51 protein-coding genes and 4 tRNA genes (2 of these 55 only partly in view) are annotated in these 56,218 nt (G+C 60.0%); 29 read left to right on the forward strand and 26 right to left on the reverse strand.

The features are described 5' to 3' along the window. The 8 genes from TRM7557_RS13730 to thiC all read right to left on the reverse strand — a co-directional run. A protein-coding gene (locus tag TRM7557_RS13730) for a GcvT family protein (protein ID WP_058290799.1) crosses the window boundary here: on the reverse strand, positions 1-1,292 show its 5' portion. The gene continues 1,129 nt to the left of window position 1, outside the view; 1,292 of the gene's 2,421 nt are visible here — the first part of the coding sequence; it begins with the start codon at positions 1,290-1,292; its stop codon lies beyond the left edge, outside the window. A 214-nt stretch (positions 1,293-1,506) separates the two neighbouring features. Next, positions 1,507-2,418 (reverse strand): LysR substrate-binding domain-containing protein, encoded by a 912-nt coding sequence (locus tag TRM7557_RS13735; protein WP_058290800.1) that lies wholly within the window; start codon positions 2,416-2,418, stop codon positions 1,507-1,509. A gap of 85 nt (positions 2,419-2,503) precedes the next feature. Continuing rightward, positions 2,504-3,478 carry a HesA/MoeB/ThiF family protein gene (locus TRM7557_RS13740; protein ID WP_328586551.1) on the reverse strand — a complete coding sequence of 325 codons (975 nt, stop codon included), beginning with the start codon at positions 3,476-3,478 and terminating at the stop codon, positions 2,504-2,506. After that, positions 3,466-4,068 (reverse strand): thiamine phosphate synthase, encoded by a 603-nt coding sequence (locus tag TRM7557_RS13745; RefSeq protein ID WP_058290801.1) that lies wholly within the window; start codon positions 4,066-4,068, stop codon positions 3,466-3,468. Before TRM7557_RS13745 ends, TRM7557_RS13740 begins: the two co-directional genes overlap by 13 nt. Then, positions 4,068-4,859, reverse strand: a complete 792-nt coding sequence (locus TRM7557_RS13750) for a thiazole synthase (protein WP_058290802.1) — start codon at positions 4,857-4,859, stop codon at positions 4,068-4,070. Before TRM7557_RS13750 ends, TRM7557_RS13745 begins: the two co-directional genes overlap by 1 nt. A 3-nt stretch (positions 4,860-4,862) precedes the next feature. Next, positions 4,863-5,060 carry a sulfur carrier protein ThiS gene (gene thiS / locus TRM7557_RS13755; RefSeq protein ID WP_058290803.1) on the reverse strand — a complete coding sequence of 66 codons (198 nt, stop codon included), beginning with the start codon at positions 5,058-5,060 and terminating at the stop codon, positions 4,863-4,865. After that, on the reverse strand, positions 5,057-5,998 hold the full coding sequence (gene thiO, locus TRM7557_RS13760; RefSeq protein ID WP_058290804.1) for a glycine oxidase ThiO: 942 nt from the start codon (positions 5,996-5,998) through the stop codon (positions 5,057-5,059). The genes thiS and thiO overlap by 4 nt, the downstream gene beginning before the upstream one ends. Next, positions 5,995-7,818, reverse strand: a complete 1,824-nt coding sequence (gene thiC, locus TRM7557_RS13765; protein ID WP_058290805.1) for a phosphomethylpyrimidine synthase ThiC — start codon at positions 7,816-7,818, stop codon at positions 5,995-5,997. Before thiC ends, thiO begins: the two co-directional genes overlap by 4 nt. A gap of 470 nt (positions 7,819-8,288) precedes the next feature. Here thiC and TRM7557_RS13770 point away from each other — a divergent pair, with 470 nt between their 5' ends. Further along, positions 8,289-8,810 (forward strand): DUF2478 domain-containing protein, encoded by a 522-nt coding sequence (locus tag TRM7557_RS13770; protein WP_058290806.1) that lies wholly within the window; start codon positions 8,289-8,291, stop codon positions 8,808-8,810. 306 nt (positions 8,811-9,116) lie between these two features. Here the strand turns inward: TRM7557_RS13770 and TRM7557_RS20070 are convergent. Then, positions 9,117-9,200 (reverse strand) — tRNA-Tyr (locus TRM7557_RS20070). Positions 9,201-9,319: 119 nt separating this feature from the next. Here TRM7557_RS20070 and rlmB point away from each other — a divergent pair. Both rlmB and TRM7557_RS13785 read left to right on the forward strand, forming a co-directional pair. Continuing rightward, positions 9,320-10,120 carry a 23S rRNA (guanosine(2251)-2'-O)-methyltransferase RlmB gene (rlmB, locus tag TRM7557_RS13775; RefSeq protein ID WP_058290807.1) on the forward strand — a complete coding sequence of 267 codons (801 nt, stop codon included), beginning with the start codon at positions 9,320-9,322 and terminating at the stop codon, positions 10,118-10,120. Between the two features lie 555 nt (positions 10,121-10,675). Further along, positions 10,676-11,215 carry a YHS domain-containing (seleno)protein gene (locus tag TRM7557_RS13785; protein WP_083401111.1) on the forward strand — a complete coding sequence of 180 codons (540 nt, stop codon included), beginning with the start codon at positions 10,676-10,678 and terminating at the stop codon, positions 11,213-11,215. Positions 11,216-11,446: 231 nt separating this feature from the next. Here TRM7557_RS13785 and TRM7557_RS13790 read toward each other — a convergent pair whose 3' ends face one another. The 4 genes from TRM7557_RS13790 to hisA form a co-directional block, all read right to left on the reverse strand. Beyond that, on the reverse strand, positions 11,447-11,764 hold the full coding sequence (locus TRM7557_RS13790) for a phosphoribosyl-ATP diphosphatase (RefSeq protein WP_058290810.1): 318 nt from the start codon (positions 11,762-11,764) through the stop codon (positions 11,447-11,449). After that, positions 11,761-12,537: an imidazole glycerol phosphate synthase subunit HisF gene (gene hisF, locus TRM7557_RS13795; RefSeq protein WP_058290811.1), complete on the reverse strand. Its 777-nt coding sequence runs from the start codon at positions 12,535-12,537 to the stop codon at positions 11,761-11,763. The genes TRM7557_RS13790 and hisF overlap by 4 nt, the downstream gene beginning before the upstream one ends. Positions 12,538-12,579: 42 nt before the next feature. After that, on the reverse strand, positions 12,580-13,035 hold the full coding sequence (locus tag TRM7557_RS13800) for a DUF2867 domain-containing protein (RefSeq protein WP_058290812.1): 456 nt from the start codon (positions 13,033-13,035) through the stop codon (positions 12,580-12,582). A 169-nt stretch (positions 13,036-13,204) separates the two neighbouring features. Beyond that, entirely contained in the window at positions 13,205-13,927 is a 723-nt protein-coding gene (gene hisA / locus TRM7557_RS13805) for a 1-(5-phosphoribosyl)-5-[(5-phosphoribosylamino)methylideneamino]imidazole-4-carboxamide isomerase (RefSeq protein ID WP_058290813.1), read from the reverse strand. Between the two features lie 172 nt (positions 13,928-14,099). On the opposite strand from hisA, the gene TRM7557_RS13810 reads away from it, so the two are divergent. Next, a complete protein-coding gene (locus TRM7557_RS13810; protein ID WP_058290814.1) occupies positions 14,100-14,498 on the forward strand; it encodes a DUF2147 domain-containing protein in 399 nt (132 codons plus the stop codon). A gap of 19 nt (positions 14,499-14,517) precedes the next feature. On the opposite strand, the gene TRM7557_RS13815 is transcribed toward TRM7557_RS13810, so the two are convergent. The 9 genes from TRM7557_RS13815 to TRM7557_RS13855 form a co-directional block, all read right to left on the reverse strand. Beyond that, on the reverse strand, positions 14,518-14,769 hold the full coding sequence (locus TRM7557_RS13815; protein WP_058290815.1) for a WGR domain-containing protein: 252 nt from the start codon (positions 14,767-14,769) through the stop codon (positions 14,518-14,520). Between the two features lie 152 nt (positions 14,770-14,921). Then, complete coding sequence (gene hisH / locus TRM7557_RS13820; RefSeq protein ID WP_058290816.1) at positions 14,922-15,560, reverse strand: imidazole glycerol phosphate synthase subunit HisH; 639 nt, start codon at positions 15,558-15,560, stop codon at positions 14,922-14,924. A 1-nt stretch (position 15,561) separates the two neighbouring features. Beyond that, positions 15,562-16,149, reverse strand: coding sequence for an imidazoleglycerol-phosphate dehydratase HisB (gene hisB, locus TRM7557_RS13825; RefSeq protein ID WP_058290817.1), 588 nt, complete (start codon positions 16,147-16,149; stop codon positions 15,562-15,564). Positions 16,150-16,337: 188 nt separating this feature from the next. Continuing rightward, the gene (locus tag TRM7557_RS13830; RefSeq protein ID WP_058290818.1) at positions 16,338-17,684 is read right to left on the reverse strand and encodes an aminotransferase; all 1,347 of its coding nucleotides are present in this window, start codon (positions 17,682-17,684) and stop codon (positions 16,338-16,340) included. A 145-nt stretch (positions 17,685-17,829) separates the two neighbouring features. Further along, positions 17,830-17,904 (reverse strand) — tRNA-Gly (locus TRM7557_RS13835). Between the two features lie 46 nt (positions 17,905-17,950). Next, positions 17,951-18,025 (reverse strand) — tRNA-Gly (locus tag TRM7557_RS13840). Positions 18,026-18,126: 101 nt separating this feature from the next. Next, a complete protein-coding gene (locus TRM7557_RS13845) occupies positions 18,127-19,026 on the reverse strand; it encodes a NaeI family type II restriction endonuclease (protein ID WP_058290819.1) in 900 nt (299 codons plus the stop codon). A gap of 6 nt (positions 19,027-19,032) precedes the next feature. After that, positions 19,033-19,992: a DNA cytosine methyltransferase gene (locus TRM7557_RS13850; protein ID WP_058290820.1), complete on the reverse strand. Its 960-nt coding sequence runs from the start codon at positions 19,990-19,992 to the stop codon at positions 19,033-19,035. Between the two features lie 146 nt (positions 19,993-20,138). Continuing rightward, positions 20,139-20,213 (reverse strand) — tRNA-Gly (locus tag TRM7557_RS13855). 216 nt (positions 20,214-20,429) lie between these two features. Between TRM7557_RS13855 and TRM7557_RS13860 the strand changes: the two genes are divergently transcribed. After that, positions 20,430-20,936: a GAF domain-containing protein gene (locus TRM7557_RS13860; RefSeq protein ID WP_058290821.1), complete on the forward strand. Its 507-nt coding sequence runs from the start codon at positions 20,430-20,432 to the stop codon at positions 20,934-20,936. Between the two features lie 12 nt (positions 20,937-20,948). On the opposite strand, the gene TRM7557_RS13865 is transcribed toward TRM7557_RS13860, so the two are convergent. After that, the gene (locus tag TRM7557_RS13865) at positions 20,949-21,332 is read right to left on the reverse strand and encodes an MAPEG family protein (protein WP_058290822.1); all 384 of its coding nucleotides are present in this window, start codon (positions 21,330-21,332) and stop codon (positions 20,949-20,951) included. Between the two features lie 214 nt (positions 21,333-21,546). Here TRM7557_RS13865 and TRM7557_RS13870 point away from each other — a divergent pair, with 214 nt between their 5' ends. Then, positions 21,547-22,326 carry a class I SAM-dependent methyltransferase gene (locus TRM7557_RS13870; RefSeq protein ID WP_058290823.1) on the forward strand — a complete coding sequence of 260 codons (780 nt, stop codon included), beginning with the start codon at positions 21,547-21,549 and terminating at the stop codon, positions 22,324-22,326. 80 nt (positions 22,327-22,406) lie between these two features. Here the strand turns inward: TRM7557_RS13870 and TRM7557_RS13875 are convergent, their stop codons facing one another. Beyond that, positions 22,407-25,850, reverse strand: coding sequence for a pyruvate carboxylase (locus TRM7557_RS13875; RefSeq protein ID WP_058290824.1), 3,444 nt, complete (start codon positions 25,848-25,850; stop codon positions 22,407-22,409). A gap of 481 nt (positions 25,851-26,331) precedes the next feature. On the opposite strand from TRM7557_RS13875, the gene TRM7557_RS13880 reads away from it, so the two are divergent. Both TRM7557_RS13880 and TRM7557_RS13885 read left to right on the forward strand, forming a co-directional pair. Then, positions 26,332-26,766, forward strand: coding sequence for a BLUF domain-containing protein (locus tag TRM7557_RS13880; RefSeq protein WP_058290825.1), 435 nt, complete (start codon positions 26,332-26,334; stop codon positions 26,764-26,766). Positions 26,767-26,990: 224 nt separating this feature from the next. After that, complete coding sequence (locus TRM7557_RS13885) at positions 26,991-29,429, forward strand: ATP-dependent helicase (protein WP_058291054.1); 2,439 nt, start codon at positions 26,991-26,993, stop codon at positions 29,427-29,429. Between the two features lie 388 nt (positions 29,430-29,817). Here TRM7557_RS13885 and TRM7557_RS13890 read toward each other — a convergent pair whose 3' ends face one another. After that, complete coding sequence (locus TRM7557_RS13890) at positions 29,818-30,030, reverse strand: DUF1127 domain-containing protein (protein WP_058290826.1); 213 nt, start codon at positions 30,028-30,030, stop codon at positions 29,818-29,820. 327 nt (positions 30,031-30,357) lie between these two features. On the opposite strand from TRM7557_RS13890, the gene TRM7557_RS13895 reads away from it, so the two are divergent. The 9 genes from TRM7557_RS13895 (at position 30,358) to murD (ending at position 41,381) form a co-directional block, all read left to right on the forward strand. Further along, entirely contained in the window at positions 30,358-31,422 is a 1,065-nt protein-coding gene (locus TRM7557_RS13895) for an Mrp/NBP35 family ATP-binding protein (protein WP_058290827.1), read from the forward strand. A gap of 751 nt (positions 31,423-32,173) precedes the next feature. After that, a complete protein-coding gene (gene mraZ, locus TRM7557_RS13905) occupies positions 32,174-32,677 on the forward strand; it encodes a division/cell wall cluster transcriptional repressor MraZ (protein ID WP_207382661.1) in 504 nt (167 codons plus the stop codon). Positions 32,678-32,680: 3 nt separating this feature from the next. Beyond that, the gene (gene rsmH / locus TRM7557_RS13910) at positions 32,681-33,670 is read left to right on the forward strand and encodes a 16S rRNA (cytosine(1402)-N(4))-methyltransferase RsmH (RefSeq protein WP_058290830.1); all 990 of its coding nucleotides are present in this window, start codon (positions 32,681-32,683) and stop codon (positions 33,668-33,670) included. After that, a complete protein-coding gene (ftsL, locus tag TRM7557_RS13915) occupies positions 33,670-34,020 on the forward strand; it encodes a cell division protein FtsL (protein WP_058290831.1) in 351 nt (116 codons plus the stop codon). Before rsmH ends, ftsL begins: the two co-directional genes overlap by 1 nt. Next, positions 34,017-35,801 carry a peptidoglycan D,D-transpeptidase FtsI family protein gene (locus tag TRM7557_RS13920; RefSeq protein ID WP_058290832.1) on the forward strand — a complete coding sequence of 595 codons (1,785 nt, stop codon included), beginning with the start codon at positions 34,017-34,019 and terminating at the stop codon, positions 35,799-35,801. The genes ftsL and TRM7557_RS13920 overlap by 4 nt, the downstream gene beginning before the upstream one ends. A 15-nt stretch (positions 35,802-35,816) precedes the next feature. Beyond that, positions 35,817-37,301 (forward strand): UDP-N-acetylmuramoyl-L-alanyl-D-glutamate--2,6-diaminopimelate ligase, encoded by a 1,485-nt coding sequence (locus TRM7557_RS13925; protein ID WP_058290833.1) that lies wholly within the window; start codon positions 35,817-35,819, stop codon positions 37,299-37,301. After that, complete coding sequence (locus TRM7557_RS13930) at positions 37,298-38,680, forward strand: UDP-N-acetylmuramoyl-tripeptide--D-alanyl-D-alanine ligase (RefSeq protein WP_058290834.1); 1,383 nt, start codon at positions 37,298-37,300, stop codon at positions 38,678-38,680. Before TRM7557_RS13925 ends, TRM7557_RS13930 begins: the two co-directional genes overlap by 4 nt. A gap of 89 nt (positions 38,681-38,769) precedes the next feature. Further along, the gene (mraY, locus tag TRM7557_RS13935; protein WP_058290835.1) at positions 38,770-39,852 is read left to right on the forward strand and encodes a phospho-N-acetylmuramoyl-pentapeptide-transferase; all 1,083 of its coding nucleotides are present in this window, start codon (positions 38,770-38,772) and stop codon (positions 39,850-39,852) included. 116 nt (positions 39,853-39,968) lie between these two features. Then, positions 39,969-41,381: a UDP-N-acetylmuramoyl-L-alanine--D-glutamate ligase gene (gene murD / locus TRM7557_RS13940; RefSeq protein WP_058290836.1), complete on the forward strand. Its 1,413-nt coding sequence runs from the start codon at positions 39,969-39,971 to the stop codon at positions 41,379-41,381. 84 nt (positions 41,382-41,465) lie between these two features. Here the strand turns inward: murD and TRM7557_RS13945 are convergent, their stop codons facing one another. Beyond that, the gene (locus TRM7557_RS13945) at positions 41,466-42,650 is read right to left on the reverse strand and encodes a BaiN/RdsA family NAD(P)/FAD-dependent oxidoreductase (RefSeq protein ID WP_058290837.1); all 1,185 of its coding nucleotides are present in this window, start codon (positions 42,648-42,650) and stop codon (positions 41,466-41,468) included. 265 nt (positions 42,651-42,915) lie between these two features. On the opposite strand from TRM7557_RS13945, the gene ftsW reads away from it, so the two are divergent. From ftsW to recN, 12 genes are all read left to right on the forward strand, one after another. Next, complete coding sequence (gene ftsW, locus TRM7557_RS13950) at positions 42,916-44,085, forward strand: putative lipid II flippase FtsW (protein ID WP_058290838.1); 1,170 nt, start codon at positions 42,916-42,918, stop codon at positions 44,083-44,085. Between the two features lie 31 nt (positions 44,086-44,116). After that, on the forward strand, positions 44,117-45,208 hold the full coding sequence (locus TRM7557_RS13955; RefSeq protein ID WP_058290839.1) for a UDP-N-acetylglucosamine--N-acetylmuramyl-(pentapeptide) pyrophosphoryl-undecaprenol N-acetylglucosamine transferase: 1,092 nt from the start codon (positions 44,117-44,119) through the stop codon (positions 45,206-45,208). 27 nt (positions 45,209-45,235) lie between these two features. Continuing rightward, positions 45,236-46,633, forward strand: a complete 1,398-nt coding sequence (gene murC / locus TRM7557_RS13960; RefSeq protein WP_058290840.1) for a UDP-N-acetylmuramate--L-alanine ligase — start codon at positions 45,236-45,238, stop codon at positions 46,631-46,633. 34 nt (positions 46,634-46,667) lie between these two features. After that, entirely contained in the window at positions 46,668-46,916 is a 249-nt protein-coding gene (locus TRM7557_RS13965; RefSeq protein WP_058290841.1) for a DUF2484 family protein, read from the forward strand. Positions 46,917-46,991: 75 nt separating this feature from the next. After that, the gene (murB, locus tag TRM7557_RS13970) at positions 46,992-47,936 is read left to right on the forward strand and encodes a UDP-N-acetylmuramate dehydrogenase (RefSeq protein ID WP_058291055.1); all 945 of its coding nucleotides are present in this window, start codon (positions 46,992-46,994) and stop codon (positions 47,934-47,936) included. A 284-nt stretch (positions 47,937-48,220) separates the two neighbouring features. Beyond that, on the forward strand, positions 48,221-49,141 hold the full coding sequence (locus TRM7557_RS13975) for a D-alanine--D-alanine ligase (RefSeq protein ID WP_074941918.1): 921 nt from the start codon (positions 48,221-48,223) through the stop codon (positions 49,139-49,141). Beyond that, positions 49,129-50,034: a cell division protein FtsQ/DivIB gene (locus tag TRM7557_RS13980; protein WP_058290843.1), complete on the forward strand. Its 906-nt coding sequence runs from the start codon at positions 49,129-49,131 to the stop codon at positions 50,032-50,034. The genes TRM7557_RS13975 and TRM7557_RS13980 overlap by 13 nt, the downstream gene beginning before the upstream one ends. Beyond that, positions 50,031-51,365 (forward strand): cell division protein FtsA, encoded by a 1,335-nt coding sequence (gene ftsA, locus TRM7557_RS13985; protein WP_058290844.1) that lies wholly within the window; start codon positions 50,031-50,033, stop codon positions 51,363-51,365. The genes TRM7557_RS13980 and ftsA overlap by 4 nt, the downstream gene beginning before the upstream one ends. 405 nt (positions 51,366-51,770) lie before the next feature. Then, complete coding sequence (gene ftsZ / locus TRM7557_RS13990) at positions 51,771-53,498, forward strand: cell division protein FtsZ (RefSeq protein WP_058290845.1); 1,728 nt, start codon at positions 51,771-51,773, stop codon at positions 53,496-53,498. Positions 53,499-53,705: 207 nt separating this feature from the next. Further along, on the forward strand, positions 53,706-54,656 hold the full coding sequence (gene lpxC / locus TRM7557_RS13995; protein ID WP_058290846.1) for a UDP-3-O-acyl-N-acetylglucosamine deacetylase: 951 nt from the start codon (positions 53,706-53,708) through the stop codon (positions 54,654-54,656). A 330-nt stretch (positions 54,657-54,986) separates the two neighbouring features. After that, the gene (locus TRM7557_RS14000) at positions 54,987-55,838 is read left to right on the forward strand and encodes an outer membrane protein assembly factor BamD (protein WP_058290847.1); all 852 of its coding nucleotides are present in this window, start codon (positions 54,987-54,989) and stop codon (positions 55,836-55,838) included. Between the two features lie 35 nt (positions 55,839-55,873). Then, a protein-coding gene (recN, locus tag TRM7557_RS14005; protein ID WP_058290848.1) for a DNA repair protein RecN crosses the window boundary here: on the forward strand, positions 55,874-56,218 show its 5' end (the start). It continues 1,305 nt past the right edge of the window; the window shows 345 of its 1,650 coding nt (coding positions 1-345); the start codon lies at positions 55,874-55,876; the stop codon falls past the right edge of the window.

The raw sequence follows: 56,218 nt of genomic DNA on the forward strand, positions 1-56,218 counted from the left end.
CCCATTTCCTTCTGCATCTCATAGATCGGACGCACACGTGCGGGACGACCGGCAGAGCGTTCCTCATTGGGGAAGTGGATGGAGAAGCGGTGCGCGTATTGATCCTCAACACGGGCTTTGGTGAATTCCTTGGTCGCCCAAGTGTCGAAACGGGCCACGTCCCATGCGAACATGTCGTATTCGGTTTCGCCTTCGATGATCCACTGCGCTGCCATCAGGCCCATGCCGCCGGATTGGGAGAAGCCGGGGATAATGCCGTTACAGCAGAAGTAGCCGTCCATTTCAGGAACCGGGCCAAACAGAACGTTCGAATCCGGGGACCAGATCATCGGGCCGTTGATGACGCGCTTGATGCCCGCCTCGCCGACAACCGGCAGACGTTCGATGGCGTTCATCATGTTCTCTTCGATGCGTTCAAGGTCATCGGGGAACAGATCGTGGGCAAAGTCCAGCGGGGTGCCGTCTTCGGCCCAGAACTTCATGTCACGTTCATAGGCGCCAACCAGCAGGCCGTCGCCTTCCTGACGCAGGTAGTATTCGCCGTCACGGTCCGACACGGAGGGCAGGCGGCGGCCTGCGTTTTTGACCTCGTCGATGGTCTCGGTGACGAAATACTGGTGCTCGGTCGGCTGCAGCGGCAGTTCCAGACCGGCCAGCGCAGCAACTTCACGACCCCAGAGGCCAGCTGCGTTCACAACCCAGTCGGTTTTGATGTCGCCTTTGGGGGTTTTAACGATCCAGCTGCCGTCTTCCTGCTGTTCGGTCGCGGTGACCGGCGTGAAGCGGTGGATCTCTGCGCCGGCTTTACGTGCGCCAACAGCATATGCGTTGGTCACGCCCGACGGGTCAACGTTGCCGCCATCGGGTTCGAACATCACGCATTTGATGCCTTCATAGTTCACCAGCGGGTTTTTCTTCTGCGCTTCCTCGATGGAAATCTCGTAGAAGTTCATACCATAGAGCTTGGCTTTGGCGGCCTGCAGGCGCAGCTGGTGCACGCGCTCATCGGTTTGTGCCAGATACAGCGAACCGGGCTGGAACACACCACAGCCCTGGCCGGTTTCCAGCTCGAGCTCTTTGTAGAGGTTCATGGTGTAGTGCTGGATGCGGCTGATGTTGGTGCTGTCGTGCAGACCGTGAATGTTCGCGGCCGCGTGCCAGGTCGAGCCGGAGGTCAGCTCGTCACGTTCCAGGAGGACAACATCGGACCAGCCGAGTTTTGTCAGGTGGTACAGGATCGAACAACCGATGACCCCGCCGCCGATGACGACGGCTTTGGCTTCTGTGCGCATAGTTTTATCTCATGCCTTCAGGTGAATTTGATCGCAGCAATTTCCCCTGCGTCGGCCCCATGTACAATGGCCAAAAAACTCACCTTGGGGTGAGCTGCATTCACCTTAATGGGTGGTCAGCTGCCGAAAACTTGCAAATACTTGACGGTTTACTGGAAATTGACCGTGGATGGCCTGTTTGCACCCGCAGCATTCACCTCAGATACGGGGTGAATCAAAATCTCTGCTGGGTTTGCAGGCCGGCCTCTGCCACCAGCCAGTCCCGCAGGTCGCGCGCGCTTGGAGAGAGCTCTTCATCTGGTTTGCAGATCAGATAAAAGGTCTCTGGCGCGCGTTGGCTCAGATGATCCAGCGCCACCAGTTCTCCGCTGGCCAGCAGCGGTGCCACCAGTCGGCGCCAGCCAAGGGCCAGTCCCTGACCGTCCTGCGCGGCGAGAAGGGCGATGGAATAGTTGTTCACCCGCCGCCCCGGCAGGTTTTCCGTCTTATGGCCAAAATTTGCGAACCAGTTGTTCCAGTTGGTCCAGCTCAGATGTCTGTAGTCCTGATGGATCAGCGGCGCTTTTGCGACCTCCGCAGCCGAGGCCTCGCGCAGTTCCTCTGCCTGCGCAGGGGAGGTTACGGGCACCAATTCATCCCGAAACAGTTGAAACTGACCAAGATGCGGATCTGGCAGGGTGCCGTACCAGATGAACATATCCAGTTCCGGTGACAGGACAAAGGGGCGGTCCTGTACCAGCTGGTTTACGGTTATGTCAGGGTGCACACGCCAGAACCGCATGAGCGCAGGCGCAAGCCACAGTGTCGCCATAGCCGTGGTTGCACCAATTGTAACCTCCCGCATGGAGCTCTGGCGCAGCCCCTGAAGCCCGGTCGAGATCTGCCCGAAGGCGCTCGACAATGTGCCCAGCAGGCTTTGGCCCGCATGGGTCAGTTCCACGCCCCGGTGACGGCGGTGGAAAAGGGGCGCGCCGAGCTCTTCTTCCAGCGCTTTGACCTGATGGCTCACCGCGCCCGGCGTCACCGACAGTTCGGCCGCAGCCTCTTTGAAGCTGCCGTGGCGGGCAGCGGCCTCAAACGTGGCGAGGGTATTGAGCGGCGGGAGGTTGTAATGACGACGGACCATGGGGCTTCTTGGGCGGCTCTCTAAGGATCATGTTCGCCCATTATTGCGCGCTTAGCCGCCGTTGGCGAGGGGCTAAGCCTTTTGCCTATTCTGCACCGGCAGCAAACAGCGTGATGTGCTGCTGGCCAAGCGCGGCCAGGGTGCGGCCTGCACGCCACGCCCGCAGGCCGCTTTGGCAGCACAGGGTGACGGGTTGATCCCGGTCGATGGCTGCCGCCGCGATATCCTCTGGCAGAGCTCTTACGGCATGCTGGCTTGCAGCTTCAGGGGATTCGCTGTCTGGCCGCAGCTCAATGACCTGCGGCTGATCCGCCAAGGCCGCGCGCGACAGGAACGTCCACGTGGTCTCGGGTTCTGGCGCGCCTTCAAATCGGAAGACGGATGGCACAAACCGTTTGAGGTCAAATATTATCATCTGCCCCAGCGGGGTCGGGTCATCCCACCCCAGAAGCGTGCCCAGAACCATCTGCGCCTGAAGCGCGCCAATTGTGCCCACCACCGGTCCCAGAACGCCCGCGCTGGCGCAGGTCGCGGCCTGGTCCGGCAGGTCCGGGAACACCGCGCGCAGCGACGGCGCGCCGCCGCAAAACCCGCCCACATACCCTTGCAGCCCAAGGGCAGAGGCAGAAATCAGCGGTTTGCCCTGCGCCAGACATTCATCGGACAGGATGTAGGACACGGCAAAGCTGTCAGCGGCGTCAACCACCAGATCGACCGGCGCCACAGCCTCGGTTGCGGTGCTGGCCCCGAGTTTGCGCACATCCGCCGTGACCTTTGTGTCGCCCATGGAGTGCAGACGTGCTGCGGCGGCCTCGGCCTTGCTGCGGCCAATGTCGTCCAGACCATAAAGCGGCTGGCGATGCAGGTTTGACCGCTCCACATGGTCGGGGTCCATAATGGTGATCTTCCCCACACCCGCGGCTGCAAGATATTGCAGCACCGGGCAGCCCAGACCGCCCGCGCCGACCACTAGGACATGGGCGGCCGTCAGGCGGGCTTGACCTTCCAGGCCAACCTCCGGCAGCAGGGTTTGGCGGGCAAAGATGCTCAGGTCCGACATGCGTCAATCCAGGCTCGGGTGCGGGCTTCGGGATCTTCGGCGAATTGGATGTCGCTGACCACAGCCGCACTGTCGGCGCCGGCTTCAAAGACGCCGTCCAGCCGGTCCACAGTCAGGCCGCCAATGGCGACCAACGGGGTGTCTCCGACCATGGATTTCCAGCGTTTGACACGGTCCAGACCCTGCGGGGCCCATTTCATTTTCTTCAGCTGCGTCTCGTAGACAGGGCCAAGGGCGACATAGGCGGGTTTCGCGGCCAGGGCCCGATCCAGTTCCGCTGTGTCATGGGTCGACAGGCCAAACTGGATGCCTGCGCGACGCAGGGCGGGCAGGTCGGCCTCATCCATATCCTCTTGACCCAAATGGACAAAATCACAGCGCAGGTCGATTGCAGCCTGCCAATAGTCATTGACCACAAGCTGGCAGCCATAGACCGCGCAGAAGTCCCGAGCGCGGGTGATCTGGCGGCGGACCTCGGTCTCGTTAGCATCTTTCAGGCGCAGCTGCACCAGTTTGACACCGTGGGGCACCAGCAGCTCGATCCGCGAGACATCGCTGACAATCAGATAAAACCGTTCAAGATTGGTCATTACTCGAACTCCCCCCCAAACTCTGGCCCAAATTCAGCCAGCCCCAGCACCGGGGTCGAGGGCACCGCCATATCGCGGCGCTCCATCGGATCGGCTTGAAAACCGTCCCGGCCCGCATCCACGGCACCGGCCATGGCGCGCGCCATCTGCACCGGATCGCCCGCCTTTGCCACAGCGGTGTTCAACAGCACCGCATCCATGCCCAGCTCCATCGCTTCGGCCGCATCGGACGGGCGGCCAATGCCCGCATCCACGACCAGCGGCACATCGGGGAAATGCGCCCGCATCGCCCGCAGCGCATCGGGATTGCGCAGGCCCTGACCGGACCCAATGGGCGCCCCCCAGGGCATCAGCACCTCGCAGCCCGCGTCGATCAGTTTCTCACCCACCACCAGATCGTCGGTCGTGTAGGGAAAGACCTGAAACCCGTCGTCGGTCAGGATCTTGGCGGCTTCGACCAGACCAAAGACATCCGGCTGCAGGCTGTCGCCATGGCCAATGACCTCCAGCTTGATCCAGGGCGTGCCAAAGATCTCGCGTGCCATCTGCGCCGTGGTCACGGCCTCTTGGACGCTGTGGCAACCGGCTGTGTTGGGCAGAATGCGGCAGCCCAGATCACGCAGCAGGTCCCAAAACGCGGCGCCCGTGCCACCGGTGGTTTCACGGCGCAGCGATACGGTGATCACCTCGGCCCGGCTGACCTTGATCGCGTCCTGCAGGATCGCGGGCGAAGGGTACTGCGCGGTGCCCAGAAACAGGCGCGAGGATAGCTCTTCTCCGTAGAATTTCATCCCTCAGCCCCCCTGCATTGGCGCCAGCACTTCGAGCCGGTCGCCATCGTTCAGGGACTGGCCGTCGCGCGCATCGCGGGCCACGAACTGGCCGTTCAACGCGGTCGCCATGGCCGGACCTGCAAAGCCCAGCTCGACCAATGCGTCAGACAGCGTCGTTGCCGCAACCTCGCGCGGTTCGGAATTCACAATGATCTTCATGATCTCTCTCCAGAAAGCAGTCGGTCTGCGGCGGCTTCGGCCATGGCAGGGGCCAGCAAAAAGCCGTGGCGGTACAGACCATTAAGGAAGAACCGCCCCTCGGCCTCTTCGAGGCGGGGCAGGTTGTCGGGGAAGGCCGGTCGCAGGCCCGCGCCGGTTTCCAGAATTTCAGCCTCGGCAAAGCCGGGGGACAGGGCGTAGGCGGCGCCCAGCATTTCCATCAGCGACCGCAGGGTGACAGGGCCGTTGCTGTCGCTTTCGATCATGGTGGCGCCGATCATATAGATGCCATCGCCGCGCGGCACGAGGTAGAGCGGCATGCGCGGATGCAGCAGGCGGATGGTGCGGGTGATGTCCACGCCGGGGCAGCGCAGATACGCCATCTCCCCGCGCACAGGCCGCAGTTGCGGGCGTGCTGCTGCCATGCCGGTGCAGTCCAGATCGACCGGGCCGGTGGCCTCGCTGTTCAGACGGATCTCTGCGCCCAGCTCCTGCACTTTGGCCGCCAGATCCAGAACCGCGCGGCGCGGATCCAGATGGGCCTCTTGGTCAAAGAACAGACCTTGGCTGAACCGTCCTGCCAGCGCTGGCTCCAGTTCCGCCACCACCTCGCCGCTGACTTCTTGGTAGGCAGAGGTGCGGCGGGCAAAGCGTGTCAGCTCTGCCCGGTCGCGGCTGGGCGCCACCACCAGCGTGCCGCGCCGGGTGACAGGCGTGATCTGATCCCACCAGTCAACGGCGCGGCGGCCAAGGGTCACCACTTGCTCTTCTGCGCTTTCTCTTTCGCACCAGGGCGCCAACATGCCGCCCGCAAAGCGCGACACGCTGGACGTGCCAAGGGCGGGCGCGCGTTCCAGAACGGTGACGCGCGCGCCGCGCCGCAACAGCTCGTAGGCACAGGACAGCCCCGCAAGGCCGCCCCCTGCAATTGTGATCACACCGCATCCTCCTTTAAGGGCACGTAGAGTTCGCCGCCTTCGCGGAATTTTTCTGCCATCTTGGCAAAGCCTTCTTTCTGCGCCTCTGCCCGAATGTCGTGGGAAATCCGCATAGAGCAGAACTTGGGCCCACACATCGAACAGAAGTGCGCCACCTTATGCGCTTCTTTTGGCAGGGTTTCATCATGAAAATCACGCGCTGTCTCAGGATCGAGCGAGAGATTGAACTGATCTTCCCAGCGGAATTCAAACCGGGCACGCGACAATGCGTCATCGCGGCGTTGTGCGCCGGGCAGCCCTTTGGCCAAATCTGCCGCATGGGCGGCGATCTTATAGGTGATCACACCGGTTTTTACGTCGTCCCGATCCGGAAGCCCCAGATGTTCCTTCGGCGTCACATAGCACAGCATGGCGCAGCCAAACCAGCCGATCATCGCCGCTCCAATCCCAGACGTGATGTGATCATATCCGGGCGCAATATCCGTGGTCAGCGGCCCCAGCGTATAGAACGGCGCCTCGTGGCAGCACTCCAGCTGCTTGTCCATGTTCTCTTTGATCTTGTGCATGGCCACATGACCGGGGCCTTCGATCATCACCTGACAGTCCTTGGCCCAGGCGATTTTGGTCAGTTCGCCCAGCGTCTCGAGTTCGGCAAACTGCGCTTCGTCATTGGCATCGGCAATCGATCCGGGGCGCAACCCGTCGCCCAGAGAGAAGCTCACATCATACTGGCGGCAGATGTCGCAGATTTCGTCGAAGTGTTCATAAAGGAAGCTCTCCTTGTGGTGATGCAGACACCACTTGGCCATGATCGACCCGCCACGCGACACAATGCCGGTCACACGCTTTGCGGTCATCGGCACCATATGCAGGCGCACGCCTGCGTGGATGGTGAAATAATCCACGCCCTGTTCCGCCTGTTCAATCAGCGTGTCGCGGAATACCTCCCAGGTCAGATCCTCGGCAATGCCGTTCACCTTTTCCAGCGCCTGATAGATCGGTACGGTACCAATCGGCACAGGGCTGTTGCGAAGGATCCATTCGCGGGTGTTGTGAATATTGCGCCCGGTGGACAGATCCATCACCGTATCCGCGCCCCAGCGGATCGACCAGACCAGCTTGTCGACCTCTTCCTCCATTGAAGACGTCACCGCAGAGGTGCCCATATTCGCATTGATCTTCACCTTGAAGTTCCGGCCAATGATCATCGGCTCCAGCTCTGGGTGGTTGATATTGGCGGGGATAATGGCCCGGCCTGCGGCGATTTCAGCGCGGACAAATTCCGGCGTCACATAATCGGGGATATTGGCGCCAAAATCATTACCGTCCCGCGCGCCGTGACAGGGCGAGGTCTCGCGCAGCTGGTTTTCGCGGATGGCGACATATTCCATCTCTGCCGTGATGATCCCGGCGCGGGCATAGGCCAGTTGTGTCGGCGCAACACCGTCTTTGCCGCGCAGCGGCGCGGGTTTGACCGGAAACTCGGGCACCAAACGGTCGCCGTCGACAAAACCATTGTCGGCGGGCTGAATGTCGCGGCCGGTGTAGGTTTCGACATCGCCGCGAGCGCGGACCCAATCGCCGCGGCTGGTCGCCAGACCGGCCTGAATGTCGATCACTACCTCGGGGTCCGTGTAAACACCCGAGCTGTCATAGACCGGCAGCGGCGCTTCGCCTGCGGTGGGGTGGGTGGAAATCTCGCGCATGGGTACGCGAATGTCGGGGTGCAATTCGCCTGCCGCATAAATCTTGCGGGATGCAGGCAGCGCACCCGTGGTGATTTCGGGTTTGGGGGCAAGCGTGCGGTCTTGTTGGTTCATCTGGTGTTCCTCCGGTCACTTCGGTTTCAACACCAGTTGAGTGAGCGAAAGGAAAAGCGGCGCGAGAGGGGGCCTCTCTCCATGCGGTCCGGACAAGCCCGGTTTTATGTCGCGCCGGTGTACGAGGGGTGTACGGCCGGTGCACGCATGGTGCCATGTCAGAACGCGCGCCTTCCGGGGCGTCCCTAGCTTCCTACGCCAGTGTCAACTGGGTCAGGTTCTAAGGGTCGCATCACCGGACATATGTCCCGTCAGCCTCTCAGTCCCCTTGGCGGGACTCCCCTGCGTGCCCTAGGGGTAGGGGGCAGGAGGGGGCGCGGTCAATGGGGAAAATTCGCTGGCCCGGATTTGGGGGCAAACTGGACCTAAGGCTGGCACCATGTGCGACACTGGCGGCATGACGTGCCACTGGAAACCCGTCGCGCCAATCGCTAGCTTGGCCGTCAGGGAACGCAATACAGGACGAAACCATGCAGCTTGCCTATGTCATGACCGAAGAGCGCGGAGAGACTGACCGCTTGCTGAGCGCACTTGCCAAAGCGCTGGAGGCGCGCGGTATTCGTGCTGTTGGCATCGTTCAAACCAATGTCGAATGCTATGACAGTTCGCTTTGCGACATGGATGTGCGGGTGCTGCCGGGCGACCACGTCATTCGGATCTCGCAGTCGCTGGGTGAAGGGTCCAAGGGCTGCCGTCTGAACCCCGAAGCCTTGGAAGAAGCGGTGGGGCTGGTCACTCAGAGCCTCGATGAGGATGCGCCGCAGGTTTTGGTTGTGAACAAGTTCGGCAAACACGAGGCCTTCGGTCGCGGCATGCGCCCCGTCATCGGAGAAGCGTTGGCGCGGGACATTCCGGTCGTGACCGGCGTGAACGGTATGAACCTTGAGGCGTTTCAATCCTTCTCCGAAGGTCTGGCCGAAGAAATTGAGGGCCGTCTGGAGCCGATTTTGGCCTGGATCGAATCTGCGATTTCCGCCAGCGAAGCGACCTGACCATCGACCGTCAGTTTTCACGCCCAAATTTTGGAAGATCCAAACCAAACGGTCCTTTTCGGGGCCGTTTTTGGTTTCGGGGAAAGGTCCATAAGGGGTGCGGAGAGGGGTGTCTCTGGGCTGCCTGACGCGCTGTGAATGGGGCGAAATCGCAGAAAAACAGAGCCCGGATCAAGGCGCGGATCAAGGTTTGTCGCAGGTCAAAAACTATGCAACACTGCCCGAAGGGGCGTTTGCTTTATTTTGCTTTCGTTTGGAAAAATCCACTCATCTCAACCCGTTACCTCGCATTGCGAGGGGGGGAGATGGTGGGCGACCCTGGAATCGAACCAGGCGTGCGTCTCCGCGAGGGAGTTACAGTCCCCTGCCACACCTTGCGGCCTGTCGCCCACTGTCAGATGTTTGTTGCACCTGATGTGGAGGCGTGATTACTAGCGCCACCAACCGGCGTCAACAGGAAAAGCGAAAGTTTTTCACAGAACGCCAATTTTATTTTGCCGGAGACCGGAATGAGCAAGACACCCGCCAAGAAACCCCACAAAAAGCCGCAGTGGGTGATCGAAAAAGAACAAGCCAAAAAGGCAGGGGCGAAGGAAACCGTCTGGCTGTTTGGTCTGCATGCGGTGCGCGACGCGTTGATGAACCCGAAACGCGAAAAACTGCGTCTTATGGTGACCTTGAACGCCCAGAGCAAACTCGAAGACGCGATTGTTGCCTCGGGTGTGGAACCCGAAGTCTGTGACCCGCGCAAGTTTAATCCCCCCATTGATCCCGGCTCTGTCCATCAGGGCGCGGCGCTGGAAGTGAAGCCGCTGAACTGGGGGTCGCTGGACGAAAACTGCATTGGCGCCGAGGTGCCGCGCGTGCTGCTTTTGGACCGTGTGACCGATCCGCATAACGTCGGTGCGATTCTGCGGTCGGCCGAGGTGCTGGGCGCGTCGGCCGTGATTGGCACGCGCCACCACTCTGCGCCGGAAACCGGGGCACTTGCCAAAACCGCATCGGGCGCGCTGGAACGTCAGCCCTACCTGCGGATGCGCAACCTGTCAGACACCATCGTTGAACTGCAGAATATGGGCTACCTTGTGCTGGGGCTGGATGGTGAAGCGGAAGAGACCATTGAACAGGCGGTTGCGGGGCGCACCTCTGACCCGGTTGCGCTGGTTCTGGGCGCAGAAGGCCCGGGCCTGCGTCAAAAGACCAAGGAAACCGTCGACAAGCTGGTCAAAATTGACGCAGCACGGGGGTTTGGTTCTCTCAACGTCTCAAATGCGGCGGCGATTGCCCTATATGCATCCCTAAGAGGCTAAGGGAACACACGTGGGTCGCAAAAACATTTCCAAAGGCAAGGTCATTACCTGCTGTTATTGCGGTGTTGAGTCGGCGTTTCTGCCCGACAAGGCGCTGCATACTTTGGTCTGTGCGACCTGCGGCGCACCATTGAAAGCGCAGAAACAACGTCCTCTGGCCCCCAAAAAGGGGGCCAAACATCCCGATACGCGCGGTGTTCACAATATCCCCGCGGGTCTTTCGCAGTTGGAAAAACCCATGAAGCGGAAGAAGGGGAAGAAGAAAAAATCCGGCTGGAAAAAGATGTTAGGCAAATCCTTTGGCGAGGTTGCCGACCTGATCGAAGACATCTTTGACTAAGAGAGAGACCGCTCTGTGGCGGCGCAGCGCGCTCTGGGCTGCAAGATCACAGCCGAGTTACAGAGCGTTCACATTCTCGTTTCACGTCTTTTCCACGGTTGCAGCAAGCGGCATTGTCTGGATAAGCGAACCCTTGGGCGGCTTTCCGCCCATTTGTTCTGTCCATATGCCCTACCTACGTGCCCTGCACAGCTGACCGGAGACTTTACGTGCCCTTGACCACCACAGACCTGGCAAAACCGAACAGACGCCTGTTTCACCCTCTGACCCGAGGTGTGACCGGAGTTCTGTGCGTGCTGTGTTTGGGCGGGGTGGCCAGTGCAAACCCGGGTTTAGATCTGCGTGGCTTCATTGGGGCAGAGGCCCAGCAAGCTGCGGCGCTGGTAAATGTGCAGGAAGAAGGCCTGGCGCTTGGCGGTTTTGACGCGGTCTCTTTTCATGACCCCAGCGGCCCTTTGGTGGGGCTGCCTGCCTTCACGCTGATGTGGAAAGGGGCTTTGTGGCAGTTTGCCACGGCGGCCAACCTGAAAACCTTCGAAGCCAGTCCGCGCAAGTATGAACCCCGTTTTGGCGGCTACTGCGCCTATGCGATGGCAAAGGGTCGTCTGGCCGAAGGCAGCCCGCTGACCTGGAAAATAGAAGACGGGCAGCTGTATTTCTTCCACTCGGAACGGGCCGAGGCGTTGTGGGATGGGGATCAGTCGCAGATGATCCAATCCGCAGATGCCGCTTGGCCGGGCGTGTTGCGGAAGTAAGCTTTTGTTTAGGTTGAGAAATTCTTGGACGGGCAAGAAGTTGCCTGCTTTTTGAGCTTCGACTTCTGGTCCAAAAAAATCACAAAAACGCGAGCGCCCTTTAAACGTGGCGAAAAAGCCCCACATTCATAATCAGACAGCGGCACTGGAACCGCCGCTGATCTTTTTCACTGTCCCTCGTTCCATACCTTGCGCCCGGAGCTTTTGCTCACGGGCGCATTTTTATGAGGGTCAGGATGTCGGACGTGCGGCTTTTTCTGCAATGCCACTCAGGCCCTGACGTTCGGCAAGCACCGCCAGTACATCATCCAGCGCCACGTCGCGCGCCGCCAGCATGACGAGGAAATGATAAAGCACATCCGCCCCTTCAGAGGCGAGCTTGGCTTTGTCGTCCTTGATGGCCTCAATAATGGCCTCGATGGATTCTTCGCCAAATTTCTCGGCGCATTTTTCCGGGCCTTTGGCCAGAAGTTTGGCGGTCCAGCTGCTGTCGGGATCCGCCCCTTTGCGGGACAGGATGGTGGTTTCAAGATCGTGCAGCAGACTCATGCGATGCTCTTTCTGTCAACGCGCATCGGAATGCCGGCGGCGATCATATGGTCTTTGGCTTCCTGCACCGTGTATTCGCCGAAGTGGAAGATCGAGGCCGCCAGCACGGCTGACGCCCCACCCTTGGTCACGCCTTCGACAAGGTGATCCAGATTGCCAACACCGCCCGAGGCGATGACGGGGATGTTCACGGCATCGGAAATCGCACGGGTCATATCGAGGTTGAAGCCGGACTTGGTGCCGTCACGGTCCATAGAGGTCAGCAGGATTTCACCGGCGCCCTTCTTTTCGACCAGTTTGGCAAATTCGACCGCATCAATGCCGGTCTCTTTGCGTCCGCCGTGCGTGAACAGCTCCCATTTGCCGGGAGAGACGGTTTTGGCGTCAATGGCGCAGACAATGCACTGGCTGCCGAACTGATCGGCGCTCTCCGAGATCACATCGGGATTGGCCACCGCAGCAGAGTTGAACGAGACCTTGTCGGCTCCGGACAGCAGCAATGCGCGCACGTCGTCTTTGGTGCGCACGCCACCGCCTACGGTCAGTGGCACAAAACACTGTTCGGCGGTCCGACGCACCATATCAAACATGGTGCCCCGGTTTTCGTGCGTGGCATGGATGTCGAGGAAGCAGATTTCATCTGCGCCCGCGGCGTCATAGGCGCGCGCGGCCTCAACAGGGTCGCCCGCGTCACGCAGGCCGACAAAATTGACGCCCTTGACCACACGGCCATCAGCGACATCGAGACAGGGAATGAGGCGGGTTTTCAACATGGAGCCCTTATGGACCGGAAGGGCCGCGGGGGGAAGGGGGCTTTAGCCCGCGCGTGCCACCCGCGCCACGCCGTCGCGCACGATCAGCACATGAAAGGGCATGATCAGAGTCAGATAGGCACGTCCCACAAGGTTGTTCACATGTACCCAGGTGGACATGTAAATGCGCCCGTCTTTCCTGAGCAAAGTAATGCGAAAGTTGAGGTGGCTGTCGTCGAGGCCGTATTGCACTTCGTTTTCACGCTGGAAGGTGATGGGGAAGGCGCTGGGGGTGAGCTCTTCCTCTGTGGTGCCGGTTTTGAGGCCAAGCGGGGCGACCAGTTTGTTGCGAAGCGTCATAAGGGCGCTGGCCCAGCCGGGCATTTGAAACGCCTGTGCTGCGGCCTCTTCGACACCGAGCGAGGATTTGCAGCTGTAGCAGTCCAAAAAATCGCCGGGGGCACATTTGGCGTGGATTGCAGCTTCGGGCGGTAGGGTGGATCTGATGACGTCTGGCATCTGGCGGCCTCCGAATCTGAGATGGCGGCAGGCAACCATAGGGTGACGGGCGGCACCAGAGGGCAGGGTGTCACAGGGAGGGCATCACGGGTGAGCGGGGAGGGGCTTTGCCCCTCTTGCCGGGCAAAGCCGGCAATTCACCCCAGAGTTTTTTGGGCCAAAAGAAGGATCAGGCCTTCAGAACGTTGAGCGCCTCGGCCAGGTCAATGGCGCCGTCATAAAGCGCGCGGCCGGAGATCGCGCCATTGAGCGCAGCGCCGCAGGATTTCAGCGCGCGCAGATCGTCGAGCGAAGAGACACCTCCGGAGGCGATGACCGGGATGGACACCGCGTTGGCGAGATCCGCGGTGGCCTCGACGTTGGGGCCTTTCATGGCGCCGTCGCGCATAATGTCGGTATAGATGATGGCTGCCACGCCTGCGTCTTCAAAAGATTTGGCAAGATCGGTGACCATGACATCGGTTTCTTCAGCCCAGCCTTTGGTGGCAACGCGGCCGTTGCGTGCATCAATGCCCACGGCAACCTTGCCGGGGAATGCGCGGGCCGCTTCGCGCACCAGATCGGGGTTTTCCACCGCAACCGTACCGAGGATCACACGGGCGAGCCCCTTGTCGATCCAGGTCTCGATTGTTTTCATGTCGCGGATGCCGCCGCCCAGCTGCGCGGGAACTTTGGTTTGCTTCAGGATTTCTTCTACGGGGGCTGCATTGACAGGTTCGCCTGCAAAAGCGCCATTAAGGTCAACAAGGTGCAGCCATTCGCAACCTGCCGCGACGAATTCCAGCGCTTGGGCAGCAGGGTTGTCGTTGAAGACCGTGGTTTTGTCCATGTCCCCATGCAGGAGGCGCACGGCCTGGCCGTCTTTGAGGTCAATCGCGGGATAAAGGATCATGGGCGCGGGCTTTCCTGCTGGAGCTTTTTGGTTCGGCGGTCTTTTGCACCAAGCGGGGGCGTTTTGCAATCTCGGCGCGGTTTTGTCGTCAGGCAGGGTGACCCAAGGACAATCTTGCCTGCAGGCGGCGGGCTTTGCCAAGGTGTTCGCATTCATTGGGAGGAGAGAGACGATGAAACGTATTATTGCGGCGGCTGCGGCTGCTATTGCCTTTGGAACTGTGGCGGCAGCGGATCCGGTTGCGGGTACTTGGCAGACCGAAGCGGGCGATACGGGTGGCTATCTGCATGTGGCGATCGCACCCTGTGGGTCGGACATCTGCGGCACGATTTCAAAGGCATTTGATGCCAGCGGCTCTTCTGACGGGGCCTACGAGAACCTCGGGAAAAAGCTGATTTGGGATATGAAATCCAGCGGCAATGGGGATTACGCCGGTGGTAAAATCTGGGCGCCGGATAGCGACAAGACCTATGTGTCGAAAATGGCCCTCAATGGCAATAAACTCAAGGTCAAAGGCTGCGTCGCTGGCGGCTTGATCTGCCGCGGTCAAACCTGGACGCGCGTGAAATAAGTCTGCTCGCGGGGTGTTCTCAGAACAACCCCATCTGGACCGGGATCGGCACGAAGCCATGCTTCACTTGCCGGTCCCGTGTCGTTTCAAACAGCTGCATGGCCTCGGCGTGAGAGGCAAAATAGTAGCGTTTTTGGTTGCCGCCCGAGGCACCAATCGGCCCCGAGGCCCGTTCCACGCACCAGTCCCCAAACAGGGTCCGGCTCAGGCTCAGCATGCAATAGCGGTGATGGCCGTCGCGGTAGTCGTATTTCTCAAAGCGCATGTTCACGGGAGTAGGGGGCCTGCGAGGGGTTTCGTGTCGGGGTCTTTTGCCTGCGCGGCGCCCGAGTGTCCATGGCAGAAATATCTGCCGCAGGGGTAAGGATCGGGTAAATTGGGGCAGGCGCATCGCTGGGAAAATATGCGCCTGCCCTTTTTGGATTAGGGCTTCCAGGTCAGGAAGTTGCCGATCATCCGAAGGCCAATATCCTGGCTTTTTTCCGGGTGAAACTGCATGCCCAACATGGTGTCGCGGCCAATCACAGCGGTGACATCCCCGGCATAATCCACATGTGCCAGCCGTTCGGCCGGGTTTGTGACCCGGAAATGATAGCTGTGTACGAAATAGGTGTGATCGCCCGACTGGATGCCGTCGAACACCGGGTGGTCATGGTCGATCACCAGATTGTTCCAGCCCATGTGGGGCACCTTAAGGCTGGGGTCATTGGGCGTGATTTTCACCACATCCCCCTGCACCCAACCCAGCCCCGGGGTTTCTTCATATTCGTGACCGGTGGTGGCCATCAGCTGCATGCCGACGCAGATGCCCAGAAAGGGCCGCGCTTTCTGCTCGACCGCCTCAACCATTGCCTCATAGATGCCTTTGTGCCCGCGCAGTTCCGCTGCGCAGGCCGGGAAGGCACCATCGCCGGGCAAAACCAGACGATCGGCGCGCGCCACAACCTCTGCATCCGAGGTCACCACAACCTCGCCCGCATCCATTTCCCGCGCCATGCGCTGGAAGGCTTTTTCGGCCGAGTGCAGGTTGCCGCTCTCGTAGTCGATGATCGCAGTCAGCATGTTACAGCGCGCCTTTGGTCGAGGGGATGGCGTCGGCTTTGCGCGGGTCGGTCTCAACTGCAGTGCGCAGGGCGCGGGCCACGGCTTTGAAAGCCGCTTCGGCAATATGGTGGCTGTTCACGCCGTGGATTTGGTCCACGTGCAGGGTGATGCCGCCATGTGTCGCAAACCCTTGGAAGAACTCGCGCACCAGTTCGGTGTCGAAGTTGCCAATTTTCTGGGTCGGCAGGTCAACATTCCAGACAAGGAAGGGGCGCGCGGACAGATCCAGCGCCGCGCGCACCTGCGCGTCATCCATCGGCAAGTGGCATTCGCCGTAACGGTTGATGCCTTTCTTGTCGCCCAGGGCCTCCACCAATGCCTGACCCAGCGCGATGCCGGTGTCCTCCACGGTGTGGTGGTCATCGATGTGATAATCACCCTTGGCGCGGATTGTGAAATCGATCAGCGAGTGGCGCGACAGCTGGTCCAGCATATGGTCAAAGAACCCGACGCCGGTCTGGTTGTCATAAGCACCGGTGCCGTCGAGGTTGATTTCAACCGAAATCTCGGTCTCGGCGGTCTTGCGGGTCACTTTTGCTGTGCGCATGGGCAATTTCCTTGATTTGACGCCCGCGCTTATAAGCCCTTGGAGGGGGTAGGCCAAGCCTTGCTGTGGTTTGCGAGGCTCTGCCTCGCGCTCCGGAGTATTTTTCGCCAAAAGAAACGGGACCATGCTTCTTTTGGCCCGAAAACTCCGGGGTGAATGGGCCCTTGGGTCCAGAGGGGCAGAGCCCCTTAAATGTGGCCTTCGTGGCGCAATTCCTCATAAGCGGCGTCCATGCCCAGTTTGGCGCGCTGCAGCATATCATCCACCTGATCCGTGGTGATGATCAGCGGAGGGCAGAACGCCAGCGCATTGCCAGCCACCGCACGCAGGATCAGCCCGTTTTCCTGGCAGTGTCTCACCGCAGCGGCCCCGCCTTTACCGCCAGGAATGGTTGCGCCGGTGGTTTTGTCTGACACCAGTTCCAATGCGGCGATCAGCCCTTTTCCGCGCACTTCTCCGACCAGGGGGTGATCGTTGAACATCTTGCGCAGCTGATCCTGAAGATAGGCTCCGACTTCAGCAGCGTGATCAAACACTTTGTCACGTTCGTAGATTTCCAATGTCTTGAGCGCTGCGGCGCAGGCGACTGGGTGGCCGGAATAGGTATAGCCGTGCCCGAACACGCCTACCTCATTGGTTTGCGCCACAATCGCCTCGTACATCCAGCCTGGGATGATCGCCGCAGAGATCGGCACATAGGCCGATGACAGTTGTTTTGCAAGGCTCATGAGGTCTGGTTTGATCCCCATGGTGGTGCAGCCAAAATCCGCACCGGTGCGCCCAAAGCCGCAAATGACCTCATCGGCCCAGACCAGAATACCGTATTTGCGCAGCAGGGATTGTAGCCCTTCGTAGTAGCCATCAGGCGGGACTATAACGCCGGAGGCACCGGTTATGGGTTCGACAATCATGGCAGCAATGGTGTCGGGGCCTTCCGCGAGGATCAGCTGTTCCAGATTGTTCAGGATGCGTTCAACAAATTGCGCTTCGGTCTCATTTCCCTGACGGCCGGTATAGTAATGCGGCGCATCTGTGCGGTGGATGTTCAGGGCCTCAAGCGGTGCGTCGAAATGCGCAAGGTTGGCGGGCAGCGAGGTGAGCGATCCAGCGGCAACTGTGACGCCGTGATAGCCGCGTTCGCGGGTCAGGATTTTGCGTTTTTCGGGCTTGCCGATCGCGTTGAAGTAATAGCGCAGCATTTTCAGGTGGCTGTCATTGGCGTCTGAACCGGAATTGCCAAAGAAAACATAGGCATCTTCAACCGGAACCATGGCTTTCAGCTTTTCGGCAAGGGCCATGACGGGCCTGTGTGTCTTGCCGCCAAACGTGTGCTGGAAGGGCAGTGCGTTGACCTGGGCTGTGATCGCATCAATAAGCTCTTGGTTGGAATATCCCAGCGACGTGCACCATAGGCCGGCCAGCCCTTCGATATATTTGCGGCCCTCGGCGTCATAGACATAGATGCCTTCGCCGCGTTCCAACACAAGCTGCTCGGTCGCGGTGAAATTGGTGGTGGGATAGATCACGGATGCCATGGGAGCTCCTTCCTGCGTCGCTGTGGGAAGGATTGCGTCAGTCGGCCCTTAGGTCAAAGGAAATTTGATCAAATGTATAGGGCGTTTGGGGGCGTGCTGAAAACACAAACGCCGCCCCGAAGGGCGGCGTTTTGTGATGTGTGAATGGAGCGGGCGAGGCGATTCGAACGCCCGACCCTAACCTTGGCAAGGTTATGCTCTACCCCTGAGCTACGCCCGCATACCAGTCACATATGTCCGCCAGCTGGGTGGTCTGGCTTCCGAATTGGAGCGGGCGAGGCGATTCGAACGCCCGACCCTAACCTTGGCAAGGTTATGCTCTACCCCTGAGCTACGCCCGCTTCCTTTCGGTGAGGCGGGTTCTAGGCAATACCGCCGAGGGCCGCAAGAGGAAAATGACAAAAAGGCAAAAACTTTTTCACTTATCCGTAAAATCAATGGGTTAGGTGGGTGTGTCGACCCTGTGACCGGCCTGTGCAGCAAGGTTTATCTGCCGTGGATCCAGCAGTTTGCAGGAGATGAATTCAGAGCCTGTGCAGGCTGGAAGACCCAGGGCACGGATCAGCTGCGCGTCCTTCCGGCCTTCTAGGACAACGATGTTTTCCCGGGCCAGAACATCCCGTGTGCCATTGCCGCCATCGGAACGTATCCGGCGCATGAAGTCCTTTTGGCGGGCCACGGCCTCGACCACGTCGCGGGGAATGATGTGGGACTGCACGCGGCGAAACAGGGTCGCCATACGTAGATTTCCGGTGTCGCCGGCAAAGATTTCGTCCACGACCTCGGCGGCAAGATCGCGCCAGAAATTTGCGGGGTAGGGCTGTTCTTTCAAGAGCCACAGGATATGACCAAAGCCGGTGGCTGAAATGCTGGCCTTGGAGTCCTTGTTCTTACCGGTCGTCAGGTATTCGGGGCGGGCCACAATCAGACCCAGATAGCAGCGTGCGCGCTGTTCGTCGGCCGCGACCAGAAGGCAGGGGTGATCCAGCGCTTCGGTTGGGATCATCCAATTGGTGCCCATGGTGTGTTTGATGTCCACATCCTGATCCAGGATCAGCGTGTCCAAGCGCCCCTTGCGCAGGCGCAGCAACGCGCGCAGTTCAATCTCGACCCGTGTGCCGATATAAGTCTTCTCGGTTTTTTCCAGATCTTCATAGGCGCGGCGTCCGGTTTTGGCGGTCATGATCACCGCATCAATGCAGTCGCGCAGCATGGCAGGGAATTGTCGCTCCAACTCGAGTGGGCCACCTGCGCGGGCGGTGATTTCATCGGCCAATGCGCGCAGACGGTCAAAGTCCGGGTGGCCATCGACCACCAGACTTTCGGGAAGCTTCTGTTTCATGTGGGGTTAAGAGCCGACGACGCGCAGCGCGGGTTTGGCAATGGCGGCCTTCAGCTGCGTTGCAACGGCTTGGGCGACGGGCGGCGGAAACGCGTTGCCGACCTGACGGTACGCGTTGGTTTTTGCACCGGTGAAGTGCCATTCATCCGGAAATCCCTGAATGCGCGCGACCATGCGCACGGTCAGGCGCGGCATGTCATTGTGGAAGGGGTCCGGTGCCTCATAGGCGATGGTGCGTCCTTCGACCCCCAAGGCGGCCCAAGCGCGCCGCGCACGGGTCGGACCCAGGTCGGGGCCGCCATGTTTCTTTGACCCGCCAACGATAGTGGGCGCGATTTCGTTGGCTTGGTCTTTCCAAGCATCCGCACCGCGCCAGCCGCGTTCTTTCATCAGGTCAATCAGTGTTTCGCCGACGGTGGGCGGGTTGTGCGGCAGGGCTTCGGGCCAGGCGAACTGGCCGGAAAATTCCTTGCGCAGGGCCACGATCACCACGCGGGGGCGCAATTGCGGCACGCCGAAGTCCGAGGCATTCAAAAGCCGCCAGTCGGTCTCGTACCCCAGCTTGCCCAGTTGCGTCTTCAGCTTTTCGCGGTAGTCCAGAAACACCGCATCCAGAAAGCCGCGGACGTTTTCGATCATCACCGCGCGGGGACGGGTGGCGTCAACGATTTCCAACGCATCGTCAAACAGGTTGCGTTCGTCTTTTTCGCCGAGCTGCTTGCCTGCCACCGAGAAGGGCGGACAGGGCAGGCCACCCGCAAGCAGATCAATGCCACGATAGTCGCCTGCGACCTCTTTGAACTTGCGCACGTCTTCTTCCAGAACGTTCCAATTGGGACGGTTGTGGCGCAGGGTGGCGCAGCAGTGCTTGTCAATTTCGACCAGAGCTGTGTGGTCAAAGCCGGCTTTTTCCAGACCCAAGGCCTGACCGCCTGCACCTGCACAAAGTTCCACCGATGACAGCATTTCTCTCTCTCTTGCCCTTCGCCGCGCCACAGGGTGCGGAGTTCTCATTCTGTTCGCAGACAGTGATACCGTCAGCCGCTTGGTTAATGCAAGACTGCTGCGATCCAAAATCTGTGGATGAAACATGTATCTTTGGGAGGACCGATTGGAGCGGGCGAGGCGATTCGAACGCCCGACCCTAACCTTGGCAAGGTTATGCTCTACCCCTGAGCTACGCCCGCTTCCTTATCGGTGAGCGCTGATTTATGGCTATTCGCCGAGCGCCGCAAGTGGAAAATGCACAAGATGCGCATTTTTTTGGCCCTCCAGATGTGTAGAAAGAAACCGCTCACCCATCGGTAGAGTGTTCTTAATGAGTTCTTGTTTTGCTGGCTCTTTGAGAAATATTCTAATTTTTGCACGTGTTTTACGCGGCAAGGTGAGGGTGAGGAATAGGCATGTCCCAAGAGGCGACACAGGTTGGGGAAAGCAAGCTGACGGAAATCGAGATCAGATTGGACGAGATTTCCGGTCAAGACACCCTGAGTATTGACGATAAAATTCAGGCCATCCTGCAAGAGGGCAATGCCCATTTTGGGACGGCTTTTGCCTTGGTCAGCGAAATCAAGGGTGACGTGTATCGCGTGGTGTTTTCCGAGTCCGATATTGCACCGGCAGAACCGGGCACCGAATTTCCGCTGGGCGAAACCTATTGTCTGCAAACCATGCGGGCCGGTGGGCCTGTTGCCTATCATGCGGCGGGGGCGTCTGATCTGTCGGATCACCCCTGTTATAGTGTTTTCCAGCTGGAGACTTATATCGGTGCGCCGATGATGCAGGGCACGCAGGTGTTGGGAACGGTGAATTTCACCAATATCGAAGCCCGCGCCCCTTTTTCTGCGCAGGATCTGGCAACCATCTCCGGGATTGCCTCGCGGGTTCAGGCGCTGCTGAAGGCGGCGTAAATAAGTCCCGCGTTACAAGGCGACGAAAAGTAAGCGTAGCCCGGCCATGGCGAGCATTGTAAAGGTCATGACCATGCCAACAATGCGCGGGCGCAAGGATTTTTCGTCACCGCTGACGCCGATAAAGTGACTGACCCGGCCAAAAAACAGCAGCGCTCCGAACAGGTGGATTTGCCATCCGGGCACACCTTGGGCTTCGCATAGCCCCATCAGGATCAGGCCAAGCGGCACATATTCCGAAAAATTGCCTTGAACACGCGTGGCCCTGAGCAGGGCTTCGCTTTGGCCTGTGCCAATTGCAACGCGTTCGCGGTTGCGCAGAACAATCACGCGGGCCGACAAAAACAGCAGCATCGCGGTTAGCAGGGCGGCATAGAGAGAGGTGGTGGCAAGCATGTGCGCTCCGAACTTGAGGAAATCCGGATTGATCTTAGGGCGTCAGCGCCCCAAGGCGAGGCCAACCCGCAGAAAAAAGCCAATTTTTGCGACCTGACAACCTGTTCAAATCGCCGCGGATGTTGGGGGATTACGGGCTTGTTAAGCAGATGTGGCTATCCGTGGTTGGGTCAGATCGAATTTAGATCAAATCCTACACGCCCAGGAGGTCAGAATGACGTTACAGCCCAAAGAATTTCGGATCGATTTCCCAGACGGGACGTCTTCGGTCGTTGATGACCGTGTGATGGGAATTCTTCGAACTTTGCAGAGCCAGGCTGCGGCGGTCCAGCGCGCGCAGCCGTCCACGCCACGTCATTGCAGCGTCTGCGATTATCACGGCGATTTCCGTCCCACGGGTTTTCCGCAGCGCGTCGATGCAAGCTGTCCCAAATGCCACTCGGTTGAGCGGCATCGGCTCATCATGCTGGCGGTGAAACGTGGGCAAGTGCTGGGAGATGCGGATGAAAACAGCCGTGTTCTTCATTTTGCGCCCGAGCCAATGCTTTCGGATTACTTCCGGTCCCGGTTCCAGCACTATGTCACTGCTGATCTCGCAGCGGGCTTTGATTTGCAACTGAACATGGAAAACATTGATCTGCCGGATGCGCAGTATGATGTCATTATGGCCAATCATGTTCTGGAACATGTGGATGATTTCAAAGCCGCGCGTGAACTGCATCGGATTCTGAAACCGGGCGGGGTTTTGCTGTGTACTGTGCCGCTGATTGAAGGCTGGGAAGAAACCTACGAGCCCGAAGGTATCGACAGTGATGCAGAACGGCTTCTGCACTTCGGGCAGCATGATCACGTTCGGATGTATGGCAGGGATTTCCGCGACCGCATTCAATCTTGCGGGTTCGCCCTGGAAGCAGAGATCACTTCTGAGGGCGCAGATGTGGTCAAATACAGCCTGCTGCGCGGGGAAAAGCTGTTCCTGTTCCGCAAGGCCTGAGCCAATGCGCGGCCTGTTGCATCAGGCCAAAGTTGAGGTCTCCAAGCCCCAGAACGGTTCCGGGGCTTGGAGGTTTTTCATTATTCCAGTTCGATCAGCAGATCTTTGGCGTCGATCTGACCACCCGCTTGCGCGTGGACGGCTTTGATCACGGCGCTGCGTTCGGCGTGGATACCGGTTTCCATCTTCATCGCCTCGATCGTCAGCAGCAGGTCACCTTCGGTGACTTGCTGGCCAACGCTGACCGCGACCGAGGACACAACACCCGGCATCGGCGCACCGATGTGGTTGGCGTTGCCAGCTTCGGCTTTCGGGTTGGCCGCTTGCGTTGCCACAACCTTGCGGTTCTGAACGCGGATCACACGCGGTGCACCGTTCAGTTCGAAGAAGACTTTGACCTCGCCTTTGTCATCGGTTTCACCAATGGCCTGCAGGCGGATTTCCAGTGTCTTACCGGGGTCAATTTCAGCCGCGATCTGCTCGCCCGGTTCCATGCCGTAGAAGAAGGTCTTCGTCGGCAGGACGCGAACCGGACCATAGGTGCGGTGACGGCCCATGTAGTCGAGGAAGACTTTGGGGTACATCAGGTAACCGTTCAGATCCTCGTCATCGACTTTGAACCCTTCGAGTTCCGAGGACAGCTCTGCGCGGGTCGCTTCGAGGTCGATCGGCTCCAGATGGGCGCCGGGGCGTTCGGTGTTCGGGGCATCGCCCTTTAGCACCTTGTCGACGATACCAGCCGGGAAGCCGCCCGGAGGCTGGCCCAGATTGCCGCGCATCATATCTACGACAGAGTCGGGGAAGGCCACATCGGTCTTGGGATCTTCGACTTCCGCACGGGTCAGGTTCTGGGACACCATCATCAGCGCCATGTCGCCAACCACTTTGGAAGACGGGGTCACTTTGACGATGTCACCAAACATCTGGTTCACATCCGCATAGGTATGGGCAACTTCGCTCCAGCGGTCTTCGAGACCGAGCGAACGCGCCTGTGCCTTGAGGTTGGTGAACTGACCGCCGGGCATCTCGTGCAGGTACACTTCCGATGCAGGCGCCTGCAGGCCGGACTCAAATGCCGCGTATTGCGCGCGCACCTGCTCCCAGTAGCCGGAAACCTCGCGGATGCTTTCGATGTCCAGACCGGTGTCGCGGTCGGTGTTGCGCAGGCCTTCGACAATGGAGCCAAGGCAGGGCTGCGAGGTGCCACCAGAGAAGGCATCCATAGCAGCATCCACAGCATCCACACCCGCATCCGCCGCGGCCAGAATGGTCGCACCGGCAATGCCAGAAGTGTCATGCGTGTGGAAGTGGATCGGCAGGCCGACCTCTTCTTTCAGCGCTTTCACGAGGATACGGGCAGAGGCCGGTTTCAACAGACCCGCCATGTCCTTCAGGCCCAGAACATGAGCGCCAGCGGCTTCCAGTTCTTTGGCCATGCCGACATAGTATTTGATGTCATACTTGGCGCGGTCCGGGTCGAGGATGTCGCCGGTGTAGCAGATGGTGCCTTCGCAGACCTTGCCGGATTCAACGACGGCATCCATGGCGACGCGCATGTTTTCAACCCAGTTCAGCGAGTCAAAGACGCGGAATACATCGACGCCGGTTGTTGCGGCCTGACGGACAAATTCCTGCACCACATTGTCGGGGTAGTTGGTATAACCAACGCCGTTCGATGCGCGCAGCAGCATTTGGGTCATCAGGTTCGGCATGGCTTCGCGCAGATCGCGCAGACGCTGCCAGGGGCATTCCTGCAGGAAGCGGTAGGCCACGTCGAAGGTTGCGCCCCCCCAGCATTCAACCGAGAACAGCTGACTGAGGTTCTGAGCATAAGCCGGTGCAACCTTGATCATGTCGTGGCTGCGCATACGGGTTGCCAGCAGAGACTGGTGACCATCGCGCATGGTGGTGTCGGTCAGCAGCAGTTGACGCTGCGCCTTCATCCAGTCTGCGACGGCCTGTGCGCCCTTTTGCTCCAGCAGGTTGCGGGTGCCATAGGGCAGGTTGCCGGGTTCGGTCTTGGGCGCGCGCGGTTCCTTCAGGTCAGCGGCCGGTTTGGCGCGCCCTTCGGTCTCCGGATGGCCGTTGACGGTGATGTCGGCAATATAGGTCAGAACCTTGGTACCGCGGTCCTTGCGCTTGGCAAAGTGGAACAGGTCCGGCGTGTCGTCGATGAATTTGGTGGTGTATTCATTCGACAGGAAGATCGGGTGCTTCAGCAGGTTTTCCACAAAGGCGATGTTGGTGCTGACTCCGCGCACACGGAATTCGCGCAGCGCGCGGTCCATGCGGGAAATCGCCTTTTCGGGTGTCGGCGCCCAAGCGGTTACCTTGGTCAGCAGCGAGTCATAATACCGCGTGATGACCGCACCAGAGTAAGCGGTGCCACCATCCAGACGGATGCCCATGCCGGTGGCCGAACGGTAGGTGGTGATGCGACCGTAATCCGGAATGAAGTTGTTCAGCGGATCCTCAGTCGTCACACGGGTCTGCAGCGCGTGGCCGTTCAGACGGATGTCGTCCTGCGAAGATTTGCCGGTGGCTTCCGCAATGGATTTGCCCTCGGCGATCAGGATCTGGGCCTGAACGATGTCGATGCCGGTCACCTCTTCGGTGACGGTATGTTCCACCTGAACGCGGGGGTTCACTTCGATGAAGTAGAACTTGCCGGTGTTCATATCCATCAGGAATTCGACGGTGCCCGCGCATTCATAGTTCACATGGGCGCAGATCTTGCGGCCCAGCTCACAAAGCTCGGTGCGCTGTTCGTCGGACAGATAGGGGGCAGGGGCGCGTTCCACGACCTTCTGGTTGCGGCGCTGAACGGAACAGTCCCGCTCCCAGAGGTGATAGATCTCGCCGTGCTTGTCGCCCAGGATCTGGACCTCGACGTGGCGGGCGCGGGTGATCATCTTTTCCAGATAACCTTCGCCATTGCCAAAAGCGGCTTCGGCTTCGCGGCGGCCTTCAAGGACTTTTTCTTCGAGCTCTTCCTCGGCGAGGATCGGGCGCATACCGCGACCACCACCGCCCCAGGAGGCTTTGAGCATCAAGGGATAGCCGATCTCGGCTGCCTCTTTTTTGATGGCGGCCATGTCATCGCCCAGAACCTCGGTCGCGGGGATAACCGGCACACCGGCTTCAACCGCAACGCGGCGGGCCGAGGCCTTGTCGCCAAGGGCGCGCATGGTCTCGGATTTGGGACCAATGAAGGTGATGCCGTTGCGGGCACAGGCATCTACAAAATCCGGGTTCTCGGACAGCAGGCCGTAACCAGGGTGAATCGCATCTGCGCCGGATTCTTTGGCGACGCGAATGATCTCGTCGATGGAGAGGTAGGCCTGAACAGGGCCCATACCTTCGCCAATGCGATAGGCTTCGTCAGCTTTGAAACGGTGTAGGCCGAGTTTGTCTTCTTCGGCATAGACTGCAACTGTCTTTTTTCCCATTTCGTTGGCAGCCCGCATCACACGGATGGCGATCTCGCCGCGGTTGGCGATCAGGATCTTATTGAAGTCGGTCATCTCTCCCCCGGAAGTTATGGTTGGGATGGGCATGTGCTAGCGGGTTAATGGCATGTCGTACATCGGTACTATTGGGTATCTGCGACATGGTTGCGCTCACGAACGCCGCAAAGTTACATTTACGTCATGTTTTTTCGGATTTTGCCCCGTTATCGACGTGGTTTACCTTCGAAAACGACAGGAATTGCCGCTTTTCAAATTTTGGTAACGCTAACATTCTGCGCGTGCGAAGGGAAGCTTTTCGTAGCGGGAAGTAAGTGACGCAATTTGTCCGCTAGATGGCGCCAATTATACGCCAAGTTCTGACCCCAATACGGATGGCGCGTTAACCACTCTTTAGGATAGTTCACCCCTTCCAACGGTTTTCAGTTAAATTTGAATCAACGCCGAAGGGATCAGCTCCCGGACAAAACAGCGTCCGCGCAGAAGCCGCAAACAACTGCAAAACGATCCCATCATTCATTTAGCCGGAGGCCATGCCATGCATCGTTTCATCTACACCAGCACCGCAGCAGCCCCGCTCAGCGCACAGCAGCTGGCGGATATTGCAGGCGCATGCCATCGGAACAACCGCCGCGCGGGCCTGTCGGGTCTGCTGGTCATGCATCAGGGCAAGTTCCTGCACGTGCTTGAAGGTGAAGAAAGCCGGATCCGCAAAGTCTGCGAGCGCATCCAGCACGATCCGCGCCATGCGAATTTCAAAGTGATCGAAATGGCCGAAATCAATGAGCGCGCCTTTGATCGCTTTAGCGTCGTCCATGAGGCACCGCAGGCGCTGCCGCTTTTGGGCAATGAAAACGTCCTGCCGCTGGCAGCCTTGATGCCCTCGAACTCCAAAGAGCGCGGCTCTGTTCCATCCGTACGCAAAGCGGTTCGCGATTTCCTCGCCAGCTTTGCCGTGCTCTGCGCCGCATAAGGGCAAAAATGCCCAAGCCCCCTATCGGGAGGGGATGTAAACGCGGTCTCTTTATATAGAGACCGCGTTTTGCTGTTTCAGAGGGCTCCCTGTGATCTTGCAAAACCAACGCCAATGCGCTTTGTCGCGGGGACTGGGCAGGTTTTGGCTGCCCGCCGCTGGGCTGGGAACGGAGTGTGAACATTCCCTTTCCGCCTGATGTGAAACAGGCTAGGATGACCGCCATGAGCAGCTTTGACGAAATGGACGCCTTTGAGGGCGCATCGCTTTCTTCCCGGGCCATGGCGGCGCGGCCGAAACCTTATATGGATGGTCTGAACGACGCCCAACGTGAGGCGGTGGAATGTTTGGACGGCCCCGTCCTGATGCTTGCAGGCGCAGGCACCGGCAAAACCAAGGCACTGACCACGCGCATTGTGCATTTGCTGAGCACGGGCCGCGCCCGCACCAATGAGATTTTGGCGGTCACCTTCACCAACAAAGCCGCGCGCGAGATGAAAGAACGCGTGGGCGGTATGCTGGGCCAGCCGGCCGAAGGCATGCCATGGCTGGGCACGTTTCACTCGATCTGTGTGAAACTGCTGCGCCGCCATGCGGAACTGGTGGGGCTGAAGACCAATTTCACCATTCTCGACACCGATGATCAGATCCGTCTGCTCAAGCAGCTGGTTCAGGCGGCAGGCGTTGACGACAAACGCTGGCCCGCGCGGATGCTGGCGAATATTATTGATGACTGGAAAAACCGCGCCTTGGTGCCGGGCAAAGTGCCTGCGGGCGACGCCACGGCCTATAACGGGCGCGGCATTGATTTCTATGCGCAGTATCAGACCCGCCTGCGGGAACTGAACGCTGTCGATTTTGGCGACCTGCTTTTGCATATGGTCACCATCTTTCAGGACAACCCCGACCTGCTGGCGCAATACCACCGCTGGTTCCGCTATGTGATGGTGGACGAATATCAAGACACCAATATCGCCCAATATCTGTGGCTGCGGCTGTTGGCGGGCGGGCATAAGAATATCTGCTGTGTCGGGGATGACGATCAGTCGATCTATGGCTGGCGCGGGGCCGAGGTGGGGAACATCCTGCGGTTCGAGAAGGACTTTCCCGGTGCGAAAGTGGTGCGTCTTGAGCAGAATTACCGGTCGACCGAACATATCCTCTCTGCCGCCTCTGGTGTGATCCGTGGCAATGAAGGCCGTTTGGGCAAAGAACTGTGGACCGCGGCCGAGGGCGGCGAGAAGGTGCGCCTGATCGGTCACTGGGACGGCGAGGAAGAGGCGCGCTGGGTCGGTGAAGAAATCGACGCCATGCAGCGCGGCACCCGTGGGATGCGCCCGATTGGCCTGAACGAAATGGCAATTCTTGTGCGCGCCTCCCATCAGATGCGCGCGTTTGAGGACCGGTTCCTGACCATCGGCATGCCCTATCGCGTCATTGGTGGGCCACGTTTTTACGAGCGGTTGGAGATCCGCGATGCCATGGCCTATTTCCGGCTGGTGGTCTCGCCCGAGGATGATCTGGCGTTTGAGCGCATTGTGAACACCCCCAAACGCGGCCTTGGTGACAAGGCGCAGCAGACGATTCAAACCGTGGCGCGGGCCAATGGTGTTTCGTTGGTCGAAGGCGCAGCAATTGCGGTGCGTGATGGGATGATCAAGGGCAAAGGGGGCAGCGCCCTGCGCAAGCTGGTCGAGGATCTGGCGCGCTGGCGCAAGATGACCCAGCCCGCCCGTGTTGTGGTCGAAAATGACGAGGTTCTGGACAATGAGGCGGTAGAGCTGCCGCTGGGCGAGCCCGATATCAGCCATATGGAACTGGCCGAGATCATCCTTGATGAAAGCGGCTATACCACCATGTGGCAGAACGACAAAAACCCGGACAGCCCGGGCCGTCTTGAAAACCTCAAGGAACTGGTGAAGGCGCTCGAGAATTTTGAGAACCTGCAAGGTTTCCTCGAACATGTCAGCCTGGTGATGGACAATGACAAGCAGGACGCCGAAGAAAAAGTGTCGATCATGACGCTGCACGCCGCCAAGGGGTTGGAGTTTCCGGCGGTGTTCCTGCCGGGCTGGGAGGATGGGTTGTTCCCGTCGCAGCGATCCATGGATGAGAGCGGCCTCAAGGGACTCGAGGAAGAACGGCGACTGGCCTATGTCGGCATCACCCGCGCCGAAGAGGTCTGTACCATTTCTTTTGCAGGCAATCGGCGGGTGTTTGGCCAGTGGCAATCGCAGCTGCCGTCGCGGTTTATTGATGAGCTTCCGGAGGAGCATGTTGAGGTGCTGACGGGCTCTGGTGGTTATGGGGCGTCGGCGCAGTCTGCTTATGGCGGCTTTGGAGATGCGGCCGACAGCTATGGGCGGTCATCGATCGAGGAGCGGATGTCCAAGGCGGATGGCTATAATTCGCCCGGCTGGAAGCGGTTGCAGTCCCGGTCCAGTCAGCGCGGCCTAAGCCAGCCGAAGGAAAGCCGCCATCAGACCATCGACGTGACTGCGGTGTCGTCGTTTACGCTGGGCGAGCGGGTGTTCCACCAGAAGTTCGGCTATGGCGCGATTGTGGGGATCGAGGGCGATAAGTTGGAAGTGGATTTTGAGAAGGCGGGGATCAAGAAAGTTGTGTCACGCTTTGTCACCGCCAGCGATGATGTGCCGTTCTAGGCAGGAGGCAACCTGAGAGCGGCAACCTGAGAGAGACAACCTGAGAGGTGTCGGATTGCTGCGCAATCCGACCGGGGGCAGCGGGGGCGCGGATCCTATGGATCCGCGCCCCCGCTGCCTTTTGCCGCTCGCTTCAACGCTATGTGGATCGGTCGGCGCGGCGCGTGGATGTTAAATGAGGGCTCCAAAACAGAAAACGGCGGTGCCAGGGAGGAGGAGAGGCACCGCCGTTCTGACTAGCACCGGAAAAAGGGAGGAGGAGCTCCGGTGCGTCTCGGCCCGGCTTTCGCCGGAATAAGGTGCGGTGACATCAGGGAGGAGGAAGATGTCACCGCGAAGCACAGGTCCCAAGGGAGGAGGAGAAGGGACCTGAACCCGTTGTTCTATGTCATTGGTCGCCGTAGGCGGCTGCATAAGCAGCAGAGCGCAGGTTGGATCGGTTCAGGCCAAGATCAGCGAGGTCGCGACCCGAGAGCTCGGAAAGCTCGTTCAGGGTTTTGCGGTAGACGCTGTAGCGGACCCATTTGTCTTTCAGAGCCTGAAGGAAACCAGCGCCTGTGGCGTTCGATTTCAAAACTTGGATCTGGTCAACAGCAGTCATATCGCGTCTTACTCATTCGTCATCTTGGTGGTGCGATCCGCACCCGGCGCCGTCTTGGCGTCCTTGAGAATTAAAATACGCTATTGCTGCGTTTGCACAATCCGGTGGTTGGTCATTTCTGCTATGCAGCAAGTGCATACGTTCCTCGAGGGAAAAACCGGAGTTGCTTAATTTCGCGCCGGTCTGACGTGCCACTTGCCCCCTCGGTGGGCGCAGAGTGATTTTGCGGTGTGTTTTTTGTGGGAAATCCCGCCGTCGGTGTAGCGGATGGGCTTGGGGTAGGGCGACTCACGGCCTATATCGCCCGCAACATGAAGGAGAATTGAAATGGCCGTTACTGCGGAACAGATTCGCGAGGCTCTGGAGCGCCTGGCGCTGCCGGATGGCGGGACGTTGGTGTCGCGCGATATGCTGCGGGCGTTGCAGGTCGAAGGTGGGCAGGTGCGCTTTGTCATTGAGGCGCCGACGCCAGAGATTGCAAAACTTATGGAACCCCTGCGCAAGGCGGCGGAGGCCTCGGTTCAGGCCTTGCCGGGCGTAGAGAGTGTTTCAGTTGCGCTGACCGCCCATGCAGGCGCGCCGAAAGCCCCAAGCCTGAAAGTGGGAGGTCATCCCAAACCGCAAGCGGAGCCCCTGCGCCCGGCGGGTGTGAAAAAGATTATTGCGATCGGGTCCGGCAAGGGCGGCGTCGGAAAGTCTACGGTCAGTGCCAACCTTGCCGTGGCTCTGGCAAAACAGGGCCGCAAGGTCGGTTTGCTGGATGCGGACATTTATGGGCCCAGCCAGCCGCGCATGATGGGGGCCTCTGGGCGGCCGGGCAGCCCGGATGGCAAAATCATCGAACCTCTTACGGCCCATGGGGTCACGTTGATGTCGATTGGCCTGATGGTTGAAGAACGCAAGGCTGTGGTGTGGCGTGGGCCCATGTTGATGGGGGCGATGCAGCAGATGCTGGGCCAGGTGAACTGGGGCGAGCTGGATGTGCTGCTGATCGACTTGCCACCGGGGACCGGTGATGTGCAACTGACACTTTGCACCAAAGCAGAGATGGACGGTGTGATTGTTGTCTCGACCCCGCAGGATGTGGCGCTGATCGATGCGCGCAAGGCATTGGATATGTTCGAGACCATGAAAACGCCGGTGCTGGGCTTGATTGAGAATATGTCCTTCTTCACTTGCCCGGATTGCGGCAGCAGTCACGAGATCTTTGGCAATGGCGGCGTTGCGGATGAAGCCAAAGAGATGGGGGTTCCGCTGCTGGGCACCTTGCCGATTGATCTGGAAACCCGCTTGGCCGGGGACGCAGGCACCCCGATTGCAGCCGGGGAGGGGCCTATGGCTCAGGCTTATGCCCGTATCGCTGAGGGGCTTGTCGCGGGCGGCATGGCCTAAGGCACCCCTAACCTGTTCCCGATATGGGTTTTGATGGCGTTCCCGCAGCAGGGGGCGCCATTTTTCATGCTGAAACGGCACCCCGTGGGAATGCGTGGGGGCTGTGGGAAAGCATGGGACGGGAATTTATGGGCGCTGTGGGAAATCATGGGGCCAGCGTGTCAGCTGTGGTGCGCGGAGGGTTTTCCCAAAAAACGAATCACTTTGTGGGGGCTATTTGGGGCTCGCCGACGGAACAATATGGGAACATGGTGGGGCGCGAGCTGATCTCAGAGAGAATCGCGGGAAACTAAGGGAAAAAACTTTGGGCTGCAAACACTTCATATATGTGGTGTGTGGCGGTCAAAGCTTGTCTATCCATTGTGTCAGAACCGGTTGGTGAGCATAGAATCGGCGCGAATCTGCGAGTCTTGGCACCCCGAATCCTCGCGAATCCGGCAAAAACATGTTGCGGGGCCATACTTTCCCATAGTATCCCTTACTCATCCGATGAGGACGAAGAGCAAGGGCAACAAACGACCCTAACCAAATAATAAAGCAGGTTTCATACAGGCCTTCGATTTCATCAACAAGAGATCCGGCGCGCGGGCGAGCAGACATCCCCCCAGGTGGCGCGCGCAGTCGGACACCCCGCTCAGCGGGCAAGGCGGTGGGTTGATCAGTGGCAGCGGATCAGCCCGCCCCTTTTAGTTTTAAGGCCCCTCTTTTGGGAGTTGGGGTCGGGACGTGTGAGAAAGAGGACGGCAGAGAATTGGGCCGCAGGTTCAGAGGCGAAAGCCAGCACAAGGTCGATACGAAGGGGCGGGTGTCTATCCCAGCCTCTTTTCGGCGTGTGCTGGAGGCCTCGGATCCGAACTGGCAGCATGGGGATAACCCCGAGCTTGTGATCGTCTATGGCGATGCCCGCCGTCAGTATCTTGAATGCTATACAATGGAAGCCATCGAGGAAGTGGACGCAAAGATTGCGAACCTGCCCCGTGGCTCTATGGCGCGTAAAGTGCTCGAGCGTATGTTCAACGGCCAATCTTTGCCGACCACGGTCGATGAGACGGGCCGCCTTGTGCTTCCCGCGAAGCTGCGCAAAAAGATCGGCCTGGATGGGGAAGCTTTCTTCATCGCAGCCGGTGACACCTTCCAGATCTGGAACCCGGACACCTTTAATGAGGTTGAGGCCGCCGAGGCCGAGAAGCTCCTTGAGGAACTGCCCGAGGGAATGGACCCGCTGGAACTTTTGGATGGCACTGGAGGCCTATAAGACATGACGGACCGCAACGCTGCTTCCTCCGGTCCCCATATCCCAGTTCTGCTGAAGCCGCTGCTGGAGGCCGTGGCCCCTGTGTCTGGTCGTTGGCTGGACGGCACCTTTGGGGCAGGGGGCTATACCCGTGGATTGCTGGCGGCGGGTGCGGATCACGTGACCGGTGTGGACCGCGACCCGCTGGCCTTTGATCTGGCCAAACCTTGGATCGATGACTTCGCCGGTCGCATCACCCTGCAGGCAGGCGTCTTTTCCCGCATGGATGAATATGCGTCGGACCTTGACGGTGTGGTGCTGGACCTTGGGGTTTCTTCCATGCAGCTGGATCTGGCAGAACGCGGCTTTTCGTTTATGAAAGAAGGCCCGCTGGACATGCGTATGTCGCAGGATGGGCCCTCGGCGGCGGATCTGGTGGCAGAGCTGACCGAAGTGCAGCTGGCAGACATTATTTTCAATTTCGGCGAAGAACGCGCCAGCCGCCGCATCGCCAAGGCTATCGTGAGAGAACGCGCCGTGGCGCCGATCACCACGACCCTGCAACTGGCCGAAATCGTTGCAAGCTGCCTGCCGCGCCCCAAGCCGAACCAGTCGCATCCTGCGACCCGTACCTTTCAGGCGCTGCGGATTGCCGTGAACGCCGAATACGAAGAACTCTACGAAGGGCTGCTGGCCGCTGAACGCGCGCTGAAGCCCGGTGGTCTGCTGGCGGTTGTGACCTTCCATTCCGTTGAGGATCGTATGGTGAAACGGTTCTTCCAGCACCGGGCGGGCAAAACCGGCCGGGCCAACCGTTGGGCGCCTGAACTGGACGAACAGCCAGCGCAGTTTGAACTGGTCACCCGCAAGGCAGTTGGTCCCGATGATGACGAGCTGGCGCAGAATCCGCGGTCCCGGTCTGCCCGCCTGCGCGTCGGTCGTCGCACCGATGCCGCGCCCGCTCCGATCTCTGGCAAGGAACTCGGCATGCCGCAGCTGAAGGAGACCCGCTGATGCGCACGCTTGCTTATCTCTTTACTGTGCTTGCGGTTTTTGCTCTGGCCTTTTGGGCCTATCAGGAAAACTACGCCACGCAGCAGGCCCTGAAAGAAACCCGCAAGCTGCGGGTTGAGATTGCAGAAGCCCAGGTGCGGCTGAATATGCTGAAGGCCGAATGGGCCTATCTGAACCGCCCCAATCGTCTGCGCGAATTGGCAGAGCTGAACTTTGCCCGGCTGGGTTTGTTGCCGCTGCGGCCCGATCAGTTTGGGGCCGTTGATCAGGTGGCCTATCCTGTGCTCGAGGAATTGGTCATTGAAGACGGGGTAATGGTCTCCTCGCTCAATGGAGGAGAGCGCGAATGATCCGCACGCCCCTGCGTCCGCTGGCCCGCGTCCTGCAGGCCCGAGCCCGGGGCGAAAACCCCGATCTGATCGAACGCGAGAACCTCGCGCAGCGACATCGGGACATGGAAGGCAAGGCGCGCAATCAGGCGCAGGGTCGCCTGCTGGTTATGGCGGGCTTTTTTGTATGTGCCTATCTTGCCATCGGCGGGCGCATGGCGGTCATGGCGACCTCTGAACCGGCCGAGCCGACGTCTTATTATGCGGGCAGTGGCATTGCCAATCAGCGGGCCGACATTGTCGACCGCGAGGGCCGTATTCTGGCGACCAATTTTGAAACCCACTCGCTTTATGCGCAGCCGCCGCAGATGATCGAACCGCTTGTCGTGGCGGACAAGCTGATTGAGATTTTCCCGGATCTGGACCGCGAACGTCTGGTCAAAGACTTCACCGGAAAGCGCAAGTTCCTGTGGATTAAGAAGAAAATCAGCCCCGAACAGATGCAGGCCGTGCATGATATTGGCGATCCGGGCCTGATGTTCGGCCCGCGCGAAATGCGCCTCTATCCGAACGGGAAGCTGGCGGCCCATGTGCTGGGCGGGGCGTCTTTTGGCAAAGAGGGTGTCAGCGCAGCCGAGGTGATCGGCGTTGCAGGCGTGGAAAAGCAATTCGACGACTACCTGCGCGATCCGGCCAATGGCGGCAAGCCGCTGGCCCTGTCTCTTGATCTGTCGGTGCAGGATGCTTCTGAACAGGTTCTGGCGGGCGGCATGAAGCTGATGAACGCCAAGGGCGCGACCTCGATCCTGATGGATGCCTTCACGGGCGAGGTCATTTCGGTTGTGTCTTTGCCGGACTTTGATCCCAATGAGCGCCCGCGCCCGCCGACCTCGGGCTTTGATCCTTCAGAGAGCCCGCTGTTTAACCGCGCGGTTCAGGGCGTTTATGAGCTCGGCTCGACGTTCAAGATCTTTGCGACGGCTCAAGCGATGGAGCTGGGTCTGGTCGGGCCTGAAACCATCGTCGACATCCGTGGTCCACTGCGTTGGGGACGCCATAAAATCCGGGATTTTCATAACTACGGCAAAGAATTGTCGGTCACCAAGATCATCGTGAAATCGTCGAACATCGGCACCGCACGTCTGGCGCAGCAGATCGGGGTAGAGCGTCAGAAAGGCTTCCTTGATCGTCTGGGTATGCTGGAGCCCACCCCGTTTGAGATTGTCGAAGCCAAGGGTGGTAAGCCCCTGTTGCCGCCGAACTGGTCCGAACTCTCTGCAATGACGATTTCTTATGGGCACGGTATTTCGACCACGCCGATGCATCTGGCGGCAGGCTATGCGACGTTGGCCAATGGTGGGTATTACGTGGCGCCAACCATCCTCAAACAAAACGGCCCGCAATTGCAGGGCCGGGTGATGAGCACACGCGTGGCCGAAGACAGCCTGACCATGCTGCGCAAGGTGGTGAGCGAAGGCACGGCTTCTTTTGCCGAGGTGCCTGGATATTCCGTTGGAGGCAAAACCGGCACCGCAGACAAGCCCAAACCCCGTGGTGGCTATTATGACGACAAGGTCATTGCGACGTTTGCCAGCGTCTTCCCAGTGCATAATCCGCGCTATGTGCTGGTGGTGACACTGGATGAGCCTGAAATCCTTGCGCATGGGGAAAAGCGCCGCACCGCCGGTTGGACAGCGGCCCCTGTGGCGGCTGAGATGGTCAAACGCATCGCGCCGCTTCTTGGTTTGCGTCCGCACATTGAACCTGCTGCCCAGAGTAGTGTAACCCTCACCTCGAACTGACGAGGCGAGGATCCCATGGTCAAAAACATCAACCTTCCGCTCAGCCAGCTTGGCCTTACGGCCCGGGGCGGTGCAGACCCGATGATCCGTGGCGTTGCTGTGGACAGTCGCGAGGTCGGGCGCGGGTTCCTGTTTGCGGCGCTGCCCGGTGTGCATGCGCATGGGGCAGACTATGTGCAGCAAGTGCTGGAGGCCGGTGCCGCAGCGGTCCTGACCGACCAGAAGGGGGCAGAGATCGCAGGCGAAGCTGTTGTGGATGCAGGTGCCGCATTGGTCGTGGCCGAAGATCCGCGTCAGGCCTTGGCCGGTGCAGCTGCCCTTTGGTTTGGCGCGCAGCCTCCCGTGATTGCCGCCGTCACAGGCACCAATGGCAAAACATCCGTTGCCACTTTCCTGCGTCAGATCTGGACCGAACTTGGCTATGAGGCGGTGAACCTTGGCACCACCGGCGTTGAAGGCGCTTGGAGCCATCCGCTGGCCCATACCACGCCAGAACCCGTAACCCTGCACAGCGCCCTTGCTGCGGCGGCCGAGGCGGGCGTGACCCATGTCGCGATGGAGGCCTCTTCTCATGGGCTGGACCAACGCCGTCTGGATGCGGTGCAGCTGGTGGCCGCTGGTTTTACCAACTTTACGCAGGACCATCTGGACTACCACGAAACCTTCGACGCCTATTTTGCCGCCAAGGCAGGGCTGTTCCGCCGGGTGCTGCCGGAAGAGGCCGTCGCGGTGATCAATATGAACGACCCGCGTGGCACCGAAATGCGCGCGATTGCTGCGGCACGCGGCCAAGAGATCCTTGCCGTCGGGCGCGGTCTTGGTGACCTAAGCCTTGTGGGCGTGCGGGTCGACGCCAGCGGGCAGGATATCCGTTTCAACTGGCATGACCGCCCGTTTCAGGCGCGCCTCAATCTGATCGGTGGATTCCAGGCGGAAAACGTTCTGGTTGCTGCCGGTCTGGCAATCGCCAGCGGCGAGGACCCCGAGCGCGTCTTTGAAACCCTGCCGCATCTGGGCACTGTCCGGGGCCGGATGGAATTGGCCGCGACCCGCGACAATGGCGCCACAGTCTTTGTGGACTATGCGCATACGCCGGATGCGGTTGCGACCGCGATCAAAGCCCTGCGCCCACATGTGATGGGGCGATTGGTGGCGATTGTCGGCGCCGGGGGTGACCGTGACCGCACCAAACGCCCGTTGATGGGGCAGGCGGCTCATGAGCACGCGGATGTGGTGATCGTCACCGATGACAACCCACGCAGCGAAGACCCAGCCGCCATCCGCGCGGAGGTCAAAGGCGGTGCGCCCGACGCAGTCGAAGTTGGTGACCGAGCCGAGGCGATCCTGCGCGGTGTAGATCTGCTTGGCCCCGGCGACGCTTTGCTGATCTGTGGCAAGGGTCATGAAACCGGGCAGATCGTCGGCGACGATGTGCTGCCCTTTGATGATGTAGAGCAAGCCAGCATGGCTGTCGCCGCTTTGGACGGGAAACTGGTATGACACTTTGGACAGCGAAAGAGGCCGAAGCAGCAACCGGTGGACGTGCGCAGGGCGACTGGTCTGTGAACGGCATATCGATCGACACTCGTACCATCGCGCAGGGAGATCTGTTTGTTGCGCTGAAAGCGGCACGCGATGGCCATGATTTCGTGGCGCAGGCGTTGGAGAAAGGGGCGGGTGCGGCGCTGGTGTCGCGCATTCCCGAGGGCGTGGCAGACGATGCGCCGCTGCTGATTGTGGATGACGTACAAACCGGGCTTGAAGCGCTTGGTGCGGCGGGCCGTGCGCGCACGGACGCCAAGGTTGTTGCGGTCACGGGTTCTGTCGGAAAAACCTCGACCAAGGAAATGCTGGCCTGCATGTTGGGCGATCAGGGCCGCACCCATGCGGCAGTGGCCAGCTATAACAACCACTGGGGCGTACCGCTGACACTGGCGCGGATGCCGCAGGATACCGAATTCGCAGTGATCGAGGTGGGCATGAACCACCCCGGCGAAATCGCGCCTTTGGCCCGCCAGGCCCGCCCACATGTGGCGATGGTGACCACAGTTGCGGCTGTGCACCTCGAGGCGTTTGAGGATGTGGCCGGAATTGCCCGCGAAAAGGCTGCGATTATGGAAGGGCTGGAACCCGGTGGCGTGGCCGTCCTGAACGCTGATTTGGCCGAAACCCCGGTTCTCGCGGAAGAAGCGGATCGCATGGGGGCAATAACCCGCTGGTTCGGCACCACGTCGCAGGATTACCATTTGGGAGCTGTCACGCTGACCGGGGAAGAAACCCGCGCCGAGGCAACCTGCGCGGGTGTGTCGAAAACCCTCTCGATCCAATCTCTGGGGACGCATTTCGCGATGAATGCCCTGGGTGCATTGGCTGCGGTCGAAGCATTGGGAGCGGACATTGATCTGGCCATTCAAAGCCTTTCGCGCTGGTCGCCGGTCAAAGGGCGCGGGGCGCGCCTGTCTGTTGCCGTCGATGGGGGGACGATCACGGTTTTGGACGACAGCTACAATGCAAACCCGACCTCGGTCGCTGCGGCCTTGGCCGTTCTGGCCGCAAGCCCTGCGCAAGGGCGGCGGATTGCCTGTCTGGGCGATATGGGGGAGCTGGGCGAAGACGCGGCAGCACTGCACGCCGGGCTGGCCACTGGTGACGCCATGACACATGTGGATGCGGTTTATTCCGTGGGGCCTTTGATGCAGAACCTGCATGCGGCCTTGCCACAGGGGCATGCGGGAAAATGGTTTGAAACCAGCACCGACGCTGCGGAGGCCTTGACCCATGAACTGGCTGCCGGCGATATCCTGCTGGTCAAAGGGTCGAACTACATGCAGCTGGTGCGCGTGGTTGACGCGCTGCGGGAAATGGGCCAAGGCAGCTGATCTTCCGGCACGCCTGTTGGATTGCAGCTAAAAACCGGCATCTGACCGGAACAAAATAAGACGCTTAAAAAGACGAGGGACCGTCTGAGATGCTTTACTGGTTGACCGCACTGTCGGATGGGGGGGATTTTTTCAACCTCTTCCGCTACATCACCTTTCGCGCAGGCGGCGCGTTTTTGACCGCGCTGATTTTTGGCTTTGTCTTTGGCAAGCCGCTGATCAATGTGCTGCGCAAAAAGCAGGGAAAAGGGCAGCCGATCCGCGATGACGGCCCGGAAGGTCATTTTGTCAAAGCGGGCACCCCAACCATGGGGGGCTTGCTGATCGTCGGTGCGCTTTTGACCGCGACACTTCTGTGGGCACGCTGGGACAACCCTTTTGTCTGGATGGTGATGTTCGTCACGCTGGCCTTCGCGCTGATCGGCTTTGTCGATGACTACGCCAAGGTCTCAAAACAGAACACTGCGGGCGTGCCGGGCAAAGTGCGCCTGGCGCTGGGCGTGGCGATTGCGGCAGCGGCTGCGGTCTGGGCCAGCTGGCACCACCCCGACGCCCTGCAGAACCAACTGGCATTGCCGGTGTTCAAAGACGTTCTGCTGAACCTTGGCCTGTTCTATATTCCCTTCTCCATCATTGTGATCGTCGGGTCAGCCAATGCGGTGAACCTGACGGATGGTCTGGATGGGCTTGCCATTATGCCGGTGATGATCGCGGCGGGCACCTTGGGCATTATTGCCTATGCCGTTGGCCGCGTGGACTTTTCAGAATACCTGGACGTGCACTACGTGCCCGGCACCGGTGAAATTTTGATCTTTACCGCGGCCCTCTTTGGCGGTGGTCTGGGGTTCCTGTGGTACAACGCCCCGCCTGCGGCTGTGTTTATGGGCGATACCGGGTCGCTGGCCCTCGGCGGTGCTCTGGGTGCAATTGCAGTGGCCACCAAACACGAGCTGGTTCTGGCCATTGTCGGCGGTCTGTTCGTGGTCGAGGCGCTGTCGGTGATTATTCAAGTCCTGTACTTCAAACGCACGGGGCGCCGCGTGTTTCTGATGGCGCCGATCCACCACCACTATGAGAAAAAGGGCTGGGCAGAGCCGACCATTGTGATCCGCTTTTGGATTATCTCGCTCATTCTTGCGATGATCGGTCTGGCGACCCTAAAGGTCCGCTAACGCGCCTCTCCGCAGATACCTCTTGATACATCGGCCCGGCCTAAACGCCGGGCCGCTTGCATTTCTGTACCTGCCCTGTACAGGGTAGGCGGCAATCAAAAGGCGGAGGCGAGGCAATGATCCCGGTCAGAGGTTACAAAGGCGCAAACGTAGCAGTGCTGGGACTTGGTCGATCGGGCCTTGTGGCGGCGCGGGCGCTGTCAGCAGGCGGGGCAAACCCGATCTGCTGGGATGACAACCCCGCCGCACGCGAAACGGCAGAGAGCGAAGGGTTCACCTGCCGTGATCTGTCCAAACAGGGGGCGTTTGAAGGGGTAGCCGCGCTGATCGTCTCGCCCGGTATCCCCCATTTATACCCAAAACCGAACCCGGTGGTGCGTGCGGCGCTTGAGGCAGGCGTGCCGGTGGACAATGACATTGGCCTGTTCTTCCGCTCCGTTGCCACGCCTCAATGGGACAATTACGAACAGCCCCCGCGCATCATTGCGGTCACGGGGTCGAACGGGAAATCAACCACGGTTGCGCTGCTGCAGCACATTCTGGAAAGCGCAGGCCGAGAAAGCCAGCTGGCCGGCAATATTGGTCGTGGGGTTCTCGACATTGATCCCCCCGGTGACGGCGGCATTGTTGTGCTGGAGCTGTCGTCCTATCAGACCGATCTGGCCCGGGCACTGACCCCGGACATTGCGGTCTTTACCAACCTGTCGCCGGACCATCTGGACCGCCATGCTGGTATGGGTGGTTATTTCGCCGCCAAACGTCGACTGTTCGCCGAAGGCGGCCCGGATCGCGCGATCATCGGAATTGACGAAGAGGAAGGCCTGTATCTCGCGGGGCAACTCAGCGAAGGCAACGGCGATGACCGGGTCATTCGTCTGTCGAACACTCGCAAGCTGACCGGCGCAGGCTGGAACGTCTTTGCCCGCAAGGGCTTCCTGTCGGAATACCGCAAGGGCAAACAGGCCGCGTCGATCGATCTGCGGGCATTCACCGGCCTACCGGGCGCACATAACCATCAAAACGCCTGTGCCGCTTATGCGGCGGCGCGCTGTCTGGGCCTTGCGCCCCGTCTGATCGAAGGGGCGCTGGAAACCTATCCGGGTCTCCCCCATCGCAGCCAGATAATCGGCGACGCCAAGGGTGTTCGCTATGTGAACGACAGCAAAGCCACGAATGTTGACAGCGCCGCCAAGGCGCTTGGTGCTTTCAAAAAGATCCGCTGGATTTGCGGCGGGCTGGAAAAGGACGGCGGGCTTGATGGGCTGAAAGGGGCTGCAGGCAATGTGACCAAGGCTTATGTCATTGGCCGCGAGGCGGCGCAGTTCGCCATGCAGCTGGATGTGGAGGCCGAAGTCTGCACCACAATGGAGCGCGCGGTTGCCAAGGCAGCGGCAGAGGCCGAGGCAGGCGATACGGTGCTTCTGGCCCCCGCCGCGGCGAGCTTTGATCAATACGACAGCTTTGAAAAACGCGGCGAAGACTTCATCGCGCAGGTAGAGAAACAGCTAAACGCAAAGTCGGGCGCTTAATCTTCTTTTGGCCCAAAATACTCCGGGGTGAATTGGCCGTAAGGCCAAGAGGGGCTGGCCCCTCGTCCCCTCGCCCCCGGTCATTCAAGATTTTTGCGCGGCAATTGCCTTGCCGGCCGCATGACCAGAGGCCCAGGCCCATTGGAAATTGAACCCGCCCAACCAGCCGGTCACATCCACGGCCTCACCAATCGCAAAAAGCCCGGGCACAGATTTTGCCTGCATGTCCTTGGACGACAGCGCTTCGGTATCAATCCCGCCCAGCGTCACCTCGGCGGTGCGATACCCTTCGGTGCCTGATGGGGTCAGCTCCCAGGCTGACAATTTTTCACAAAGCGCCTGTAGGGCCGTATCGGATTGATCCGCCAAACGCCCTTTCAGCCCCCAAAGCGGGGTGATGTGATCCACCAGTCGCGCGGGCAGATGGCGGGCGAGCTCGGTCTTCAGATCCTTGCCGCCGCCTTTCTGACGTTGATCGCGCAGCGCGCCAAAGAGATCCATTTCGGGGATCAGATTGGCCGAAACGCTCTCGCCTTCGCGCCAGTAGCTCGACAGTTGTAACACCGACGGGCCAGACAGGCCGCGATGGGTGAACAGCAAGGCCTCATCAAAGCTCTTGCGGGCATTGGACAGGCGCGCGGGCAGGGCGACGCCCGACAGATCCTTGAACCGCGCATCCGAGAAGGTGAAGGGCACAAGGGCGGGCCGCGTGTCAGTGACCGGCAGATCGAACTGATGTGCAAGATCATAGGCCAGACCGGTTGCGCCCATTTTGGGAATCGACTTGCCGCCGGTGGCCAGCACCAGATTGCGGCAGTGCACTGTAACCGGGGTGCCATCGCGTTTCAGGCGCACATGGAAGCCGTCGCCCTCGCGCGATACGGCCTCGACGGAGGTCTGCACCCATAGATCCGCGCCTGCGGCTTTTAGCTCTTCCACCAGCATGGCCACGATCTGTTTTGCCGATCCATCGCAGAACAATTGGCCCAGCGTTTTTTCGTGCCAGGCAATGCGGTGCTTGTCGACAAGCGCAATGAAATCCCACTGGCTATAGCGCGCCATGGCAGATTTGCAGAAATGTGGATTGGCCGACAGGTAGTTGTCTGGCCCGGCATACATATTGGTAAAATTGCAGCGCCCCCCGCCCGAGATGCGGATCTTTTCACCCGGAGATTTGGCGTGGTCCACCACCAGCGTGCCGGGGCCCGCGTGGGCCGCACACATCAGGCCAGCGGCGCCGGCGCCAAGGATAAGCGTGTCAAGAATCATCGGATCGTTCTGCATGGTTTGCATCCATCACGGAACCGCCAGCGGCGCAAGGGCGGGGCGCGGCTTTGCTCAATCGTGACGGTCAATGCAAGCGTCAAGTGCCTGTGCCGCAAACCTCCGCGAAAAGCCGCCCAAGCGGCGCGTCGCCCCAAGAAGAGGCTGGCTTGACCACTGCTTTCGCGTTAGGCTTTTGGCAATATCCCGCGAACGGGACCAAAAAGGCCGTCAAAACGGTCGAACAAGAGGCAGAAACGGCAGATTTACCATGACTGAAATGGTCTATGGCGCGCTTCCCGCGCAAGAGGGGGAGCCGATCCTTCCCAAATGGTGGCGGACGCTGGACAAGTGGACGCTCTCTTTCATTGTGGCGCTTTTTGTCATTGGCCTTTTGCTGGGGCTTGCGGCCTCTGTGCCGCTGGCTGCGCGCAATGGGTTCGACAACTTCCACTATGTTCAACGCCAGCTGATTTTTGGCGGCGCAGCGCTTGTGGCGATGGTTCTGACCTCGATGATGTCGCCGAAACTGGTGCGACGTCTGGCTGTGGTTGGGTTTATCTGTTCGCTGGTTGCGGTGATGCTGCTGCCGGTCCTGGGCACGGATTTCGGCAAGGGCGCGGTGCGCTGGTATTCGCTTGGCTTTGCCTCTGTGCAACCGTCCGAGTTTCTGAAGCCCGGATTTATCGTTGTCTCGGCCTGGCTGATGGCGGCAAGCCGCCAGATTTATGGTCCGCCGGGCACGCTGATTTCTTTCTGCCTTTGTATTCTGGTCAGCACCTTTCTGGTGATCCAACCTGACTTTGGCCAGACCTGCCTGATCCTGTTTGGCTGGGGGGTGATGTATTTCGTGGCGGGCGCGCCCATGCTGCTGCTCGTTGGCATTGCCTCCGTGATCGTTGTCGGCGGTGTGCTGGCCTATTCCAGCTCTGAACACTTTGCGCGCCGGATTGATGGGTTCCTGAACCCCGATCTCGATCCGACAACCCAGCTTGGCTATGCCACCAATGCAATCCGCGAAGGCGGTCTGTTTGGGGTTGGCGTGGGCGAGGGCCAGGTGAAATGGTCGCTGCCCGATGCGCATACCGATTTCATTATTGCGGTTGCCGCCGAAGAATACGGTCTGATCCTCGTGAGTGTGATCCTGTTCCTCTATGGCGGCATTGTGGTCTGTTCTCTGTTCCGTCTGATGAAAGAGCGCGACATGTTCATCCGTCTCGCGGGCACCGGTCTGGCCTGTGTGTTTGGCGTGCAGGCGATGGTGAACATGGGAGTTGCGGTGCGGCTGCTGCCTGCCAAAGGCATGACACTGCCATTTATCAGCTATGGCGGCTCGTCTCTGATTGCAGGCGGTATTGCGGTGGGCATGCTTCTGGCCTTTACCCGCTCGCGGCCTCAGGGCGAGATCGCAGACTACCTTCGCGGTCGCGGCAGAGGCTGAGGCTGGGGCGCGGATAAGAAAGGCCAACGTGATGAAACAGAAACTCCTCCTGATGGCTGCAGGCGGGACCGGTGGCCATATGTTCCCGGCTCAGGCCCTGGCCGAAGCCATGCTGCGCAAGGGCTGGCGGGTGAAGCTGTCGACCGATGCGCGTGGCGCGCGTTATACCGGTGGCTACCCGCATATGACGGAAATCACCCAAGTGCCTTCGGCAACCTTTGCCCGTGGCGGTCTGCTGGCCAAGGCGCTGGTGGGGCCAAAAATCGCGGCGGGGGTTGCCTCTATGGCGATGCAGATGCGCAAGGATCGCCCCGATGTGGTGGTGGGTTTTGGCGGCTACCCGTCGATCCCGGCGCTGGGGGCGGCGACGCTTTTGGGGCTGCCGCGCATGATCCACGAACAAAACGGGGTTCTGGGCAAGGTCAACAAGCTGTTTGCGCGCCGGGTCGCCGGCGTGGCCTGCGGGGTCTGGCCAACCGACCTGCCCGAAGGGACAGAAACCGCACATGTGGGCAACCCGGTGCGCGCCAGCGTTCTGGAACGCGCAGGCGCGGCTTATATTCCGCCCGGTGACTATCCGATGTCGATCCTTGTGATCGGCGGCAGCCAGGGTGCGCGTATTCTGTCGGATGTGGTGCCCGCGGCCATTGCAGGGCTTCCCGATCACATGCGCCGCAACCTGCGGATTGCCCATCAGGCGCGCGGCGAAGACGAGGCGCGCGTGCGCGACTTTTACGACGCGCATGGGATCGCTGCTGATGTGAAACCCTTCTTTGACGACGTGCCCACCCGCGCATCTGAGGCACAGCTGGTGATTTCGCGGTCCGGCGCGTCATCTGTCGCCGATATTGCGGTGATTGGCCGCCCGTCGATCTTGATCCCCTTTGCGGCGGCGGCTGGGGACCACCAGACCGCCAATGCGCGCGGGTTGGTCGATGCGGGCGCGGCAATTCTGATCCCGGAAAGCGCCCTTGACGCGGCAGCGCTAACAGAGCAAATCCACATGGTCCTGAGCAACCCTCAGGGCGCGACCCAAATGGCGAATGCGGCCTTGTCCGTCGGGATCCCAGATGCGACTGACCGTCTGGTCGCGCTGGTCGAAGACCTTGCAGGCAACAGCTGACCATCCGGAAAGAGGAAGAAGAGACACATGACCCCAGCCACAAAGCTCCCCGGTGACGTCGGCCCGATCCATTTTGTCGGCATTGGCGGCATTGGCATGTCCGGCATTGCCGAAGTGCTGTTGAACCTTGGCTATGTGGTGCAGGGCTCGGATCTGAAATCCTCCAAGATCACCCAGCGGTTGGAAAAGCTGGGTGCAACGATTTTTGAAGGGCAGCGCGCGGAAAACCTTGAAGATGCCGAGGTTGTGGTGATCTCTTCTGCGATCAAACCGGGCAATCCGGAACTGGATGAGGCGCGCCTCAAGGGGCTGCCGGTTGTCCGCCGCGCCGAGATGCTGGCCGAACTGATGCGCCTGAAATCCAATATTGCGATTGCAGGGACGCACGGCAAAACCACCACCACCACCATGATGGCCGAGCTGATGGTGCACGGCAAATTCGACCCGACCGTTGTGAACGGCGGCATCATCCATGCCTATGGTTCGAACGCGCGCATGGGGCAGGGCGAATGGATGGTGGTCGAAGCCGACGAGAGCGACGGTACCTTTAACCGGCTGCCCGCAACCATTGCGATTGTGACCAATATTGATCCTGAACATATGGAGCACTGGGGTTCGATCGAAAACCTGCGCCAGGGGTTTTATGATTTCGTGTCCAACATCCCCTTCTACGGGATTGCGGTGTGTTGCACCGATCACCCCGAGGTGCAGGCACTTGTTGGTCGGATCGAAGACCGCCGGGTGGTGACCTATGGGTTCAATGCCCAGGCCGATGTGCGCGCGGTGAACCTGACCTACAAGGGTGGTGTGGCCCATTTCGACATCCAGCTTCAGGGCGAAGACAAGCTGATCGAAGGCTGCACCCTGCCGATGCCGGGGGACCACAATGTGTCCAACGCGCTGTCTGCGGTGGCTGTTGCGCGTCATCTGGGTATGCGGTCCGAGGAAATACGCGAAGCCCTTGCCAAATTCGGCGGCGTCAACCGCCGCTTCACCAAAGTTGGTGAAGTGGGTGGCGTCACGATCATTGATGACTACGGCCACCACCCGGTGGAGATTGCAGCCGTGCTGAAAGCCGCGCGTCAGGCTAGCGAAGGGCGCGTGATCGCCGTGCACCAGCCACACCGCTATTCCCGCCTGTCGAACCTGTTTGATGATTTCTGTGCCTGCTTCAACGAGGCCGATGTGGTCGCCATTGCCGAGGTCTTTGCTGCTGGCGAAGCCCCGATCGAAGGCGCTGGACGCGATGATCTGGTGGCGGGTTTGATCCGCCATGGCCACCGCCATGCCCGTGCAATCCTGAGCGAAGAAGACCTGGAGCGTCTGGTCCGCGAACAGGCCCGTCCGGGTGATATGGTTGTCTGCCTTGGGGCGGGTACGATTTCCGCCTGGGCCAACGGCCTGCCGGAGCGTCTGAGCAAGTGACGCGTTTTGGAAATATCCGGATGGAGGGTCGCCCATGACCCTCTCTTTGACCTTGGCCTGTGTCTGGGCCATTGCCGCCAATGTTCTGGCGTTGTTGCCCAGTCGCGACAACCACTGGACGCGGGCCTATGTGCTGATTGCGCTGGGCATTCCGCTGCTGGGCTATGTGACATATGAAAATGGCCCCTGGTGGGGGTTGGCGATCCTGATTGCCGGCATGTCTGTGCTGCGCTGGCCGGTGATCTTTCTGTGGCGCTGGGTCAGCACAATCCGCGAAACCTGAGCCACATTGCGGGCGCAGGCGTAAATGCGCTATGCGAACGGCGCGCATTCTTTCTCTGACAGGGCTGACTTCACCATGCACACTGCCGATCTTCTTGATGCTTTGACTGACATTCGCGGCAGGCTCACCGAAGGGCGGGCGCTGGCCGATCTGACATGGCTGCGCGTGGGCGGTCCGGCAGAGCTGCTGTTTCAGCCCGCAGACCTTGAGGATCTGCAGGCCTTCCTGCGGCAACTGCCCGACGCGGTGCCGGTCTTTCCAATGGGCGTGGGGTCGAACCTGATCGTGCGCGACGGCGGTCTGCCCGGTGTTGTGATCCGGCTGGGGCGCGGCTTTAACGGGATTGAATTTGAAGGTGACACTGTAACTGCCGGGGCGGCAGCACTGGACGCGCATGTGGCCCGTAAGGCGGCGGATGCGGGGCTGGATCTGACCTTTTTGCGCACCATTCCCGGATCTATCGGTGGCGCGGTGCGGATGAATGCGGGCTGCTATGGATCCTATGTCGCGGACGTCTTTGTGTCGGCCACGGTTGTCCTGCGCGATGGGAGCTTGCGTGAAGTCACCGCTGACGATCTGAACTTCCAATACCGCCAAAGTGATCTGCCTGACGGGGCGGTATTGGTGGCCGCCACCTTCAAGGCTGACGCGGGCGCGCCCGAGGCGCTGCATGCCCGGATGACGGACCAGATCGCCAAGCGTGATTCCTCGCAGCCCACCAAAGACCGGTCGGCCGGATCCACCTTCCGCAACCCGGCCGGGTTTTCATCGACCGGCCAGGCGGATGATGTGATGGATCTGAAGGCCTGGAAGGTCATTGATGACGCTGGCATGCGCGGCGCAACCCTTGGCGGTGCGCAGATGAGCGAGATGCATTCGAACTTTCTGATCAATGCGGGTGGCGCAACCGCCGCAGATCTGGAAGGGCTTGGCGAATTGGTGCGAAAAAAGGTTTACGACAACTCTGGCATCTGGCTAGAGTGGGAAATCAAGCGCATCGGGAAAGCGCTGGCAGACTAATTCAAAACATTGCTGATTTTCAGGGACTTGCCGAGCAGCGCGTCCTGAGGGTCGCAGCCCGATATGGCGCATTTTTTTAGCGTCTTTGGTAAATGGGTTAAGTCTTTGTTAACGCCGCATTAACCATTGTGGCGGTACTGTCCCGAAGCGTTAATGACGCGCTTGCGTCATTGGCATCACAGGTGCCGTAAGAGGTGAGGGGCCGTTTTTGGGCCCATATGAGGGCGCAAAGACCCTCGGGAAAACACAGGGCCATAAGGTCCGCGGGATTTGAGGCAGTGATCGTGGGTGCATCGAGCAAGTCACCCCTGAAGGTTGTGGTTTTGATGGGAGGTCCCTCTGCTGAGCGCGAGGTTTCCCTGTCGACCGGGCGCGGCTGCGCCGAAGCACTTCGGGGCGAAGGATACGAGGTTGTGGAGCTTGATGCTGGCGCTGACCTTGTGGACCGCCTGGGCGAAATCAAACCCGATGTCGTGTTCAATGCGCTGCATGGCCGCTGGGGCGAAGATGGCTGCGTGCAGGGTATTCTGGAATGGCTGCGCATCCCCTATACCCATTCCGGCGTGCTGGCCTCGGCCCTTGCGATGGACAAAGAACGCTCCAAGGTGGCGTTCCGTGCCGCTGGGCTGCCGGTCTGTGAAAGCCGAATTGTCACCAAGGAAGACGCCCAAGCGGATCACGTCATGGCACCGCCTTACGTGGTGAAACCCAATAATGAAGGCTCCAGCGTAGGGATCTATATTGTGCAGGAGGGGGCAAATTCGCCGCCAACCCTGTCCGACAATATGCCTGCGCAGGTGATGGTGGAAACCTATGCGCCCGGCCGCGAGCTGACCACCACCGTGGTGGGTGACCGCGCCTTGCTGGTGACCGATATTATCACCGACGGCTGGTATGATTATGACGCGAAATACGCCGCCGGCGGATCGCGCCATGTGATCCCGGCGGATCTGCCCGAAGAGATTACCGCCATCTGTTTGGACTACGCACTGCGGGCGCATAACGCGCTGGGGTGTCGCGGCGTATCGCGCACCGATTTCCGCTGGGACGAAACCCGTGGTCTCGACGGGTTGATCATTCTTGAGGTCAACACCCAGCCCGGCATGACGCCCACTTCGCTTGTGCCCGAACAGGCGGAACATTCTGGGATGACCTTTGGCCAGCTCTGCGCCTGGATGGTTGAGGATGCCTCATGCGAGCGCTGAGACGATCCCCCAAGGCCGAGATGCCCGCCAAAGGACGCGCGGATCCGGCGCCGTCGCGCCTGAAGTATCGCCTGCAGCGCTGGATGCTGACACCCGGTGTGCGCTCGGGGCTGCGCTATGGTTTGCCACTCGTTGCCGTTCTTACCGGAATTGGTGGCTATTTTGCCGATCAGACCCGTCGCGACGCGGTTGTGGCCCAGTTTCAGGCTTTGCGCGACGATTTTGAACAGCGCCCAGAGTTTATGGTCAATGTCATGGCCATTGATGGGGCGGATAAGACTGTTGCCGCCGACATTCGCGATGTGCTGAGCCTTGATCTTCCGATCAGTTCCTTTGATCTGAACCTTGAAGCCCTGCGGGACCGGATTGTGGATCTGGATCCCGTGAAAACCGCGGCCGTGCGCATTCGTCCGGGCGGCATTCTGCAGGTCGATGTCGAAGAACGCACGCCTGCGGTTGTCTGGCGCACCCGTGAAGGGCTGGAGCTTTTGGATGACAGTGGCATTCACGTTGCCGAACTGGGCCACCGTGGTCTGCATCCGAACTTGCCGCTGGTGGCGGGCGCCGGGGCGGACAGCGTGGTGCCCGAAGCGCTGCGGCTGATGCGTGCGGCGCGGCCTCTGGGCAAGCGCCTGCGCGGTTTGGTCCGTGTGGGGGAGCGTCGCTGGGATGTGGTGCTGGATCGCGGACAGCGCGTGATGCTGCCGGAAGAGGCACCTGTTGCGGCGCTCGAGCGCATGCTGGCCGTAGATCAGGTCAAGGATTTGCTGGAACGCGATGTCGCTGTGGTCGATATGCGTCTGGCTTCGCGCATGACCGTGCGCATGAGTGACGCCGCCCTCACCGATTGGTGGCGAATTAAAGAATTGAATTCGAGTGGTTTTTCAAGATGACGGATCTGTATCAGTCCCAACGTGCCATGCGGCAGATGCGCAAGCAGGCCCTGCAACGCGGTGTGGTGGCAATTCTGGATATTGGCAGTTCAAAGATCTGCTGTCTGGTTCTGCGGTTTGACGGGGCGGGGCGGCTGAGCGAGGACAACTCTATTGGCTCGCTGGCGGGGCAGTCCGGGTTCCGGGTGATTGGTGCCGCGACCACGCGGTCGCGCGGGGTGCGTTTTGGTGAAATCTCTGCCATGCAGGAAACCGAACGTGCCATTCGCACGGTGGTGCAGTCGGCGCAGAAAATGTCCGAGGTGCGCGTCGATCACGTGATCGCCTGTTTTGCAGGGGCGCATCCGCGGTCTTACGGTCTTGATGCGCAGGTGGAACTGGAAACGCAGGAAGTTACCGAAAACGAAATCGCCCGCGTGCTGGCGGCCTGCGAAGTGCCGGAATATGGCGCGGATCGCGAAGTGTTGCATGCGCAGCCTGTGAACTTTGCCCTTGATGGGCGCTCTGGTCTGGCGGATCCGCGGGGGCAGATGGGGCAAGAGCTGGCGGTGGACATGCACATGCTGACCGTGGATGCGGTGTCTGTGCAAAATCTGGTCCGCTGCATTCAGCGCTGCGATCTGGAACTGGCGGGGATTGCATCCTCGGCCTATGCGGCCGGGATTTCCGCGCTGGTCGAGGATGAACAGGAACTGGGTGCGGCCTGTGTCGACATGGGCGGCGGCACCACCAGCATCTCAATTTTTATGAAAAAGCACATGATCTACGCCGACGCTGTGCGTATGGGCGGCGATCACATCACCTCTGATATCTCTATGGGGCTTGGGGTGCCGCAGGCGGTGGCCGAACGGATCAAAACCATGAGCGGTGGCGTACAGGCGACTGGCGCGGATGACCGCGACTTCATCGACATTGGGGGCGACACCGGGGATTGGGAGCATGATCGACGCGCGGTCAGCCGCGCTGAGTTGATCGGGATTATGCGCCCGCGTGTCGAAGAAATCCTCGAAGAGGTGCGCGTGCGTCTGGATGCTGCGGGCTTTGACAGCCTGCCGAGCCAGCAGATCGTACTGACAGGCGGGTCCAGTCAGATCCTTGGGCTGGACGGGTTGGCAGCGCGCATTTTGGGCCAGCAAGTGCGTTTGGGCCGGCCAATGCGCGTGCATGGTCTGCCGCAATCGGTGACCGGTCCGGGCTTTGCGTCTGCTGTGGGTCTAAGCCTGTTTGCTGCACATCCGCAGGATGAGTGGTGGGATTTTGAGGCGCCCGTGGATCGTCAATCGTCCAGTTCGTTCCGTCGCGCTGTGCGCTGGTTTCGCGACAATTGGTGAGCAGATAGATCTGTGACCCGGGCGCCTGACCTGACTGTCGCAAAAATGAATCACCTCGGCGTGAAGCCCCGTGACAATCAGGGCTGCAGGGGTTAACAAGACACAAACCGCACCGAAAAATCGGTGCCCGCGAGGCTGAGCAGTCTCCGAACTTAACAGTCAGTGCCCTTGCGTGAGCGATTTGCCGCGCGAGCATGCGTTGCCTGAATTGGTGTAGTCTGCTCAACTTACGCTAGATTTCGCCGATCCTGCGAGATGCGGCGTGCATTCCGCCTTAGAATGGGCATATTTTGTGTCTCGCTGCGCTTTTGGGGATGACGAAACTCGTCTCGCGCGGTAGGATTGTAGCAATATTTTGTTAATCGATGCCCTTGCGGGAGGGCTAAAAACACAGGCGGAAAGAGCATGGCTTTGAACCTTTCGATGCCCGATAATGACGAACTGAAGCCGAAGATCACGGTCTTTGGCGTTGGTGGGGCAGGCGGTAATGCCGTCAACAACATGATCGCCAAACAGCTTGAAGGTGTGGAGTTCGTCGTTGCGAACACCGACGCGCAAGCTCTGCAGCAGAACGCAGCCCAAAGCCGCGTCCAGCTGGGTGTGAAAGTCACCGAAGGTCTGGGCGCGGGTGCGCGTCCTGCCGTGGGCTCTGCCGCAGCCGAAGAAAGCATCGAACAGATCGTTGACCATCTGGCGGGGGCACATATGTGCTTTATCACCGCTGGTATGGGCGGTGGCACCGGCACCGGTGCGGCGCCGATCATCGCGCAGGCCGCACGCGAGCTGGGTGTTCTGACGGTTGGTGTTGTCACCAAGCCGTTCCAGTTCGAAGGCAACAAGCGCATGCGCCAGGCCGAAGAGGGTGTCGAAGCCCTGCAGAAGGTCGTGGACACGCTGATCATTATCCCGAACCAGAACCTGTTCCGTCTGGCCAATGAAAAGACCACCTTTACCGAGGCGTTCTCCATGGCGGATGACGTTCTGTACCAAGGTGTCAAAGGTGTGACCGACCTGATGGTCCGTCCCGGCCTGATCAACCTCGACTTTGCGGATGTGCGCGCCGTGATGGACGAGATGGGCAAGGCAATGATGGGCACCGGTGAAGCCGAAGGCGAAGATCGCGCCATTCAGGCCGCCGAGAAGGCCATTGCCAACCCGCTCTTGGACGAAATCAGCCTGCGCGGCGCCAACGGTGTTCTGATCAACATCACCGGCAGCCACGACCTGACCCTGTTTGAACTGGATGAAGCCGCCAACCGCATTCGCGAAGAAGTGGACCCGGACGCGAACATCATCGTTGGTTCCACCCTCGACACCGGCATGGAAGGCAAGATCCGCGTGTCTGTTGTGGCCACCGGCATTGATGCGTCCCACGTCCAGAGCGATATTCCGGTCCCGCGCCGGTCCATGTCTGCGCCGCTGAAATCCACCGTTTCTGTCGAGGAAAAGCAGGCAGAGCCGTTGGAACTGTCCCAGCCGATCGCTGAACCCGCTCCGGCACCGGCTCCGGCCGCAGCTGTCGCAGAAGCGGCGCCTGCACCAGCACAGGAAGAGCCTTCGCTGTTTAACAACCTCGACACCGATCAGGTCGAGGCTCCGGCCGCGTATCAAACTCAGACCGATGGTCTGCCGCCGCCGGCCTATCAGCCTGCCGCACAGCAGCCCGTCGCTCAGCCGGCACCCCAACAGCCTGCACCGCAGCCCATGATGCAACAGCCTGCACCGCAACCCGCGGCACCAGCACCGGCTCCGCAAGCGGCGGAAGAGACATTTGTCGCACCGCGCGCGCCTGCGCCGGGCACGCCGTCTCCGGAAGCGATTGTACGTCTGCAGCAGGCAGCGCAGCGTCACCAAGCCCAGGCTCCGGCGCCGCAGCAGCCTGCCGCGCAACCTCAGCAAACCGCCGAGGAAGCTCAGGAGCAGCGCCGCTTTGGTCTGAATTCGCTGATCAACCGTATGACGGGTCAGCAAGCCGCTGAACAACCGGCCCCGGCCCCGCAGCCGCGCGCCACACGTGTGCAGCCCAGCATGCAGCCGGTTCAGGCGGCACAGCCGCAGCAAGCGCCGCAGACCTATGACGAAGATCAGGAGCGGATTGAAATCCCCGCCTTCCTGCGCCGTCAGGCCAACTAAATCCTCGGTTTTGTTTCACAAGCTGAAATGAGAGGGTCGCCTTTGGCGGCCCTTTTTGCTATTGTGAACAAGGGTTTATCTCTGGATTGGCGATGTTTTGCGCATCTGTTACATCCATGTTTCATTCGGTTACAAAGATTGAATTGAGGCTTAGAGCCCGAGCGCTTAGGTGTATGCCAGCGGTTTTCGTGACCGTTAACAACCATAATGAGGCACCCCGTGCAGAACACACTGAAAACGTCCGTTTCCTTTGATGGCGTTGGTTTGCATTCCGGCAAACCGGCTCGCATGGTTCTGCATCCGGCTCCGGCTAATCACGGCATCCGGTTCAAGCGCACAGACATTGCCCTGGGGGACACCATGATCCCCGCCCGCTGGGATTTTGTCGAACGCACCGCGCTGTGCACCCGTCTGGTCAATGCCGCAGGTGTTTCGGTTTCCACCGTTGAACACATTATGGCGGCCCTGGCTGGCTGCGGCGTGCACAACGCGCTGATCGAACTCAACGGCCCCGAAGTGCCGATTATGGATGGCTCCTCTGCGGATTTCCTGCGCGAGATTATGGCGGTTGGTATCGAACGTTTGTCGACCCCGGTGCGCGCTTTTGAGGTTCTGAAGCCAGTCACGGTTGAGGCAAATGGCGCACAGGCGACCCTGCTGCCCTGTGATCGCCTGAAGATCGATTTTAATATCGACTTCGCAGAAGAGGCGATCGGCCAGCAGAGCCGGACACTGGATCTGCGCAATGGGGCCTTTGCCCGCGAGCTTTGCGACAGCCGCACGTTCTGTCGTCGTGTGGATGTGGAAAACATGCAGGCCAATGGGCTTGCGCTTGGTGGCGTGCCGGGCCGCAATGCCGTGGTCTTTGATGGCGCCGTCGTTCAGGCAGGTGATCAGGGCCTGCGTCACAGCGATGAACCCGTGCGTCACAAGATGTTGGACGCGCTGGGGGATCTGGCGCTGGCAGGTGGTCCGATCTTTGGACACTACATCGGCGACAAATCCGGCCATTCGCTGACCAATACGCTGCTGCGTGCCTTGTTCGCGGAACCGGGTGCTGTGCGCGAAGTGGTCTGTGACGCGGTGATGACTGCGCGCCTTCCGGGCCAGGGCCTGATCTGGAGCGAGATCCCCGAACAGGTGCGCCAAGCGGCGTAATCGGCGCTTCTTGCTTTCCGGTTTTCTCTGACAATCAAACGACTACAAGAGCCCCGCATCTGGACTGCGGTGGCTCCTTTTCTGTGTCGATTGCGGCCTTTTGAACACCAGTTGAACCAGAGGCTGCGACTGCAATCTTGACCCGCGCCCAGAAACTCTGCCAATTGCAGCAGAGAGGCTCTGAAAGGCGTTTTGCGCGTCAAATGAATGTGCTAGACCCGAGCAGAGCCCATATGCCCTAAGCGCTCCTTCGGGGGCGGGCTGGTGAGATCGGCGGTTGCCAATCAGGCCATGTCAGGGGCGAGGGGGAACTTTGAAGGTGAGGCACGAATGATCGGCATCAACAGAGCGGCCAAAGGCATTGGGGTGGTTTTCCTGATGGCGGCCCTCGCTGCATGTGGCGGTGCGGACGGGGATGCGAAACGGCGGTCAGAGGACCTTCAGGTCTTTACCCCCGACCAGATTTTTGAACGCGGCGAATTTGAGATGGCCCGCAATCGTCCTGAGGACGCGGCCTATTTCTTCTCCGAGATTGAGCGTCTTTACCCCTATTCGCAATGGGCACAGCAGGCGCTGATTATGCAGGCCTATGCTTTCCATCAGGGGCGTGATTATGAAAACAGCCGTGCAGCCGCACAGCGTTTCATTGATTTCTACCCTGCGGAAGAAGATGCGGCTTATGCCCAGTATCTGCTGGCGCTGAGCTACTATGATCAGATCGACGAGGTTGGCCGGGATCAGGGGCTGACTTTCCAGGCGCTGCAGGCGCTGCGCACGGTGATCGAAGTCTACCCTGACAGTGAATATGCCTCATCGGCGATCTTGAAGTTCGACCTTGCCTTTGACCATCTGGCGGGCAAAGAGATGGAAATCGGCCGCTACTATCTGCGCGGACAGCATTATGCTGCGGCGATCAACCGCTTCCGCGTGGTTGTAGAGGACTTCCAGACCACGTCGCATACCCCCGAGGCGCTGCACCGTCTGGTGGAGGCCTATCTGTCGCTGGGTCTGAATGACGAAGCGCAGACCGCGGGCGCGATTCTGGGGCACAACTACCGCTCTACCGATTGGTATGAAGACAGTTTCAAGCTGTTGACGGGGCAGGGGCTGAAGCCGCGCGATCTTGGTGGCAACTGGCTCAGCACGATCTACCGCCAGTCGGTCAAAGGACAATGGCTCTGAGGCTTCGGCCGGGGCAAATAGCTTAGGGCGGGGCCATGCTGCGCGCGCTTGATATTCGCGACCTTCTGATTATCGACCATCTGGAGCTGAGCTTTCAGTCGGGTCTGAATGTGCTGACCGGTGAAACCGGTGCGGGTAAGTCCATCCTTTTGGACTCGCTGGGCTTTGTTCTGGGCTGGCGCGGGCGTGCCGACCTTGTGCGCCAGGGCGCTGCACAGGGCGAAGTGGTCGCAGAATTTGACCTGCCGGAAGGCCACGCCGCCCATGCCATTTTGGCAGAGGCCGGGCTGCCGGGAGGCGACACGCTGATCCTGCGCCGGGTCAACACGGCCGAGGGGCGCAAAACCGCATGGGTCAATGACCGGCGCTGTTCGGGTGAC

This window comes from Tritonibacter multivorans, assembly GCF_001458415.1.
GTDB lineage: Bacteria > Pseudomonadota > Alphaproteobacteria > Rhodobacterales > Rhodobacteraceae > Epibacterium > Epibacterium multivorans.

What these genes read in the sequence shown, in the direction of transcription:
- TRM7557_RS13830 (WP_058290818.1), bottom strand. Translation starts at nt 17,684, where the DNA reads ATGGCATCCGTGATCTATCCCACCACCAATTTCACCGCGACCGAGCAG.
- TRM7557_RS14000 (WP_058290847.1), top strand. Translation starts at nt 54,987, where the DNA reads ATGATCGGCATCAACAGAGCGGCCAAAGGCATTGGGGTGGTTTTCCTG.
- TRM7557_RS13810 (WP_058290814.1), top strand. Translation starts at nt 14,100, where the DNA reads ATGAAACGTATTATTGCGGCGGCTGCGGCTGCTATTGCCTTTGGAACT.
- TRM7557_RS13735 (WP_058290800.1), bottom strand. Translation starts at nt 2,418, where the DNA reads ATGGTCCGTCGTCATTACAACCTCCCGCCGCTCAATACCCTCGCCACG.
- TRM7557_RS13875 (WP_058290824.1), bottom strand. Translation starts at nt 25,850, where the DNA reads ATGACCGACTTCAATAAGATCCTGATCGCCAACCGCGGCGAGATCGCC.
- ftsL (WP_058290831.1), top strand. Translation starts at nt 33,670, where the DNA reads ATGCGCACGCTTGCTTATCTCTTTACTGTGCTTGCGGTTTTTGCTCTG.
- TRM7557_RS13930 (WP_058290834.1), top strand. Translation starts at nt 37,298, where the DNA reads ATGACACTTTGGACAGCGAAAGAGGCCGAAGCAGCAACCGGTGGACGT.
- TRM7557_RS13870 (WP_058290823.1), top strand. Translation starts at nt 21,547, where the DNA reads ATGACGTTACAGCCCAAAGAATTTCGGATCGATTTCCCAGACGGGACG.
- TRM7557_RS13895 (WP_058290827.1), top strand. Translation starts at nt 30,358, where the DNA reads ATGGCCGTTACTGCGGAACAGATTCGCGAGGCTCTGGAGCGCCTGGCG.
- TRM7557_RS13770 (WP_058290806.1), top strand. Translation starts at nt 8,289, where the DNA reads ATGCAGCTTGCCTATGTCATGACCGAAGAGCGCGGAGAGACTGACCGC.
- mraY (WP_058290835.1), top strand. Translation starts at nt 38,770, where the DNA reads ATGCTTTACTGGTTGACCGCACTGTCGGATGGGGGGGATTTTTTCAAC.
- TRM7557_RS13980 (WP_058290843.1), top strand. Translation starts at nt 49,129, where the DNA reads ATGCGAGCGCTGAGACGATCCCCCAAGGCCGAGATGCCCGCCAAAGGA.
- hisB (WP_058290817.1), bottom strand. Translation starts at nt 16,149, where the DNA reads ATGCGCACAGCAAAAGTGACCCGCAAGACCGCCGAGACCGAGATTTCG.
- TRM7557_RS13925 (WP_058290833.1), top strand. Translation starts at nt 35,817, where the DNA reads ATGGTCAAAAACATCAACCTTCCGCTCAGCCAGCTTGGCCTTACGGCC.
- rsmH (WP_058290830.1), top strand. Translation starts at nt 32,681, where the DNA reads ATGACGGACCGCAACGCTGCTTCCTCCGGTCCCCATATCCCAGTTCTG.
- murC (WP_058290840.1), top strand. Translation starts at nt 45,236, where the DNA reads ATGACCCCAGCCACAAAGCTCCCCGGTGACGTCGGCCCGATCCATTTT.
- ftsW (WP_058290838.1), top strand. Translation starts at nt 42,916, where the DNA reads ATGACTGAAATGGTCTATGGCGCGCTTCCCGCGCAAGAGGGGGAGCCG.
- thiS (WP_058290803.1), bottom strand. Translation starts at nt 5,060, where the DNA reads ATGAAGATCATTGTGAATTCCGAACCGCGCGAGGTTGCGGCAACGACG.
- hisA (WP_058290813.1), bottom strand. Translation starts at nt 13,927, where the DNA reads ATGATCCTTTATCCCGCGATTGACCTCAAAGACGGCCAGGCCGTGCGC.
- murD (WP_058290836.1), top strand. Translation starts at nt 39,969, where the DNA reads ATGATCCCGGTCAGAGGTTACAAAGGCGCAAACGTAGCAGTGCTGGGA.
- TRM7557_RS13790 (WP_058290810.1), bottom strand. Translation starts at nt 11,764, where the DNA reads ATGAGTCTGCTGCACGATCTTGAAACCACCATCCTGTCCCGCAAAGGG.
- TRM7557_RS13865 (WP_058290822.1), bottom strand. Translation starts at nt 21,332, where the DNA reads ATGCTTGCCACCACCTCTCTCTATGCCGCCCTGCTAACCGCGATGCTG.
- TRM7557_RS13850 (WP_058290820.1), bottom strand. Translation starts at nt 19,992, where the DNA reads ATGCTGTCATCGGTGGAACTTTGTGCAGGTGCAGGCGGTCAGGCCTTG.
- TRM7557_RS13945 (WP_058290837.1), bottom strand. Translation starts at nt 42,650, where the DNA reads ATGATTCTTGACACGCTTATCCTTGGCGCCGGCGCCGCTGGCCTGATG.
- TRM7557_RS13890 (WP_058290826.1), bottom strand. Translation starts at nt 30,030, where the DNA reads ATGACTGCTGTTGACCAGATCCAAGTTTTGAAATCGAACGCCACAGGC.
- TRM7557_RS13745 (WP_058290801.1), bottom strand. Translation starts at nt 4,068, where the DNA reads ATGACCAATCTTGAACGGTTTTATCTGATTGTCAGCGATGTCTCGCGG.
- TRM7557_RS13800 (WP_058290812.1), bottom strand. Translation starts at nt 13,035, where the DNA reads ATGCCAGACGTCATCAGATCCACCCTACCGCCCGAAGCTGCAATCCAC.
- hisF (WP_058290811.1), bottom strand. Translation starts at nt 12,537, where the DNA reads ATGTTGAAAACCCGCCTCATTCCCTGTCTCGATGTCGCTGATGGCCGT.
- murB (WP_058291055.1), top strand. Translation starts at nt 46,992, where the DNA reads ATGCACACTGCCGATCTTCTTGATGCTTTGACTGACATTCGCGGCAGG.
- thiC (WP_058290805.1), bottom strand. Translation starts at nt 7,818, where the DNA reads ATGAACCAACAAGACCGCACGCTTGCCCCCAAACCCGAAATCACCACG.
- TRM7557_RS13920 (WP_058290832.1), top strand. Translation starts at nt 34,017, where the DNA reads ATGATCCGCACGCCCCTGCGTCCGCTGGCCCGCGTCCTGCAGGCCCGA.
- TRM7557_RS13965 (WP_058290841.1), top strand. Translation starts at nt 46,668, where the DNA reads ATGACCCTCTCTTTGACCTTGGCCTGTGTCTGGGCCATTGCCGCCAAT.
- TRM7557_RS13860 (WP_058290821.1), top strand. Translation starts at nt 20,430, where the DNA reads ATGTCCCAAGAGGCGACACAGGTTGGGGAAAGCAAGCTGACGGAAATC.
- TRM7557_RS13880 (WP_058290825.1), top strand. Translation starts at nt 26,332, where the DNA reads ATGCATCGTTTCATCTACACCAGCACCGCAGCAGCCCCGCTCAGCGCA.
- TRM7557_RS13955 (WP_058290839.1), top strand. Translation starts at nt 44,117, where the DNA reads ATGAAACAGAAACTCCTCCTGATGGCTGCAGGCGGGACCGGTGGCCAT.
- TRM7557_RS13740 (WP_328586551.1), bottom strand. Translation starts at nt 3,478, where the DNA reads ATGTCGGACCTGAGCATCTTTGCCCGCCAAACCCTGCTGCCGGAGGTT.
- lpxC (WP_058290846.1), top strand. Translation starts at nt 53,706, where the DNA reads ATGAGGCACCCCGTGCAGAACACACTGAAAACGTCCGTTTCCTTTGAT.
- ftsZ (WP_058290845.1), top strand. Translation starts at nt 51,771, where the DNA reads ATGGCTTTGAACCTTTCGATGCCCGATAATGACGAACTGAAGCCGAAG.
- TRM7557_RS13845 (WP_058290819.1), bottom strand. Translation starts at nt 19,026, where the DNA reads ATGAAACAGAAGCTTCCCGAAAGTCTGGTGGTCGATGGCCACCCGGAC.
- rlmB (WP_058290807.1), top strand. Translation starts at nt 9,320, where the DNA reads ATGAGCAAGACACCCGCCAAGAAACCCCACAAAAAGCCGCAGTGGGTG.
- TRM7557_RS13885 (WP_058291054.1), top strand. Translation starts at nt 26,991, where the DNA reads ATGAGCAGCTTTGACGAAATGGACGCCTTTGAGGGCGCATCGCTTTCT.
- hisH (WP_058290816.1), bottom strand. Translation starts at nt 15,560, where the DNA reads ATGCTGACTGCGATCATCGACTACGAGAGCGGCAACCTGCACTCGGCC.
- ftsA (WP_058290844.1), top strand. Translation starts at nt 50,031, where the DNA reads ATGACGGATCTGTATCAGTCCCAACGTGCCATGCGGCAGATGCGCAAG.
- TRM7557_RS13750 (WP_058290802.1), bottom strand. Translation starts at nt 4,859, where the DNA reads ATGAAATTCTACGGAGAAGAGCTATCCTCGCGCCTGTTTCTGGGCACC.